The sequence below is a fragment of the Candidatus Filomicrobium marinum genome (assembly GCF_000981545.1).
Lineage (GTDB): Bacteria > Pseudomonadota > Alphaproteobacteria > Rhizobiales > Hyphomicrobiaceae > Filomicrobium > Filomicrobium insigne.
This window is the reverse complement of sequence record NZ_LN829119.1, coordinates 1,138,158-1,182,500: the sequence shown is the minus strand read 5'-3', so window position 1 is coordinate 1,182,500 and position 44,343 is coordinate 1,138,158. Positions and strand designations below refer to the sequence as shown.

The following is a 44,343-nucleotide window of genomic DNA, read 5'->3' as shown; positions in this document are numbered from 1 at the left end:
AGCTGCTCGACCAGTATTTTCCGGGAATGCTCTCTCGGAAGGCCAGGAAATCCATATCACGCTCCTGCCGTCTCTAACGACGCCGGGCGAAGTCGAACCAACAAGCTTCAGCCTCTTTACCGAAGGGCACGAGCATCTGGTGAGTGTTCAGCGTAACGCTACGGGTGAATTTGTTGCCTCGAAGGAACCGACGGCGGGCGGCGTTAATTTGCGTATCGTGACGAGTGACGATGACAAAAGCGGCAGTAAGAGCAGCCGCGCGTCGAGTCTTTATGGCAGCGTTTATCACGCCGGTTTATTGCAGCATGTCCTTCCTGAAACGCTCTCAGAAATCATGCGTATTCACGCCTATGAGGTCGACTTCGGACAACGCGTGAGGGCGGGCGACTCGGTCGAGTTCTTTTTCGATTTTCCCGACGAAAACGTCACCGACGGGCCGCCGGGTGAATTGCTATTTACGCAAATCACGAGCGGCGGGGAGGTCTCGCGTTTCTATCGTTTTCGCACCAGTGATGGCGAAATCGATTATTACGACGATCAAGGGAACAACTCGAAAAAGTTCCTCATGCGTAGACCTGTGCGCGGCTCGGACGTGCGCCTGACCTCCGGTTTCGGCATGCGCCACCATCCTCTGCTCAACCGCCAGCGTATGCACAGCGGCGTGGACTGGGCCTCGCCACCGGGCACGCCAATCCTGGCCGCCGGCCGCGGCACCATTGAGTTTGCCGCGCGCAACGGCCAATACGGCAACTACGTCCGCATCCGGCACGCGAACGGTTATCACACGTCGTATGCGCACATGCAGAAGTTCGCGCGCGGGGTGAAGGAGGGCGTGCAAGTCCGCCAGGGACAGGTGATCGGGTACATCGGAACCACGGGTCTCTCGTCGGGACCGCACTTGCACTTTGAGGTTCTCGTCAACAAGCGTCGCGTCGACCCGATGTCGATCCAGGTGCCGCAGGAACGTCAGTTGACCGGCCGCGAACTGGCCGAGTTCCAACGTGAACGCGCACGCATTGATGAACTCATCCGCCGTGCCCCCGTGATGACGTCGAGCAGGTAGTGTTCGACTTCTCATCTCCTTGAGACGCCCGTCTCAACGCAATTTTGGAATGTCCCTCTCAAACGAAAATTCGACCGTTCGAAATTTTGAAATAAGCGCGCCCTCTATTCGTTGCATAATGTTCGGAATGCAGCGCGAAACTCAAAAACCGCCGAGATTTGGAACCTCGGCGGTTTTGATTTGCAGTATTTGCGATTGACTTTAAGCGGCGAAATTGACCGGCCAATCATTGATGGTGAGATTACCGTCACGTACCGAAACACGAACGGTATCCCCATCCTTCACGCCACCGGCCAGGATCTGCTCGGCGAGCGGATCTTGAACGTGCTTTTGAATCACACGCTTCAAAGGCCGCGCACCATAGGCGGGATCGTAACCGCGATTGGCGAGCCACGTGCGCGCGCCGTCATCCAGGTCGATGGTGATCTTGCGATCGGCCAGTAGTTTCTGCAAACGCTCAACCTGGATATCGACGATGGCCCCCATTTCCTCGCGACGCAGGCGATGGAACAGGATGATGTCATCGAGCCGGTTCAGGAACTCTGGCCGGAACTTCGCCCGAACCTCCGCCATCACCAAATCGCGCACGGCGTCAGTATCCTCGCCTTCCTTCTGATTCACGAGATACTCCGCACCGATGTTCGACGTCAGGATAATCAGTGTGTTCTTGAAGTCGACCGTGCGGCCCTGCCCATCGGTCAGGCGACCGTCGTCCAAAACCTGCAGAAGCACGTTGAAGACGTCCGGATGTGCCTTCTCGATTTCATCGAAGAGAATGACCTGATACGGCCGGCGACGTACCGCTTCGGTTAGCGCACCGCCTTCTTCATAGCCGACGTAGCCCGGAGGGGCACCGATCAGCCGCGCGACGGAGTGCTTCTCCATGTACTCGGACATGTCGATGCGCAGCAGCGCATGCTCGTCGTCGAACAGGAAGGTCGCCAGGGCTTTCGTCAGCTCGGTTTTACCGACACCCGTGGGACCAAGGAACATGAACGAGCCAATTGGCCGGTTCGGATCCTGAAGCCCCGCACGCGCACGCCGGACCGCCGTCGACACTGCGGCCACCGCTTCGCGCTGACCGATCACCCGCTGCCCCAAAGCGTCTTCCATACTGAGCAGCTTCTCGCGTTCGCCTTCGAGCATCTTGTCAACGGGAATGCCCGTCCAACGCGATACGACGCCGGCGATTTGGTCGGCTGTAACCGCCTCCTCGACCATCACGTTATCGCGTCCATCCTGGCCTTCCGCTTTCTCAAGCTGTTTGGTGAGCTGCGGAATGACGCCATATTGAAGTTCACCCGCGCGGGCGAGGTCGCCGCGACGTTGCGCCTGCTCCAGTTCGGTGCGTGCCTGATCGAGCTGTTCCTTGATCTTCTGTTCAGATCCCAGCTTCTCACGCTCCGCTTCCCACCGCTGCGTCAGCACGCGGCTCTCTTCCTCCAATTCGGCAATCAGAGAATCGAGTTTTTCCAGGCGGTCCTTGGAGGCTTGATCGGTTTCTTTGCGCAGAGCCTCACGCTCGATCTTCATCTGCATGAGATCGCGGTCGATGCGGTCAAGCTCTTCGGGTTTGGAATCGATCTCCATCTTGAGCCGGGACGCGGCCTCGTCGACGAGGTCGATCGCCTTATCCGGCAGGAATCGATCCGTGATGTAACGATTCGACAGCGTCGCCGCCGCGACCAAGGCATTGTCCGTGATGCGCACGCCGTGATGCAGCTCGTACTTCTCCTTGAGACCACGAAGAATCGAGATCGTATCGACGACTGTCGGTTCGCTAATGAAGATCGGCTGGAAGCGACGGGCCAGCGCCGCATCCTTCTCGATGTGTTTGCGATATTCATCGAGTGTCGTAGCACCGACGCAGTGCAGCTCACCACGCGCCAGGGCCGGCTTCAGCAGGTTCGACGCATCCATTGCGCCATCTGCTTTGCCTGCTCCGACGATGGTATGCAGCTCATCGATGAACAGGATGATACGTCCGCTCTCCGCCGTGACTTCCTGAAGGACGGCCTTTAAGCGCTCCTCGAACTCCCCGCGGTATTTCGCACCGGCGATGAGTGCGCCCATGTCCAGGGCCAAAAGCTTTTTATCGCGCAGGCTGTCGGGGACATCGCCCTTTACGATACGCAACGCCAATCCTTCAGCGATGGCGGTCTTGCCAACGCCGGGCTCCCCGATCAGAACGGGGTTGTTCTTGGTACGCCGCGACAACACCTGGATGGTGCGGCGGATCTCCTCATCGCGACCGATAACCGGGTCAAGCTTACCCGACGCAGCAACTTCCGTGAGGTCACGTGCATAACGCTTCAACGCATCATAGCCTTCCTCGGCTGATGCCGTATCGGCTGTCCGGCCTTTGCGGAGTTCGTTGATCGCCTGATTCAGGGTCTGCGCCGTGACCCCTGCGTTTGACAGGATTTTGGACGCTTCGGACTGCTCCGTGGCAAGCGCCAAAAGCAGACGCTCGGCAGTGACGTACTTGTCTCCCGCCTTTTCGGCGATCTTTTCAGCGGTATCGAAAACGCGCGCAAGCTCAGAGGCCATATAAAGCTGCCCCGAACCGCCACCCGAAACCTTGGGTCTGCGCGACAGAGCCTCTTCAACCGCACGCAACGCTCCGGCTTGGTCGCCGCCAGCCCGTGCAATCAATCCTGCCGCGAGCCCCTCGGGATCGTCGAGCAGCACCTTGAGGACATGTTCGGGCGAGAACTGCTGGTGGCCTTCGCGCAATGCGAGACTTTGGGCAGCCTGGACGAATCCTTTAGCCCGATCTGTATATCGATCGAAATTCATAGGTTATTCCCTCCTCAGCACGTAACTCATCGCCTTATCTGGGAAGCGCGGTCAGCACGTCGTCGTAGAATGGGTTTACAGGTTCGTGACGCCTATCCTCAGCGAGGCATAGGTACGTCCCTCAGCAGATATAGGTTCAACCCGGACGAGAAAAAGGGTCATTAACTACGGTAATTACGCGGCATTTTACGGGTTGCACAGGCCAGTCCTAGCTGGCGAGGAGTTTACGGATGGATGAGAGACAAGCAGGCCGCGTCACCGCGCTTTACCGCTACCCAGTCAAAGGACTGTCCGCGGCTGCGCTAGAGCGCGTTCAGCTTGAACCGGGACATACCCTGCCTTTTGATCGAGCTTGGGCCATTGAGAACGGCCGCGGACGCTTTGATCCGGAGGATCCCAAATGGTTGCCGAAGACCTCGTTTCTGATGCTGATGCGCGACGAGCGCCTGGCAACGCTACAATCGGTGTTCGAGGAAGACAGTCAGACGCTGACCTTGCTTCGCGATGGGCGTCAGGTTGCACGTGGAGCGCTGGCAACCCCGCTGGGGCGCCAGTTGCTTGAGCAATTCTTCGCGGCCTATCTCAAGGCTTCTCTGATTGGGCCACCCAAGATCATCTCAGCCGAAGGTCATAGCTTCTCTGACGTTGCCGAAAAATGCGTGCACGTCATCAATCTTGCAACGCTGGCGGAGCTGGAAAGGGTGATGGGGCGAGAGCTTTCGCCGCTGCGCTTTCGGCCCAACGTCGTCATAGACGGATTAGCGCCGTGGCAGGAACTCGACCTCGTCGGCAAGGAAATTCGTATCGGCTCGGCCTTGCTTATCCCATTTGCGCCGACGGACCGGTGTGCCGCGACGAACGTCGATCCAGAAAACGGTCGGCGCGATACATCGATCCCAGCCGTTCTGCAACGAACATGGGGACACGCCAATTTCGGGATCTACGCCACCGTTCGAGATGGTGGCGTGGTCACGCTCGGGGATCCTGTCACAATCGGCTAAGGAATCTCGGGCGACACAAAGGGATCAGCTCCACCTATCGTCGCACACACCTTACGAACCAATTTGTTGATTTATTCCTGGCTTTCCTCGACCGCAGCAACGGTCTCTGCCGGCGGAGCTGCGGCTGTCGTCTCTGCGTCATCAGCCGTATCTTCCCGGCGCGTGCGGCGAACGGGCCGACGCAGGAAGTCAGGCTGATCGCCGGACTCACCAAACCGCTGACGTTCCCGACGGCGTGGTTCCCGATCGGACCGATCGGATCGCTGCCGTGGACCGTTGGAGCCATTGCGCCGGTCGCGCTGCGGGCGTTGCTCTCCGGTCCGTTCAGACCGTTCCGCACGCTCAGGGCGCTCATTGCGCGTTACGCCTGCTATCGCCGGCTGAGGATCATTCGGCTGGACGACTGCCTGCTGATTAGCCTCAACGGGATTGTCTTCGCCGTCTTCGTCGCCCACGTCATCGTTGTCATATTGGTCCGGAACGGGGGAGCGGAACCGATTATTTCCATTCACGACGTCGTTCGCGTTTGGAGACTGCTGCTCACGGAACGCCATGATGATGCGATTGTAGTGTTCGGCGTGTTGCAGATAATTTTCGGCAAGAACCGGATCGCCGGATGACATCGAGTCGCGGGCAAGCGCCATATACTTTTCAGCGATATGCGCAGGGGTGCCTCGGATCTTCACATCCGGCCCGTTGCTTTCAAAGCTGCGCGTGAGAGGGCTTTGGCCTTTACGATTGCGGCCGCGACCACGACGGTTTTGCTGTTGTCCCTGCCTCATGGGCTCCCGTTCTCTATATTAACTTAACGTTCCAAAAAGATTATTGCAGATCCCAATCAAAGTCGGTGCCCGCCCGGCTCGGTAACCGGCATCACTGCAGCCGCAATGACCATATTCTTTGGACAAAGCCATCAGTCGCGGCCTGTCCGAATTTTGTTCGGTGCTAATCCAGTCCCTACTGGCATCTAAAACCAAAGCCGTGAAGCGGGTCTGGTGCGTGAAACAGCACGCCCACCCTCGCTCTTCTGCGCAATTGTTGCGCGGAAGCCGTGATCGCTCGAGTCTGAGCCAAAGCCAACAGCGCGGCGCACTCCCATGGGGCAGCTGCGCGCTCAAACAACCCTTATCCCGTCTTGCTCTTGGTAATCATCCAACCTGTCGGAAAAGCGTACCGCGAGCGACGAAGCCACCAATCTTGATGGGCCTCAAAAGCTGAAAACGCTATGCGCGTCCTCGCCAATCACTTCGCAGCGTGCACTGTGCGTCCCTACAGATCTATCTATGCTATCTGATCCGGGCCTGCGCGTGTCACAAGTTTCGCCTAACATGAGAGTATCGCGTAAGCTGGATAAATCCAAGCTTTTTTCGCTGGGCCGTTAGAATTGTGTCCGACCCGCAACACACCGGGTGTGGTTTCCGAGGTCCTTCCACATCCGTAACTCCCGAACCTCCTGGCCTTTCAACAATCCAGCAACGTCCGAGGCTTGGTCCGCTCCGACCTCGAAAAGGGCCCACCCTTGGGGCACGGAATGGCTGAGGTCAGCAACGATTTCACGATATACTTGGAGGCCGTCGGGGCCTCCGTCAAGGGCGGCTAGAGGATCGTAAAGGCGGACTTCCGCGTCCAGAGTGCCGATGTCAGCCGATACGATGTAGGGGGGATTCGACATCAGAAGGTCGAAGGAACCCTCGACACCCTTTAGACTCCGCGCTTCGAGGAAACGAATACGGTCGGCAACCCCAAGGCGCTCTGCGTTTGACTGCGCGGTAGCCAGCGCCTGGGCGCTGATATCAGTCGCCAACGCTGTCGCGTTGGAAAACTCTGCGAGCATTGTGATCGCGAGAATGCCGGTCCCGGTTCCAACATCGATCAGGTGAAACGGTCGGTCATACCAACCCTCTTCGTGCGCCAATTCCTTTGCGGCTTCGATCAGTACTTCCGTATCCGGACGTGGGTCGAGCGTTTCAGACGACAATGCAAATTCGCGACCGAAGAACTCTCTACTACCGAGAATTCGGGACAAAGGCTCATGGGCGAGACGCCGGACCAAAATTTCATCGAGACGGAGGGCCGCCGGGGCGCCCAGCTTTGAATCTGGGGCAGCAATGAGCTGCGCGGCGTCCATTTCCGCGGCGGCCGCAACCAGTCTTCGTGCTTCACGGCGCGGCTCATCGAAGCCCGCGAGCATGGCAGCACTGCGCACGACCGCGTCGACTAAGCTGTCCTCAGCCGCGAATTTATGACCGCTACGCATTGAAGCTTCAGGCATCGGCGCGATTTTCCATGTCTGCCAATTGCTGAGCCTGATGATCCGTGATGAGAGCGTCAAACAACTCGTCGAGACCATTGCCCTCGATGATCTGATCCAGCTTGTGCAAGGTTAGATTGATCCGGTGGTCCGTGACCCGGCCTTGCGGAAAATTGTATGTGCGAATGCGCTGCGAGCGGTCACCGCTACCGACTTGAGACCGCCGCGCTTCAGAACGTTCGTCGGCTGCGCGCATCCTTTGCTGCTCATAGACACGGGACCGGAGCACCTGCATTGCCAATCTCCGGTTCTGATGTTGGGATTTTTCCGCAGAGACCACTGTGATACCGGTCGGAATATGCACCATGCGCACGGCGCTCTCGGTTTTATTTACGTGCTGACCGCCGGCCCCACCGGCGCGCATCGTGTCGATTCGAATATCGTCAGGGTGGATATCGATGTCGACGTCTTCCGCCTCGGGGAGTACTGCGACCGTCGCTGCGGACGTATGAATACGACCGCTGGCCTCTGTCTCAGGAACCCGCTGCACGCGGTGGACGCCGGATTCAAACTTCAATCTGGCAAACACACCCTGGCCGGTGACGGAGGCGATGACTTCTTTATAACCGCCGAGGTCGTTCTCGGAGAGCGAGATAATCTCCGTGCGCCAGCCCTTCAATTCGGCATATCGGGTGTACATGCGGAATAGGTCTGCTGCGAAAAGAGCCGCTTCATCCCCGCCAGTACCGGCGCGCACTTCAAGAATCGCACTGCGCTCATCGGCTTCATCCTTGGGCAGGAGTAAAATTTTGAGTTCATGCTCCAGGGTCGCAATGCGAGGGCGCAAAGCATCAAGCTCTTCCGCGGCCATTGCCTTCATCTCGCGATCAGCAGAGGCGTCCTGCGCAAGTTCCTGTAAATCACGCTGCTCCTGCTCAGCCGCGCGCAATTTGCGAATCGCTGCAATGAGCGGGTCGAGGTCTGAGAACTCCTTAGACAGCTTGGCAAACGTCGCCTGTCCTACGCCGGAATTCAGTTCGGCCTGCACATTTTCCCAGCGCTCTATCAATCGATCGAGTTTTTCCTCGGGGATGGCGTTCATCGTCCGTCTTTCAATCCGTCGAAAGGGTTAGGGGCGCGCTTTCGTCCACGCGGTCCATTAGCGGAGGCATTCCGTCTCTAGAGGTTCGAAGGCGCGCATCTAATCGGTTTGACGGACATTGTGCAATTTGTCGGTGCGTCTTGCCCGGGGATCATCGACCTCGATCCAGCGTAAACCTTCGCGCTCCGGCGCAAAGCGAATAAGCAAATAATCATGCACAGACCTTAGTCCTCGAGACATGGGATCGGGCAATCTCGAAGACAAGATGCTGACAACGGTAGGCTGACATAATGCAAAAACAATTGCCGCAACCAGTCCCACGCTCAAAATCCCGATATATACGCCGCGATTAAGAACAACTGTCGACACACCTCTTACGAGACCTGCACCTATCCCTGCTGTACTTAACCTGTACTTGAGGCGTGGGCGTGCATTTTCCGCTTGGTCTACTAAAGCGCTCCCGACAGGAACAGGACGCCCGCCCCTACCTTTTCGCCAACGGGGACCGGCCTGTTGTATCTCAACCGGATCTTCAGGGGCATTGGGGGACGGCCCAGGTTGGCGTGTCAAAAACGTGGGGGGCGCAGCCCTGTCCGAGAACTCGGAAACAGTGGCTCCGGTAGCTCTTGAGCTGTCGTTATGTCGCCTATCGAGTTCGGCCCGTAAAATTGAGAGAACCGGCCCGGGATCGCACCCGGCGAGCCCGGTGTAGGCGCTGACGAGCCGTTGCGTTTCGGGCCAGGGTGGAAGCGCGTCGATCTGGCCTGTTTCGAGCGCAGCGATAACGTTCGGTTCCGTAGCGAGCAAGTCTGCGGCTGCGTCCAGCGATAGGTTAAGCACCTTTCGCAACCCAGCAAAGAGCTGAGCCGCCTCAACGATCGCGGTGGAGGGCCCTGGACCAATCCCAAAACTGCCATCGTTCCATTTCGCGGCCACTGGAGGTGGAAAACCCTTTACTCGTCGAACTGTTGCGGCCTCCGGGAGGCCGAAATCCCCTAATCGTCCTTCACACGCCTTTAGCCCGGAGCGGCCGGGCATCAGAGCTCGTGGAACGGTTGCGCTTCCTTGTTGCGATGAATTCTGGACGGCCATATGGCCGAGTGCGCCTTATTCAGAGTTGTTGCATCACAACTCGACACCGTGGCGTTCAGCAAAATTCAGCAGATTTGCATGCAAATCAATGTCCGTTTTTCCCAGAAGGATATCCAGCCGTTCCGCCAACTGACCCGCATTCAGCGACAAGACCATCGCTTTAATCGGACCGATTGAGGAAGCCGCCATTGACAGCGAACGGCACCCGAGACCGATCAAGGCCATCGCACTCAGAGGACTTCCAGCCATTTCACCGCAAACGGTTAGTGGGACAGATTGCTCACTAGCCTTCGTGATGAGGTGTTTAAGCGCACGCATCGGTGCGATGGACAACGGATCATAGCGGCTCGCCACCTGGGCGTTGGTGCGATCGGCCGCAAACAGGAACTGCAATAAGTCGTTGGATCCCACCGAGATGAAATCCACCTTCGGCAGCAGTGCGTCCAATTCGTACAGAAGACTCGGCACCTCAAGCATTGCGCCAACGTTCAACGTACTCGGCAACGGGTAACCGTGACGTTTGGCATGCACGAGCTCCTTGTCGAGCAGGCTGCGCAGCTCATCCATCTCCGATGACATGCTCAACATCGGAACCATCATGTCTAGGCGTCGACCATTCGCCGCACGCAGAAGCGCGCGAACCTGCGCCCGGAAGAGCGCTGGACGATCCAGAACCATGCGCGTAGCGCGCCAACCCATCGCGGGGTTCTCTTCGGGCAACGCGCTTAAATAAGGGAGCATCTTATCGCCGCCGATATCGAGTGTTCGGAACACGACCGGCTTACCGGCGGCTTCGGCGAGCACCGCGCGATAAGCCTCGGCCTGCTGCATGAGGCGCGGCATTTTCTCAGACAGCATGAATTGAATTTCGGTGCGGAACAGCCCCACGCCTTCGGCGCCCGATTCCTCAAGATGAGGCATATCAGCAATTAGGCCGGCATTCATAGAAAGTCGAATAGGGATGCCATCGACTGTGACTGCAGGAACGTCTCGCAGCTTGTGGTAACGCTCCTGCCGCTTTGCGCGAAAGCGAACCTTGTCGGAGTATGATTTAACGAGGTCGGCGGACGGCCTGACGTGGACTTCGCCGGTTTCCCCGTCAACGATAACCGCGTCCCCGTTCGCGACATGCTCCACGATGCGACGCGCTTGGCCGATCGCTGCAATTCCGAGTGCCTTGGCGACGATCGCGACGTGACTTTGCCGACTGCCATCCTCAACAATCAGGCCACGCAACCGAGTCCGGTCGTAGTCCAGCAATTCGGCCGGCCCCATCGTGCGCGCAATGAGAATTGCGTCGGGTGGTAATTCGACTGGCCGATCCTCGCCCGTGTGGCCCGTTAAAATCCGCAGCAGCCGATCAGACAAATCATCCAGATCGCGGACACGTTCACGCCAGTAAGGATCGGCATGGCGCAACATCTGAGCGCGCGTGCTGTTTTGAACGCGCTCGACAGCAGCTTCGGCGGTCAGCCCTCCCTTAACAGCCTCACCCAGCCGACGTTGCCAGCCACGATCCTTTGCAAACATCCGATACGCTTCGAGAACGTCGCGGTGTTCGCCATCTGCCAGTAGCCGGTCGTGCTCAAACATCTCGTCGAGAGAGGTGTGCAAGGCCGCCAACGCCGCCTCGAGACGCCCAAGCTCCACGGCCGGATCGTCGGCCATCAAGGTGCTGACGACGACCCTCGGTTCGTGGAGCACGGCATGTCCAAGTGCGATGCCGTCGGAGATAACCTCGCCTTTGATGACTGCTGAGAGAGATTTTGAGATCTCAATGTCGGCCTCGGTTCCCGAGACGGCGCCGGAAACCAAAAGCTCGGCGATCACCATCGCCGTGGCCTGGAGCACCTCGGTGTCGTCCTCGGAGTAATGCTTTGCCGTGTGGTTCTGTACGACCAGAACCCCAATGACTTGTCCGGAACGCTGGATCGGCACCGCAAGCAGTGAGTGATAAGCTTCTTCGCCCGTCTCAGGACGATAAGAGAACGCCGGATGGGATTGCGCGTCGGGCTCGTTGATGGGCACCGCGAGTTCGGCGCAGCGCCCAACGAGGCCTTCGCCGCGATTCAGTCGCGTATTGTGCACTGCTTCCCGGTGGAGACCTTCCGTAGCAAATAGCTCTAGAGAATGGTCGCGGCGTTTGAGATAGATAGAGCAGACCTCGGCAACCATGACGCCGGCAATCTGGCGCACGATCTTGTCCAGGCGTGATTGACCATCGCCAGGCTCGGCCAGAATCTCGCGCAAGCGCCGCATGATGACACGCAGTGCTGGCTCGGACGCCGATATGCGGGGTTCGTCACCGCCTCGTCTCATTTCAACAGGCCCACCGCCGCTTCAAAGTTCCGAACTATAGCTAGTCCGACCCGCTCAGAAGGAAATCTTTGCCCGACCGTAGGTAGAAATTACAGCCACGCCAGAGGGACGCAACCGACTTGCCTTATTGCACTGGCAATTGCGCCGCCGTGGCCTGCTTCCTAGAGGTCAAATAAGGCCGCGAAAGGTACGCGTTGTTTGGCGCTCGTTTGCGCCGCAACACCGCTCGCTTCAGGTTGCGTCCAGACCAAATCCCTCATGAAGGGTACGCACAGCAAGTTCAGCATAGTCGGAGTTTATCAGCACGCTGACCTTAATCTCAGATGTTGAGATTGCGAGAATGTTGATGCCTTTATCCGAGAGGATTTGAAACATTTTTGCAGCAACGCCCGCATGGCTCCGCATGCCGATACCAATGATGGACACCTTTACCACATCGGCAGAACTACGCACGTCGAGATAGCCAAGGTCTTGCTTAACCTTTTCCAGAACCTGCAAGGCGCGCGGCAACTCGTTGGCCCCGACGGTAAACGTCATGTCGGTGTGTGCACCGTCTGGCGTGACATTCTGGACGATCATGTCGACGTTTATGCCAGCCTCCGCGAGTGGCCCGAAGATTCGCGCGGCGATACCCGGTTTGTCCTGGACCTTGAGGATCGTGACTTTCGCCTCATCCTTGGCGTAGGCGATTCCACTAACGACCTGGCCTTCCATAATCTCTTCCTCGCTGCAAACGGTCGTACCCAAGTCCTGTAGATTTCCAATGCTGACCGGTTTAATCGAGTCCGGTGCAGCAAAGCTGGAAAGCACCCTCAGCTTGATGCCATAAACCATAGCCAGCTCCACGGACCGCGTTTGCAGGACCTTGGAACCGAGAGAGGCCATTTCCAGCATTTCTTCATATGAAATCCGCGACAGGCGACGGGCCTCAGGCACAATTCGCGGATCGGTCGTATATACTCCGTCTACGTCGGTGTAGATATCACAGACATCGGCATTCAGTGCGACGGCAACAGCGACCGCGCTCGTGTCGGACCCGCCGCGTCCCAACGTCGCGATGCGTCCGTGCGTCGGCTCGATTCCCTGAAATCCAGTGACAACCGCGACCTCACCGCCTGCGACGCGCTCAACCAAACGGCCTGCATCAACCTTAGTGATGCGTGCGGCGCCGTGGGCCGTGTCGGTTTCCAACGGAATTTGCCAGCCCTGCCAGGACCGCGCCCGGATACCAATCGTCTGTAGTGCGATTGCCAACAAGCCTGCGGTTACCTGTTCGCCCGACGCGACGATGGCATCGTATTCCCGCGCGTCATGCAACGGCGAGACCTCGCGGACAAATCCAACAAGCTGGTTTGTAGCTCCCGCCATCGCCGAAACGACGACCGCAACCTGGTTGCCAGCATCGACTTCGCGTTTGACGTGCTGCGCCACATTCCGGATACGTTCGATGTTGGCGACGGACGTACCGCCAAACTTCATAACAACCAAAGCCATGGCGAATCCCGCGTGGCATCTAGAGTAAATAGCCGGTTAAAGACCTGGGAGAACACGAGAACACTCTCGCGCGGCAAAAGACCGCTTCTACGGCTCACCGGTTTTATCCAGCACCGCGTTACAAATTCATTGCCGTCCCGACGGATTGGGGCATGTCATAGCGGCTTGGTGAACACAGAGCAACAGGATCAGGCACCTTGACTATGGTCTGAGCGCGCGCGACGAATGCCTGTATTATCGCAGACCATTCAGCATCCACACGAAACAAGGCTCCGTTTTCCATGACAGTATCGACGCAGGGCCATTCCGACGGCAACGTCGATCCACGCGAAGTTCAACGGTTTGCCGAGATTGCCGAAACCTGGTGGGATCCGAATGGTCCCTTCCGGCCTTTGCACAAGATTGGTCCCGCGCGGCTCAGCTTTATTCGCAACGCACTCGCCCGGCACTATCAGCGCGACTCGGGCGGCGTTCGCATCCTAGATGGACTGAAGATTTTGGATGTGGGTTGCGGCGGTGGTCTTATTTGTGAACCGCTCGCTAGGCTTGGTGCGCAGGTAACAGGCATTGATCCCGCGGAAGAGAGCATCAGCGCCGCAGAGGTCCACGCCAACATCAACGGGCTGGATATTGATTATCGCGCAGCGCGCATTGAACAAATCGCGTCGAGCGAAGAACGGTTTGATGCCGTGATGTGCCTGGAAGTGGTCGAGCATGTGCCGGACCCAGCCGCATTCATCAGCCTCTGTGCCACAGCATTGAAGCCGGGCGGGCTTATGATCGCATCCACATTAAATCGGACTTTGAAGTCGTTTGCGCTGGCTATCGTTGCCGCCGAGTACGTCCTTGGATGGGTTGATCGCGGCACGCACCGCTGGGATCGGTTCGTAACACCTGATGAGCTGCAATCCGCGCTTGAAAACGCGGATTTGACCGATGTCCGCTTTGAAGGGGTCGTCTACAATCCGTTGGAGGATCGCTGGTCAACGGCGGCGGATACAGACGTCAACTATATGGCGGCGGCTCTAAAGCCGCACGCCACCTAACGCGACCGAACCCTGCCCTTAAAGCGAAGAGATCCAGTCAGTCCGAGACTTTTTTGTCAGCTTGCGTGCGGCCCACGCATTTGCAGCAGCGCTTTTTCGATTTGGCGCCACTCGGCGGCATCATCTTCTTTGCCGCCGCGCTCAAGTTCAGCAGCCTTCTGCGCTGCCTCGGCGATTGCCTTATCTCCCAGCGCCTCACGCATCTGGCGGGCGCGTTCCTGAACGTCCATTGCTCTCATGGGGTCCTCCGTTCATTCTGGCCTCTCCTCAAGATAGGACCTGAAAGAACGCGATCCACCCCCGACGGTTCAGAATTAGCGCAGCCGCGCCTGCCACTGCGGAAAATCATACCGGCAGGATTATCCCGGCAGGTGGCTGCCTTTCTTGAAATCCGCAATATGCGTGGCGAGTTCACCGTACTCGACACAGGATGTGCCACAGCGAACGGCAATTTCTTTCAGCTCTGTTTCGGCTTTGAGAAGCTCCCCGAGTTGCAGATGCGCCTCGCCAAGATACGCGCGGGCTACGGTATTGTCGGGATTCATCGCCAGCGCTTCAGCATAGTAGCCGAGTGCCTTGTCGACGTTTCCGAGCTTGCGAGTCGCAAAGCCGATATAGGTGAGAACGCGTGTGGTCCGCGGCTCCGCCTCATTGAGGTACGTCAGGGCTTCTTCGTAGCGCCCGTTCCGTGCCAGCCAATACCCGGCGTAGAACAGTTCACCGTCGGTGGCCGCAATTCGGGCTGCGCAGGCGCGCCATTCGGGCGACGCTTTAGCGAAAGAGTCGCAGGCCGGATTGGCTGGGCCTATGTCCTTGGCTAAGACTGAACCTGTGGGAAGCGCGCCCAGGAGGAAGCCCAAAAGCGCAAGAGCCCAATATCGCCGTGCCATCCGTTTCGCCTTTCTGGTTTTTCGTCGTGACTGCGGCTCCACCCGCCCCAAATCACCGTGTGCCGCTGGACAGAGGAAAACCACATCGCCGCGACGCGGGCAAATCGCAAATTGCGGCTGCTGGGACAGCCCTCAAGCAAATAGATATCCGTCCACGGCCCGGCTTCCCGAGCCCAAACAATGCACACCTTTGATATTACTGCAAAATAATTGACAAAGCAGCGCCATTTTTTCAACGCAAATTGAACGACTCGTGGATCGTCTACACACTTCATCGGTAGATCGTCCCGATCAAGCATGCGGGGGCACTTTGAACATGTTCGGCTGGCGCAAACGTCGCGACGGTTTCGAATGGCGCGAATACGTGCGCACGACGATTCTGGTACGTCGAAAAAAGCGACGTGAGCGCATCGAGGAGGCCGGGAAGGCCGCCATTGACGGTTTGGCTGAAGCGGGACGGCGCGGTGCTGCAGCCGGTCGTCACGGCGCGGCTGCGGCTCAGCGCGGGCTTGGACAGGCCGGACGCCGGGCCGGCCACTTCAGCATTTTCGCAGCGCATTGGGCACGCGGCAACTTTCGCCGAGCTGCGGCTACGCTGGTTCCTATGGGAAAATCAGCGGCGCAGGCTGCAGGGCGGGCGAGTGTCGCAGCCGGACAGCGCGCCGGTCGCGCCGCTATCAAAGGAGGCCGCTACCTTGGCCACGCCGCACGCAGCAGTGGTGCCAAGGCCGCTCCTGTTCTCGCTCGCGGCGCAGCAAAGCTCGGCCCCTCCTTGCGAACGATTTCCACGCCGCAAACCGCCATGCCGCTGGCCATCGCTGGAGGTGCGGCCGTACTTGGCGCGGTAGCGCGGATTCCTCTGCATGGTTTTGACGCGACAACGCTTATCGCCGCGCTCATCGGGATCATGCTCCTCGGGCTCGCCGCCTTTCCACTTATCAGCACCGGGAAAATCGAGTGGCCTTCATGGCTCCCTGCGCCCAAGTGGTCTACGCTTCCCGGACAACCCGCCACGTGGGCCCTGGGTGCTGCGGCCATCGCGATTGTCGGGCTAATTGCGTCGTTGTTGATGGGCTGGGTGTCACTGCGCTCGCCGGTTGGCGTCGCCGACATCCTTCCCGATTTCAGCTCGCCCCCGGAGGTTGTCTCTGGCTATGCGGTATCGCTCACGGGTGACTCCATGAGGATCGAGGGACATGTGGTCCGGTTGGCGGATGTCGAAGCGCCGGAGCTAACGCAGACTTGCGATCGCGAAGATTCCAGAAGCTGGAATTGCGGACAATCAGCGCTTGATGCACTGCGCAGGCTGACCGGACGCGCCACCATCTCGTGCGACGTGCACTACACGGATAGCTCCGGTCGCAAAGTTTCAACGTGCCGCAACGGGGATACGGACTTGGCCGCCGAAATGGTGCGCAGCGGTCATATCTTCGCGACGGGGACCCTCTTTCCAACTTATGGAAGCCAGCAAGCGGAAGCCCAGTCTGCAAAAGCCGGACTTTGGAGCGGCTCTTCGAAGAGCCCGCAGGATTATCGCGATGAACGCTGGGAAGCAGCAAGTCGCGCAGCTCCCGATGGGTGTCCGATAAAGGGTCGCGTGCTGTCGGGCGGCAAGGTCTATATCCTGCCGTGGTCTCGCAGCTACGATAAATACAGCGTTCGCGACGGTCGCGGCGATCGGTGGTTTTGTAGCGAGGACGAAGCTATCAGCGACGGCTGGAAATCCCTGGATAGCTGATGGGGAGGGAAAACGCCCGGCAGCGTGAGTGCAGCCGGGCCATATCATCTCTCTATCCAATTGTTCCCAGCGCATTGCGGATCGCTGTCTCAACGGGCGCATAGCTCGACTCCGAGCGTTGCAAACTCAGAGGTCGCCTTGGCAGAAGCGGTGGCTGCGCCAGAAAGCGCGGTCGCGTTCCTCGATGCGGCTGGGCCGAATGTACGAGGAAGGGATGGCAAAGATAGACTGTCCCAGCCGCTCCCGTTGCAGTCGCTTCGGGTAGCCCCTCTGTCTCTGGGATGCCGCTCACGACGAGTTCACCCAAGGTGAGACCCGCTTCACCTGCGGGCGCCAACGTACGAGCGATCTGTTTATGCGATCCGATCCTGATACGCGTGGGAGCGTCCGCATCCCCCACATCTGAGAACAGGAACAGCATCAAGAGAACCCGTCCTCGCGACGTGATGTTCGCACGCCAGGACATGAAGTCTGGATTTTCAGTCCCGAAACTGACGTCGATGTGCCAACCCGCGTCCCCAGGATCTTCCGTCGACGCACACCGCACCGGAAATGTACCCATTGCGGCAGGCTGCAACCATCGCTCCTGGCCTACCAAGGCATCAAACGCTTTGTGCAACGTGGCCGTGTTCGCTGCCTTTACGAAAGGCTCCTGAGTATAGTGGTTGAGCCGGATTACCGGTTTTGTCCATGTGGACGGATCGTCTGGATCGCACCCCGTATCCTTCCACAGTATGGACCGGGCCTCGTTGGCCAAATCGCGCGGGAAGGCACCATCCAGCCTGACGAACCCATCTTCAATAAACTGTTGGATTTGCGCGCCGCTCAGAGCGGGCGTGTGCTTATTCAATGGCATTATGGATCTTTCAATATCAGCCCGTCACTCCGTCGCGTATTTCGATCTGGAGGCCGGGCGCAAAGTAGCATCCGGACGTGAAACGCCCGGGTCGAAGCCCGATTGCGCAACGGGCTCGGCGCTTACTGCAGTTCGAAGAACGCTGCTGCGATATTGAAGATCTGAATCATCATGGCTCCTTGAATATGATCCGTAAACGCTGGAAGCAACGAACGTTTGTGGATCTGCAGGTTACTAGAGCCGTACAATCTTGCCGGGATTAAGGATACCTAAGGGGTCGAGCGCCTGCTTCAGGGTCCGCATGGTTGCGATCGCGGCACCGTGCTCGGCTTCCAACACGTCCATTTTGCCTTGGCCCACTCCATGTTCGCCCGTGCAGGTGCCCCCCATTGCGATCGCACGATGGGCAAGCCGGTTCGCGAAAGACTTCGCGGCCTTCAACTCAGACGAATTGTCTGCATCGAACATCACCAGCACATGGAAGTTCCCATCACCGACATGTCCCACAATCGGAGCCGTAAGGCCGTTCTCTGCAATGTCAGCTTCCGTCTCTGCCACACATTCCGCCAAGCGCGAGATTGGAACGCAGACGTCGGTCACGAATGAAACGCGTCCTGGCCATGCCTCCCTACAGGCCCACAAGGCTTCATGCCGGGCTTTCCAGAGACGTCGACGATCTTCTTCGCTGGAGGCGACTTCAAAGGATGTGGCTCCATGCGAACGCGCTAGGTCTTCGAACACAGCGACCTGTTCGCGCGTTGCCGCCTCCGTCCCGTGAAACTCTAGAAACAACGTTGGCGTCTCGGCCAACTCGAGCTTCGCGTGCAAGTTGATGGCCCTGATCTGCAAAGCATCGAGCAACTCAATCCGAGCAAGACCGAGCCCGAGTTGAATGGCTTCCATGGTCGCGTTGCAGGCTCCGTCGAGCGTCGCGAAGGGGGCAACCGCCGCCCGTATGGATTCAGGCTGCCCGTACAGGCGGAGTGTGAGCTCCGTAATGACACCGAGTGTGCCCTCCGACCCCACGAGCAGATGCGTGAGGTCATATCCGGCAGACGATTTTCGCGCGCGCTGCGCTGTTTTGATGATGCTGCCGTCGGCCATCACCGCGGTCAGATTCAGAACATTCTCGCGCATCGTTCCATAGCGAACGGCGCAGGTGCCGGAGGCGCGTGTCGCGGCCATGCCGCCAAGGGTTGCTTCTTCTGTGCCTGGATCCACCGGGAAGAAAAGTCCCGTATCGCGCAAATGCCGGTTGAGCTGTCCGCGGGTGACACCGGCCTCAACGACACAATCAAGGTCTTGGTCATAGACACTCAGAATTCGGTCCATCCGCGATAGATCCAAAGATATGCCTCCAGCCGGGGCGTTGACATGCCCCTCGAGCGAGGTTCCCGCACCGAAAGGAATGATCGGCACGTGGTGTCGTCCTGCGAGCACCACCGCATCGCGCACATCTTCTGTACTCGTTGCGAAAACGACGGCGTCGGGCGGCTCGCTGGCGATCCACGTCAGTGTATTGGCGTGCTGACGCCGAATTCCTGTGCCGGTCTCAACATGGGGCCCAAAGCGCTGTTTCAACGCCTCAATAGCATCGGCTCGCTGATCCGGCGTGGCATAGTCTTTCTGGTGCCCTATTGCGCTCATAATTCGTCAGCTCACTGTTCGCCGCCGCCCATAGGGCTCAATGTGATTGGTTCGCAGCATTGCAACGAAACACATCCACGCTAAGCTTCACCTTACGATGTTTCCTCCAGAGCTTTTTCAAGATCAAGAAAACCATGGGCCTTAATGTAATGCTCGCACGCATTTGTTTTTATGTCTTTGCCTTTTGCCTCGTTGCGCTTTCGCTCAATCCGCAAGCTTGGGCCGCGCGTGGAGACCGTTGGACGCAAGTTAGCGAAGTCCCGCTCGATACTTCACAATCCAGCACGCTCATCGACCTGCGTGCATTGTCGGGCTCCTTCATGGCCTTTCGCATGCGTGTCGTCGGGGGGACGGTGAAGTTCAACGAATTGAAGCTGAACTATTCGGATGGCTCGTTCTACGCGGCCGATCAAGCGTTCGAGTTGCGCAACGGAGAAAGCACGAAGGTGCTGGATTTTTTCCGGCGCGGCCGTTTCATCAATTCCGTCAGGCTCAGCTACGCGGTCGTTCAAGGTACGGAACCAAGGGTCCAGATTCACGGGTTGCAAAGCTGGCGAGGGCGCCGGGCTCAACGTCCGGCAGGAGAGCAATACGTAAAGTCAGACGAGGCGCCACCGCTGCCCACCAGCACGACGCAAGTTCTTCCGCAGGCAACAGGTGGGCTTCTGGTCGCCTCCAAGTACGTCACGTTCCATGGCGATCATGACAAGATAAAAGTCGCCAAAGAGATGGGAAAATTCGGACGCGTTCGCATTCAGGTGCGTGACGAAGATGTCTATCTCAACAGCTTCAAGATTGTGTATGCGGACGGAACCGAGAACACGCACAAAATCGACCTGCATATCCCGGAAGGCCGCACAACCGACTGGGTCGATATCGACGGCGCACGTTTTATAGATCACCTTGAGCTCAGCTACCGAAAGAAGCCTGGCTTCGAGGGCCATGCCCGGATTGAGGTCATGGGCGAGCACGCCGAAGGGTGGCTTAGCGAGACGGGCGAGGGTGGTAAATTCAACGACGGATGGATTTTGCTCGGAGCACAATCGGCTGGCTTTGTTGGCTTCGATACCGATATCATTCCCGTTGGCGAACATGTCAGCGGTTTCAAAGAGATTCGTGTCGTGGTGCGTGACAGGGCCATCACCCTCAATCAGCTCCGTGTTGTTTACGGCAACGGTGACGAGGACATCATTCCGGTGCGCACACGCATCGATGCCGGGGGCGCGTTCGGTCCAGTCGACTTGCGTCATGCTCCTCGACGTATCAAGGAGATCCAGGCGCGTTACCGATCACGGTTCATCGACCAGGCTGCACGCGGCAAGGGCGCGGCCGTCGTGGAGGTTTGGGCGCGGCGCTAGTTCGGGGGAACGAACGGCCATAGCGGCCGGTGCGCCTTGACGGGCGTGGCCGACGCACGCATTGATCGCGTTAGCGCAATTGTGCCGGCCCCTCTCATAGCTTGATCCCTAGATGACAAAAGATTCCGTTCTCGATGCCAGCAAAACCCTCTTTACCGTTCGGGACTGGTTACGTTACGGCGTAAGCGAGTTTACTCGCTCTGGTGTCGTCTTCGGTCACGGCACATCCAATGCGCTGGATGAGGCTGCTTATCTGATCCTGCATGCTCTGTCGCTGCCGATAGATCAGCTGGAACCCTGGCTCGATACGCGTTTGACGATGCGCGAGCGCGAAACGATCGCGGACCTGTTTGAACAACGCATCACAACGCGAAAGCCTGCCGCATATCTCACCGGCGAAGCATGGCTCGGTCCTTACCGATTTACTATCGATGAACGCGTTATTGTCCCCCGATCCTATATCGGAGAACTTTTGATCAATGGGCTTGAGGCATCCGTGCCGCAGCTCGGAGAAGTCCGGAGCGTTCTGGATCTATGCACAGGCTCGGGCTGTTTAGCGATCGTCGCAGCGTTGGAATTTGAAGACGCTTACGTAGACGCGGTTGATATCTCTGCTGACGCTTTGGCTGTGGCTGCCAGGAACGTCACGGACTATGGCTTGGCCGACCGTGTTCGCCTTGTTGAGTCCGATGTCTTCAGTGCCCTGGAGGGGCAGCGCTATGACCTGATCATCGCGAATCCGCCCTATGTTACCGATGGCGCCGTCGCTGACTTTCCACCGGAATATCAATCTGAGCCTGTGCTGGCGCATGCCGGAGGCACTGACGGTCTCAACACCGTACGCCGGATCATGGAGAATGCCGCCGACCATCTCGAGCCGGATGGTCTTATGATCGTCGAGATCGGGACCGGTCGCGACACCTTTGAAACGATCTACCCTGATCTGGCGTTAGATTGGCTCAACACGGAAGCCAGCGAGGGCGAAGTTTTTGCAGTACAGGCCTCGCAACTGATGGACCTATCGCGATGAGCATGTCCGAGACACCCGCCCCTCCGACCCGGCCCTTTCGGCAAGCCATGGAACTCGCGCGCCGCCGTCGTTTCTGCTGTTGTTGTGTTTGTCTACGGCCGGAGGAGGCGCAACGCGCCCGACGCGTTTTTCGTCTCGTGCGGCGCGTGTCGCGCTAGATCTGCGCGACACAACGCAGGCACAAGCCCTCTCGAGCTTAGCCGAACGCACCGAAGTGGTGGGAGATGCCGGTGCCGATTTCCCGCACGACCTCGTACGCCTCTTCCATTGGCGCTAGAATTTCTTTTTCCAGTCGTGCGTAGTCATCGACGCCGTGTGGGCGATACGTCGCCCTTTCCGCATAGTCGGCTCCATTAGCAGCTTCGGCAGCTGCATAGGGAAATGCCTGGCGCATGAAGTCCAACACTTCGGGAATATCAAGCGCCAACGCCATATTGACGATCCGCTCATGAGACATCTCGTTACGCGCAGCAAAGCGCGGCAACTGCGCCGCCAGGATGAAGATGCGCATAATGATCGCCAAACGCACGGCCTGCAGCAGATCCAGTTCGAGGCGCCGGTCGTCGGGTACCTTACCCGCCTCCAGGCCCAGCTCTTCAAGGATAGCGTGCAGATCGATCGCATCGATTCGCATGTGATGGATCAGGCGATTAATCTCGGATGCGCGCGGGTCCGACAGCAACGTCGTCGAGAGCACACGGAAGGCTGTGTCCAAATGCTGCTCGCGTCCCCAAGACGCCCGCGACGCCCAGAAGCCCGCATCAAATATGTAAGCATTCGCGCCCATGGCATTGAGACTCGATAATTGCTTACCCCGCGCCACCATTTCGAACAGCGTCGTCAGCCGCGGCGAACGCTTGGCAAGCGCGATGAAACGGTCGCGATCGAGATCGGTTGCGGCACCGAGGCCGGCAACGACGTTCGCCAAGTATCCGAATTGCTGAAGAATCGCGTTGTTTGGGATCGCGCGCATTCGCGAAGGGTCGCCACGATCGACCGGCGTGCCGACATCGCTTTGCCGCTTAACGGCACGAGAGCCGGTCTTGAAAAGCAGGTTGGGGCCAAAGGCGCCTAACAACGCGCGATAGCCTGGATGTGCAAACAAATCCTGCTGATAAGCGCGCAGCCTCAAGAAGAAATCCAGAGACTGGTTCTCGTCGGCATAGAACGGATCGGGTTGGCTTTCGACCTCGAAAGCGTCTGAGATGATTGTTGCGACGGCCTTGCGTGTGAGCTCCCGGTTCGCGAAGAACATGAAGCCGTCACCGCCTTGGAAGCTGGTTTCATGTTTGAGAGAAACACCGCGTTTGGCGAAACGGCGTCGTGCCTCATGAGGCAACACGTACCGCAGACGGCGGTGCAGATCACCGGGATGCGCCCCACGGCCCATCGACTCGCCATGCGTGGAGAAGATGAGCAGTTCGACGTCTTCGAGGTCGGCTGCCTGCATTAACTCGGCGAGAGAGTGATGCAATCGCTCGATCGCTAGCGTCGCAGCGACCTGACCTATGAAGCGCCCTGCGTCCGAGAAACCGGTTTGAATGGCCATACGTCCGCGGAGTTTGATGTATTCGCGGTAGCCCGGCTCGTCGAGAAGGCGAGCCATCAAGCGGGGACCACGCTCAAGGCCAGACGGGGTCTCGAACAACGGCGAGATGTCTACGATGTCTGAAACGCCAAAGAGCTTGGCAAAAAATACCGCGATGAGAACCGTGGCGGGGCTTTCACATTCGGCAATCAGGAAGCGGATCGGCGTTTCTTTGTCGACGTACTTCTTGATTTGAGCGATTAGCGCAAATTGCCGGATCGCCGTGGCTGTTTCCAGTTCCAGCGTGCCGAAGTTGACCGTCTCTTCCTTGGCGGACGCGATCATTTCAGCGAGCCGCGAAAGAGCCTGACGTTCAGTAAGGTCGCGTGTCCACGGCTCATGGACGTAGGCGCGCAAGGCGTTTGTGAGCTGCGCGGCATTGATGCGCACATGGATGTGCGACATGCCAAGGCCGGTCGTTTCAATGAGGCCACGCAGCGCGGCCAGCGCGCGTTTGTGCTGGGCCGGCTCCACGACACGGATCAGTTGGTCGAGAAGTTCGGTGAGCGGCTCGACTGACGTCAGGTTGTAGCCGGCATCCACCGTGATCTGGTTGGCCGCCTTGGCGAGGTTCTTACCGCCTGGACCGACCTCATCCATCGCTTTTTTCTGATCGATGACAGCAGCTATGGCGAGATCAAGCTTGCCAGTCATCTGGCGTTCAAGGCGCTGGACTTCTGGTGACTCATCCAACCGGTGACGCAGCGTCAGAAAACGTTCGCGGATATCGTTGAGTGCGTCCAATTTCTCGTCAAGCTTGAGCTTGAACGAGTTGAGCCAGGAAATGTCCGTGCGGCCGTCGAGGTCATAGCCGACCCATGAGGCGATCGTCGCCAACTGTGGCCGCATAGCGTAGGCGTCGTCACCGAATTTGGTTTGCGCGACGCGCACAAAATCGTTGAGAAGGCCTTCGAGAGAGTCACGCAAATTACGAATGGCCAACTGATCAAGGCGATGCTCGTACGCTAGATCAATCGTATCATCAGGACGATGCGGTAGCCCGATCGAAACATCTGGAACCTTGTTATCGGAGACGGCCAAATCGACCATGCGCTCGGAAAGCGCTTCTGAAACACCGAAGGTGGGGTGAGCCGTTAGCACGATCCCAGAACGGGCGCGTGACCAATGGGTGCGAAAGGCTTCCAGATCCGGACCGTCTGGTCCGTTGACGATGCTTTTCTCGACAAGTTCCGTGAAATCACGCTGCGTCGATGCAGAGTCTACAAAACCGATCCGCTCGCGCAATTGAGCAGCCCGATTAACGCATGCCCGGTCCATTAAGCGACCGGCCAGTGCTCGCAGATGTTCGAAGCTGATCTCTCCGCTTTCCAATTGGCGAGACAGGTCGAAGGCAACCGCAACGATTGGGTTTAGCCACGGGGCATCAGGAATTTCTGCGCGGAGTGCGCGTAGGCGATCGCGCAACACGAATTCATTGATCGGTTGCTCCGCCGAATTCCTAGAGCCCTGTAGCATATTTATCCTCCCGTTCCGATTGCCTTCTCCTAGACCCATCGGGGACCTTTTTCGAGGCTTAAGCCACCTTCTTAATGCGGGAAAGGACTTCAGCAACTGTCGTGCCCATATCGCCTGGAGTTTGCGCGATGGTTACACCACATTCTTTCAAGATTGCCACCTTCTCCTCGGCGGCTTCACCGTAAGAGGTCACGATCGCGCCAGCGTGGCCCATCGTCCGGCCTTTTGGTGCCGAAAGACCTGCAATATACGCAATCACAGGCTTCTTCATGTGATCGCGGGCAAATGCGCCGGCTTCCGCTTCCTGCGGACCGCCGATTTCACCGATCATCAGGACGGCGTCCGTTTCCGGGTCCTTCTCGAACTCTTCCAGAATGTCCTTAAACGACGAGCCGTTGATTGGATCACCACCGATCCCGACTGCGGTCGAGACGCCGATATCCAACGCCTTCAGCTGCGAGGCCGCTTCGTAACCCAACGTACCGGAGCGACCGATAATGCCTACGCGGCCCTGCATGTAGATGTGGCCCGGCATAATGCCCAGCATCGCACGGCCCGGCGAGATGGTGCCAGCGCAGTTAGGGCCTGTCAGACGCATACGGTTTTCTTTTTTGTAGCGGCGCATGTAGCGCTTCACGCGGATCATGTCCTGGGCCGGAATGCCGTCTGTGATGCAGGTGCAGTATTTGATGCCTGCATCAGCAGCTTCCATGATGGCGTCAGCCGCAAAGGGCGGTGGCACGAAGACGATCGAAGCTTCGGCACCAGTTTCTTCGACTGCACCTTTGACGGTGTTGAAGACCGGACGGCCGAGGTGGGTTGTTCCACCCTTACCTGGGGTCACACCACCCACAACATTGGTGCCGTAGTCGATCATTTCCTGTGCGTGGAAGGTGCCGATGCGTCCGGTGAAGCCCTGGATGAGGATCGGCGTATTCTCGTTGATGAAGATTGCCATGTTCTATCTCCTCGTCTCACGCTGCTGCGGAAGACTGCCGTGCGGCAGCCACGGCCTTTTCGGCAGCGTCGCGCAGGCTGTCGGCATTGATCACGGAAAGCCCGCTTTCAGAAATGATCTTGCGACCCTCTTCGACGTTCGTTCCAGCTAGGCGAACGACGACGGGCAACTTGATATCGAGCTCAGTGATGGCATCGACTACACCCTTCGCAACCCAGTCGCAGCGATTGATGCCTGCGAACACGTTGACGAGCAGCGCCTTGACGTTCGAGTCCTTCAGAACCGCGCGGAACGATTTCTGGACGCGCTCGGGACTGGCGCCACCGCCGATGTCGAGGAAGTTGGCAGGTTCACCGCCGGCAAGCTTGATCATGTCGAGCGTTGCCATGGCGAGCCCCGCGCCGTTCACGACACAACCGATATCACCGTCGAGGCCGACGTAAGACAGGCCGCGGTCGGATGCGTAAGTTTCTCGTGGATCTTCCTGGCTCTTGTCGCGCAGCTCGGAGATCTGTGGGCGGCGGAACAGAGCGTTTGCGTCAAACGACATCTTCGCATCTAGAGCGATGAGAGAGCGTTCACCCGTCACAACGAGGGGGTTAATCTCAAGAAGGGTCGCGTCGAGATCACGGAAGGCGCGGTAGCAGCCGAGAATCGTGCGTTCGAATTTATTTACGAGATCGGGCTCGATACCGAGGCCAAAGGTCAGCTCGCGTGCCTGAAAGCCCTGCATGCCGACGGCAGGGTCGACAACGACGCGCAGAATAGAGTCAGGCTGCTTTTCGCTAATCTCTTCAATGTCCATGCCGCCGGACGAAGAAGCGACGACAACGATGCGCTCCTGGCCGCGATCCATGATAAAACTCAAATAGTATTCTTTGGCGATGTTCGTGCCTTCTTCAATATAGAGGCGCGAGACAAGCTTGCCTTGGGGGCCGGTCTGGTTCGTTACCAATCGCTTGCCGAGCAGGGAATCGGCGGCTTCCCAAATTTCGTCGTCCGTCCGGCAGATTTTGATGCCGCCGGCCTTGCCACGGGCACCGGAATGGATCTGAGCCTTAACGACCCAAACCGAGCCACCGATTTCGTTAGCGCGGTAGGTTGCCTGCTCAGGCGAATAAGCCAACCCACCGCGCGCGATGGGAACGCCAAACTTCGCCAGAAGTTCTTTGGCCTGATATTCGTGTATGTCCATGTATTCCTCCCTTTCGGGGCGCCCGGGAGTGCCCGGTACGCCCCATCGCAAAAGATCAGGATTTACGGGCGTCGGCAGCGGCCTTAATGGCATCGCGGGTCACGAGGATGTTTCGTGCCATGCGTTCTGACGCAGCGTCGATCATCTTGCCGTCGAGTGAAGCGGCGCCCTTGCCTTGCTCTTCGGCTTCTTTCAGAGCCACGACAGTGCGTTCCGCCTTTTCGACTTCCTTCTCGGTTGGCGAGAAGATCTCATTGGCGAGCGTGATCTGAGATGGGTGGATTGCCCACTTGCCTTCGTAGCCCAGGGCAGCAGCACGACGTGCCGAGTCCTTGTAGCCTTCCGGATCGTCAATGCCGCCGAACGGACCGTCGATTGCACGCAGACCATAGGCGCGGCATGCAACCAGCATACGGGTCAGCGAGGCGTGCCACTGGTCACCAGGATAGTCTGGGTTGAGACCACCGATCACAACCGTGCGCGAGCGCAGGCTGGCGGCATAGTCGGCAACGCCGAAGTGTAATGCCTCCATGCGGTTGGGATATTGTGCGATGGCTTCAACGTTGGCCATGCCGAGCGAGGTTTCAATCAATGCCTCAAGACCAATACGGTTCTTGAAACCTTTGCCTTGCTCGATCTGCGAGACCATCGCGTCGACCATATAAAGGTCTGCGGGTACGCCGACCTTTGGAACCAACAGCGTGTCGACCTTTTCGCCGGCTTGCTCAACCACTTCGACGACGTCGCGATACATGTAGTGCGTATCAAGGCCATTGATGCGGACGGAAACGGTCTTTCCGGCGCCGCGCCAGTCGATGTCGTTAAGAGCCTGGATGACGTTGGCGCGCGCTTTGGTCTTTTCTGGCGGAGCGACGGCGTCTTCAAGGTCCAAGAAGATGTAGTCGGCTTCGCTTTGCGCGGCCTTTTCGATCATTGAAGGGTTGGAGCCAGGCACGGCCAATTCACTACGGTGCAGGCGGGCTTTGCGCAGATTGTATAGCGTATGACTCATAGGTGTTTGGTTTCCTCACGTTTTAGGCACGACTTCACCGTCCCTGCCCTGGGGTTTCTATCCCGGGGCAAGGGCCGCGCCGTTTGCAACAACGCTTGTTATTCTGCCCGGCCTAATCAGGCTGGGCTATTGGCTTTTGGGTCAGCTTGCCAGCATTAGGCTAACCTGATCGCGGCTTGCAGCCGATTTCACTGCGATTTCGCGGAAGTGATCTGCCGCGGCACCTGTTCCCGAGCCAGGCTCAATCTTAACGCCGCGAGCGCGCAAAGTCATTTCCACGGCGCACCGCGCGCCGCCAGATATGTTTTTTTCCAAAGTGCTGAGATGTGAAGGCATGTCCTCCCGGCGGATGTCCATCGCGAGCCAAACCCGATCAGAAATGAACAGGTGCGGTTGGATAAGCATCAGCCGTTTCCTCCCAGCTGGTTTCCGTACGTTGTCAGGGTTTTGTTGATTTTCGCGGAGTGCCAAGAAGGGCAGGTCTGCTTATCATTTATATCGCGACTCTACTCGCACCTGCCGAAGATACGAGGTCGCGTTTCCCTAACGGTTATTAGTCGGCGCAGTCACTATCGGCGTTCGCTTGTACGGCTGCAACACCCGGGCGGGCAAAAAAGCACCGCCGGTTGGCGACGCTTTTTTTGACCCATATGGGTGGTTTTCCACCTACTCGAACGGGTGGGTCAGCGCTCCGGATTCGACAACGATAGGGCCACCGCCATCGCACGGTTCTTGACGCCCAGCTTATCGTACAGGTTCTTGAGGTGATATTTGACGGTGTTCTGCGAGATGCCAATGCGACTTGCGATCTGTTCATTCGTTAGCCCGTTCGCCAGGGCACGCAGAAGTTCATGCTCGCGCGTGGTGAGCCCCTCAAGTGGATCATCAGACAGAGCGCCGATATCGACATAGGGCAGGCTCAAACGTCCTCGAGCAACACTGGCTAGCGTATCTAGCAAAACCGAGGGGTCTTCAGACTTTGATATGAACCCCCAAGCGCCAAGCATTACAGCTTGACGCAGCACTGACGGATTGCTGTCGCCCGTATACACCACACAACGGATCGGCAGTTTACGGCGCCGCACGGCCCGAAGCACATCAGCTCCAGACATGTCGGGAAGTCCCCAGCCAATGACGCCGATCGTGGCTGGTTTCGTTTCGCAGCTGGCAAGAAAAGCATTACCGCCGCTGACAATCTCCGTCACTTGGAAGCGACCATCCTTGGCGATGTAATCACGAAGGCCGGCACGAACGACGGGATTTTTGTCGGCAATCAGCACGCATATCGGGTTTTCGCCACCAGCGGTGACATTCGGACCGGCTAGTGGGGCCACTTCATTCATACACGCCGTTCCTTTGTCGACAGCTCGCCTTCTTCATTGAACCGCTTTTCCATCGTCACTTCGCCGCTCCCTGCGCTTCAACATTGGCCGTTGGACTTACCCGCTGCCAAGTTTCCTGGTTGAAGACGATCGAACTTGCTATCTCCCTCCAGGCAATACTGGGGCACTCGGAGGGCTGCGGCCTTAACCAGTGTATTAGGTTATAGGTAGAGATTGAACCTTTCCTGATGCGACACGCTCAACGGAAAGTTCATACTTCTCTTACCATAGTTCTGATTTTCAGAGGCTCTGTCCGTATCTCTTCGCGGTTGGGGGTAGCCTATTCCTCGTCAGCGTACATAAATGCCTGACGAGGTGGTGCGCCCACGGCATAAGATAAGGATTATCATGGGATCCTCGCTACTTATGTCATGCGTTACGTTCTTTTTTTATCATTAATATACGAGCTATCAGGACTGCTCAGGAACGAAGCAAAGGGCGCCAACTTGGGGAACTCAGACGGACGGGATGCTGGCCGATCCGCAGAGCGCCGAAGGTTCGGTAGGCGCTCGACGCTCAAACGTGCCACCATCGTTACTGAAGACGGTGTACAGACGGCATGCTTTGTCGTCGATATTTCAGACAATGGCGCTCGCTTAAAACTTGGCAATCCCTCAAGTGTACCCGATAGGTTCGGCCTCATGATTGAGGCGGATGATTTCAGCGTTCGCTGCGCAGTCGTTCGGCGCGAAGACGCACATCTGGGAATTAAGTTCGTCGGATCGCCACGACGATTATCGTGGTTTCGCAATCGATCCCGCCTGTCTCAGCTCAATTTCGTTCTCGACTGAGAGAAAAAAGCGAGCCGACTGCCGCCGGCTCGCTCCTCGGCATCATATATCTGTTAGTCCTGAATCAACACGACAACCTGATGCTCATTCGGATCTACAATTGCAATCTGGTCATCGACGATGAAATAGCGGCAGGACCCTAATCGCGACACGCGCTTAAGGACCGGATCGGGAAACGTTCTCAGCTCAACGGAGGACGGAACGTCCCAACCGATAGATACGCCTCCCACATTCACCTCATTACGCATTTGCACCGACCTCAGCAGATAGGCTCGGTCATCGGCACTCAGAGTAATGTCTTGCGAACAGCGACCCGAACCACCACCGCTTGCATAGGTGCGGTTGCCAGACGAGTCGATGACAGCCACAACGTCATAGGTATCCGGCTCTACGATGACATAGCGATCGTCCACGTAGACGTACTCGTAGCCCCGGTACTCAGGAACGATGGCAACAACCGCTGTGGGGACCGGATAGTAGTGCCAGTCGCGCGGCATCTGTCGGCCGATCGAGATATCGATGTCGACGTCAGTATGCTCCTTTACATCAGAGCGGTCGCGGAAGGCCGTGCGCACGCGGTCTTTCTTCTCACCCTGAAGCTCAACGTTTGCAGCCTTTTTTTCGCCGCGGTCAGACTTGGTGTCAGCGCGTTTCTCACCCTTGTCGGCTTTATCGTCGTCTTGTTTCTGGGCGCGACGCTCACTGTCATCATTTTTCTTCGACGCGCGTTTGCTATCGTCGCGATCAGCCTTTTCGTCCGAACGATCCGCTGATTTTCGTTCCGACTTGTCGTTGTCTTCCTTGGAGCTTGATCGCGTTTTTTCACGAGACTTGTCGTTGTCCGATGCGCTCTTCTTGGACGCTCGATCATCGTTTCTGCGGTTATCCGCCGAATCCTCGTCTTTCGATTGACGCTGCTTCGCTTGCTTCGAATCTTCGCGGTCCTTGCGCGATGAACTCTCGTCGGCGGCACGGCGACCTTTAGTCTCTGACTGTCCTCGTTCAGCCCTCTCCGGGGCATTGCCACGCTCCGCACCGCGTTCTTGTGCTTGGCTTCTTTGCTCTTGCGCTGGCCGCTCCTTGTTCTGTGCTGGCCCTTCCTGCGCATAGGCAGCACTCATGCCACCAAGCATCAGCACGGCTGACAACGCTATATGTACTGGTTTCATGAAACATCTCCTTGGATTCGTTTCCATTTGATCGGAATTAAAAAGGGCTTCGCATATTTTTTATGCGGGCCCCTCTCGCTTCAATTAATTCACTTCGAATGGCCGAGTTCCGCGAAATAGTAGTGCGTGCGCTGATGTTCACTTCGCCACGTAATTCCATGAAATAAATTGACAAACAAGAAGGAACATAACCCGCCAAACCGCGTTCCGTGAGGGGGTCGCAATCCAATGGAGGCGTACATGATACGTTTTGGATTTAAGTCTGCGGCCGTGGCGGTCATCGCACTCATGGCGGCAATTTCAAGCGCAAAAGCACAAGGCGTTATTATCAACGATACTTACTACGACAGCGATACGATTTACGATTACGGCAGGGATACACCACGAGATCCACCGACAACTGGACAAGGCGACGTCGCCAATGTGCCCCCGGCGGGCACGGGCTATTCTGGGTACGTCGAGTACCCAGCTCCTTTGCCAGGAACACGTGTTTACGGCTGGGTTTCGAGAGGCCCTGCTCCTGGTTGTGGAGAATACCAGTATTGGAATGGCTCTCGCTGCCTAGACGCTCGCGTCGATCCCCCGAATCCAGGGGTCGCGGATTAATTTTTTTCTGGAGGCTGCGCGCTTCTTGTGCGGCCTCCGTACAAACACGTCAGATTCTTTCGGTGCTATGGCGTACAACAACAGGCAACTTACATTCGTGCGCTGACGACGCATATCATCGCCCGAAGACCTGATTAAAAAAAACGTTGGGATTATTTTCTCATATTACATTCTTTTCCCATGCAGCCCTCGGAATAATAAAAGGGGCTTACGGAACAAAACATTAGCCGGGCACGTTAATCGCATCCGCACCAGTAGGAGGCGTAGATGCGAAATACACTATTCAGTCCCATCGCAGCGGCAGCATTCGGTCTGGCGCTCACCGCAAGCGCAGCGAGTGCGCAAGATGCCATCGTTTATGACGCGTACGACGATTATCCTCCCCCTTACGAAATCGTCGAAGTTCCACCTCCCCCGCCAGCTGCCGTCGTCGAGGTTCCCGGCCCGGGTCCAACCCGCGTTTATGGCTGGGTAGCCGCGCGGCCTGCGAGCTGCGGCGAATACCATTATTGGGATGGCGCTCGGTGCCTCGACGCCCGTGAGGATCCGCCTGACACGGGGCCTCGCTGGTGATCGATCGGATTTTGAGTAGCGTGTGCGCCTAAGTCGCCAATTCATGCGCGAACACGCTACTTAATCTTTTCTCGTTCGATGAGGGTACGTTTGCGTTCTACACCCCATCGGTATCCCGATAGGTTCCCATCCGTCCGCACAACGCGGTGACAGGGTATCGCCACCGCGACGTGGTTAGCTGCGCACGCGCCTGCGACCGCGCGTACGGCTTTGGGCTCTCCCATGCGCCGGGCGAGTTCCGCATAGCTGACCGTTTCACCGGGTGGTATCGCGCGCAATGCTTGCCAGACACGATGCTGAAAAGCAGTTCCGCGAACATCCAGCGGCAAATCCCATTCGGCATGAGGCGTCTCGACGAAGCCGACGACGTGTGCGACGAGCTTTTCAAACTCTCTGTCCCCTCCGATCAGGCTTGCGTTCGGAAAGCGATCCTGCACCTCGCGTACGAGTTCGTTAGGATCATCACCTAGGAAGATCGCGCATACTCCTTTGCCACTCGCAGCAACGAGGATCGCCCCGAGAGAGCATTGGGCCACTGCAAATTTAATCTCGGCGTTCGCTCCACCGCCCCGGTAGTCCGTTGGGGTCATGCCCAGGATGTCTGTCGCCGTTGCATAGAAACGACCATTAGAGTTGTAGCCTGCATCGTAAATCGCTTCCGTCACGCTCGTGCTCCTTCCCAACTTCTCACGGACCCGCTGCTGACGCGTTGCCGTGGCGTAGGCCTTGGGCGTAACGCCGACGATGGACTTGAACAGCCGATGAAAATGAAAGGGGCTTAGCCCGACCGCATGCGCCAGGTCATCCAGCTTTGGCACGACTTCAGCTTCCATGATCAAACGACAGGCTTCGGCAACCTTCGCCGCGTGTTGTGCGCCCGGCACCAACTCATTCGGCTTGCAACGCTTGCACGGCCGGTATCCCGCGGCTTCTGCCTCAGCGCACGTATCGTAGAACGTGACGTTCTCACGTTTGGGGCGGCGGGCGGCGCACGACGGCCGACAATAAATGCCGGTCGTCGCCACGGCGGTATAGAACTGGCCATCCGCTGTCTTGTCCTTCGCGACCACGGATGCCCAGCGTTGGGCGTCTTGGGCCGCGCGTGCGGCATCATTCCTAGTACGGGTCCGGGGCATAGAAACAGCCTGAAAGTCCATCGGTTCAGTTGCACTCTTGCGTGAAACTTAGTCCCGCGCCAACGACCACGCACCCCGATCCTTGCTTTCAAATCCAGAAGCGCCTCTACGGCATTACGGGCGGCATGTATGTCAGCGTGTGAGCGAACAGCCAAAATAGGAAGAGCCCGATGGGGACGTGCCAGAGAAACTGCAGAAATGTGTAGCCCACGATATCGCGCGGTTTCAGCCGGAGAACGCCGAGCAGCGGCAGCATGAAGAATGGGTTTATCAGATTTGACATGGTGACCGCATTAAAGGCCTGAACCGCCCAGCCGAGGTGCACCTTCAAATCGTTCGCAGCCTGCATGACGTGGGAGGCAGCTAAGATCCATCTCGCTCCGCCTGCCGGAATGAAGAGGCCAAGAATGATGGAATAAAGTCCCATGACGATGGTGTACGTCGACTGTGTCGCCAGACTGGCGAATGCATGCGCCATCTGATCGGTTACGCTGACACCTGCCGCATTCGTCGCGTTCGTCAGAATGGCGGCAATGCCACCATAGAAAGGAAACTGAACGAGGACGCCACCGACTGACGGCACCGACTTTTGAACGGCTGCTAAAAAGCTGCGCGGACGCCAGTGCAGCAGCAGGCCCATCATGATGAAAATGAAGTTATAGGTATTGAGGTTCGAAATCCCGCCGATGAGGCCGCGCGTCGCGAATTCCTGAACGAGCCACATCCCGCCCAGTGCAACGAGCGCTATCGTCAGGATCGGCGAATACTCCAACCACTCACCGGGGCGCGACGGCGGGTCCAGATCGCGCGCGTCGAGCGAGACATCAACGCCCATATCTTGCGCCCTCAGCGTCGACCCTCTGGAGGGCACCGACCACCAGGCAATCGCAATCGACATAATGAAGAAGAGTGCACCGGTGAGGAGCGACTGCCAGAGGAAGATCGTTTGCGTCAGCGGGATGATGCCCGTGACGTTCAGGATCGAGGCCGGCAGACCTGTGGGATTTGCTTGAAACTGTGCAGCGGCCGAACCGATACCGAATGCCCAGGTGGCGCCAACGCCGAGGTATGCTGCCGCGCCGGCAGCCCTGTAATCCATATGAATGTCTGTTCGCCGCGCGCAGGCACGCGCCAGCAATGCGCCGAAGATCAAACTCATCGCCCAATTCAGCATGGAGACCAGCATCGCGACGGCGCCGATAAACACCACCGCCCCGCGTCCTGTCCTCGGGATGCTGGCGAGCCATTCGATACCGCGTTCCACCGGCGGCGCGACGGCGAGCACGTAGCCGCCGATCATCATCACGGCCAACTGCATCGTGAAGAGAACGAGGCTCCAGAACCCGTCCCCGAACGACTTCGCGACGACGAGTGGGGGCGCCCCATTGAGCAAAGCGGCAAGCGCAACGATGGCAACGGCGAGACCGACAAACACAAAGGCATCTGGAAACCAGCGTTCGGCCCATGCGGTAAATTTCAGCGCAGTCCGCGCAAGCCAACCGTCCTCGCGCGGCGAGGCGTCATCAGTCACGGCCATGGAGAGCTTCTTTCGAGAGGCAGATCCGATTGGAATGAATGCGCTGGCGCGGCGTTCGATTCCGCGCGCAGCATGCCCCGTGTCGGGTAGCGTTGTATATTACGCCATAGTATCGGACTTGTGGACTAGCGAAATTTCTTCGCGCTGAATAATTTCAGCCCGAGTTCAAGCCTTTGCGCATAACAAATCACAATTGGTCTTTTAATCGCTTGATACCGTCAACGTATTTTTGCTTCTCGCGAACAACGTCCGAAACATAATTTCTCAAAGACTCATTATATCTCTCGATATCTGCGCGTTGCCATTCCACATACTTCCTCAATAAACCATTCTGAGCCTTCATTTCCCGCCTAATTTCTTCAATGTCATTGTGACATTTTACGCCTATCGACACTGAGCCATTCGAAACAATCCCATGTAGTGGCGATGATTTAGTCGTGGGCTGAATGCGAAATAGGCAACTATCTCCTTTAAATGGATAAGTAAAAACTACTTGCACGCCATCTATCTCAACTGATCTCTCATAATCTCTTACAAAAATTTTTGCCGGAGTTATTGCTTTATCTACGTCATCGAAATCAATAGCTAGCGGCTTCATGCTTGCGTGAGAAATTATCTTGTTTGCAAGCTGGTCTTCGGTCATCTCTGAGTTATTATCTTCAATTAAGTGCTGAGCCTGATTGAGTAATTCGCGTTTTTTATAATCAAAATGATCACTGATATATTCTCCTGTAAAGAGCGGCTGTCCGTAATACATTGGTTAGTCTCTCAGATTATTGCTGCTAAAAATATTGGCCGAGCGATTGCCACCAGGAAACCATTGCGAACAAATGGGGAACATTGTGGCAGCTTTGTGACTCCACCCTCATCGCGCAGACCGCGGTTTCCCAGACGGGCATCGACTGATGGGGCCTCACATATCCAGCACAATCCGATAGCGCGCTTTGCCGGCTTCGAGGTGCGCCATGGCCTCGTTGACCTTCGCGATCGGGAAGTGTTCCGTCTTTGGCAGGACGTTATGGCGGGCGGCGAAATCGACCATGTTGCGCATCGTGATTGGAGACCCGTTTGGCGAGCCCGACACGCTGCGTTGCTGCATAATGAGTTCCATCGCGATAACCGGGATCGGCTTCAGGACTGCGCCGACGACGTGCAGGCGACCCTTGGGGCCCAACGTGTTGATCATCGCCCGCCAGTTGAGCGGTACGTTCACCGTCACGATGAGCAGGTCGAGCGAATTGGCGACGGACGCCAGAGCCGCATCATCGCGAGAATTGACGACGTTATGGGCGCCGAATGCGCGCGCTTCATCCGCCTTCGAGTCCGTTGAGGTGAAGGCGGTGACTTCGCATCCCCATGCATTCGCGAACTTCACGGCAAGATGCCCCAGGCCGCCGATGCCGACGACACCGACGCGATCGCGAGACATGATCTCGAATTGCTCAAACGGCGTGTAGACGGTGACGCCGCCGCACATGAGCGGACCTGCCTCGGCCGGATCGAGCCCGGCCGGCAACGGGATCGCCCAAGGCCATTGTACGCGGACGCGATCCGCGAAGCCTCCATGACGGCCGACAATCGTGCCTTCACCGGTTGGGCAGAGATTTTGATCTCCGCCGATACAGGGATTGCAATGCATGCAACTTCCCGCCATCCAGCCGACACCGACGCGTTGCCCTACGGACAGGCCTTTCGCGAGTGGGCCCATATTCGTGATTTTGCCGATGACTTCATGGCCCGGCACGACGGGATAACTGGAGATGCCCCACTCATTGTGCATCATCGACAGATCGGAATGGCAGATGCCACAGTGCTCGACGGCGATTTCGACTTCTTCGGGCCCGAGTTCGCCTGGATCGTATTCGTAGGGTACGAGCTTCTCCTTCGGCGCGCTTACAGCCCAAGCCTTGATCATGCGAAATACTCCATAGATGTGGTCGCGCTGCCCGTGTTCGCCGCAGGCTCAACGGTCAGTTATTTTGAAAGTTCCTGAGCAGCGGCAGGGCACGGACCAACGCGATGGCCGCTCTGAACCTCGGTCATTGTCATGTTCTTGCCGCCCATCTTCATGGTGATACGCCCCTCGAACCGGTCTCCGCGAAGGTCAAACGTTGCAGAAGCTTGTCCTCTGTTTGTGCCCGGACAGACGATGTCGAACCGTAAGGCGCCACTGTCGCTTGAATTTATTTTCGTGTGCGGACATTTGGCCAGCGGATTATTATCGCTCAAGACGCCCAGGCCAAGAGTGAGGTTCTCGCCCGCTGCCTCAACGCACAACCGCGTGACCTTGGTCGCGGCGCCGGTATCCAGATGCGGCAACTCAAGACGCACGGTCACGTCATAAGAGCCTGATGCAAGACCAAGGTCCAATGCGCAGGCCGGACCGAACAGGAACGCCTCCAAGATCAACGTCACCCAGAAGACGGATTGCACCAACTTGTACCGCGTTTTCATACCTGCTGCCCTGTTGGTTCATTTCAAGGAACTGGTGCGCCAGCCCTCAGAAACGGCAACCTGTTTCTTGCTTTCAAAGTCCGCCTTGCTTGTATGTTAGGAAACTTCCCCAGGCTTTGTCTCCGGCGTAGAGCGGCTGTTGTCGCACTGTCATAGAAGCTTTCTAGAAATGCGCTCATGCCATCAGTGTTGAGGACGGGCGAGACCATGGGCGAGATTGATCCTGCGATGACGCGTTCACAGGCTTACGAAGAAGCAGAGAACGTCGGACGCAACGAAAGCGCGAACCCGACGCTGGGTGACGTGATCGCCCAGCGCTACAGCCGTCGCGACATCATGCGCGGGGCGCTCGCCGTCACCGCGATCACGGCTACGGTTTCGCCATTGGCTCTCGCGGCGGCCTCGGCAGCACGCGCGGAAGGCGCAGCACCAGTGTTCGACTTCCCGGAAGTCACCGCCGGTGTCGACGACAAGCATCACGTCGCTAACGGCTACGACGCGCAGATCCTGATCCGCTGGGGCGACCCCGTGCTTTCCGGTGCACCGGATTTCGATCCGCAGAAACAATCCGCCGACGCTCAGGCAAAGCAGTTCGGCTACAATAACGACTACCTCGGCTACATTCCGCTGCCCGACGCTGAGAACCCTTCGACGCACGGCCTCCTCGTCGTGAACCATGAGTTCACCAACGAAGAGCTGATGTTTCCGGGCCTGCCCAAGCAGGATAAGGACGCGGCGTTCGGCCAGATGACGAAAGAGCTGGTCGACATCGAAATGATGGCGCATGGCGGCTCGGTCCTCGAAATCCGCAAAGAGAACGGCACATGGTCGGTCGTGCCGGATTCAAAATACGCGCGGCGTATCACCCCGGAAACCGAGATGACCATCAGTGGTCCCGCAGCCGGTTCGGACCGGATGAAGACATCCTACGACGCGGAAGGCCGCAAGGTTCGCGGCATGCTGAACAACTGTGCGGGCGGCGTTACGCCGTGGGGCACATGGCTGACGTGCGAAGAGAATTTCAACGGCTACTTCTGGGGCGACTACTCGGACGATCACCCGGAAGCCCGGAATGCCAAACGCTATGGCGTTGCGGGTCGCTGGTATAACTGGGGCCAGTACTACGACCGTTTCGACGTGAGCAAAGAGCCCAACGAGCCGAACCGCTTCGGCTGGGTCGTCGAGATTGATCCGCTTGATCCCAATTCGGTGCCGAAGAAGCGCACGGCCATCGGACGCTTCAAGCATGAGGGTGCCGCCAGCGTCGTCAACAAGGATGGCCGCCTCGCAATCTATCAGGGTGATGACCAGCGCTTTGACTACGTTTACAAGTTTATCACGCAGGGTGCCGTCAACAGCGACGACCGCGCGGCGAATAAGGATCTGCTCGACGCGGGCACACTCTACGTCGCGCGCTATGACGCCGATGGTACGGGTGAGTGGCTGCCGCTCATTTATGGCGAAGGGCCGCTGACGGACGCCAACGGCTTTGCCTCCCAGGCCGACGTTCTGATCGAAACGCGGCGTGCGGCGGACCTGTTGGGCGCGACGAAGATGGATCGCCCGGAAGGTACGGACGTCACCCCGCAGACCCACAAGGTCTACGTGATGTTGACGAACAACACGCGCCGCAAGCCCGAAGACGTCAACCCGGCGAACCCGCGTGCGAAGAACGCCTTCGGGCATATCATCGAAATGCACCCGGACGGCGATGACCACACGTCCACGACGTTCAAATGGGAGATCCTCATCAAGTGTGGGGATCCCGCGATTGCTGAGATTGGCGCCACCTTCAATCCGGCGACCACGCGCGACGGCTGGCTCGGTATGCCGGACACCGTATGCGTGGATGCCAAGGGGCGCCTGTGGGTTGGTACGGACGGCCAGGCCGAGGACAGCACCGGCCGGACCGACGGTCTTTATGCGGTTGAGACCGAGGGCGCGTTGCGCGGCACGTCGAAATTGTTCTTCCGCTGCCCCGTCGGCGCCGAGCTATGCGGTCCGGAAGCGACGCCCGACGTCGAGACCTTTTTCGTCGCGGTTCAGCACCCCGGCGAAGACGGTGAAAGCTGGAAGGCGTTCGGACGCGCGTCCACCTTCGACGATCCGGCGACGCGCTGGCCCGACTTCGATCCCAACCTGCCGCCGCGCCCCTCCATCGTGGCGATCACGAAGAAGGGCGGCGGGAAGATTGCGGGGTAGGCGCTGCGGTTAAGCGGTACTGGCTGGGGACGCTCGCATCCCGCAGATCGCGGCGATGACGAAAATCAGGAACGAGGCGGCGTAGCCGAGGGAGGAGACGGCTGCGATGGGCTCGTATTGCCCGTACCCTTCGTAAAGAAGCCAGAGGCCGACGACGAGGGCTGCGAATGAGATTTCGGCCAGCCAGAAGTGCAGTGTCGCCAGAAGCTTTGGAACTGCGTGGCCGTGAGCGCAATAAAACAAACCAAAAATCGCGAAGCTCACCCATCCAATGACGAGAATATGAGCATGTGTTGGTAACTGGCCGTGGTTTTTGGACATGGCCATGTGAAGGCCCAGCAAAATTCCGAGCACACCGTAGACTAACGCCGTTGCAAAAAACGCTTTCCCGAACCCACGCATTTTTCCCACTCTCCCTGCAGCCTTCTGCCGCCGTCCCCCGTGTGTTCCGGTCTGGGCCGCTGGGTCGGCGTGGCTCGTTCATATCGCATCTGGGTTATGGTGGGCGAGTGGAGAAATGATGCGATGAACAGCCCTTCGAATTTGACGCGGACGGGGCCAATACCCAGTTATAAGTTGCTATGCTTACCGTTCTTCTCGCCAAGGTCCTCGGCATATTCATGATCATCGTCGGCGCCGCCGTCGTTGTGCGCAGGCACTATTTCATTTCGGTGATCGATACCTTCATCGAACAGCGCCTGACGCGGCTCGTGTTGTCGATGGTCGAGCTTCTGGCCGGCCTGTTTCTTGTCGTCTCGCACAATGACTGGTCGTCGCCGCCCGCCATCCTCATCACGGTTTGCGGGTGGCTCGCCGTTATCGAAGCGACGACGTACCTGTTCCTGCCAGACGCAATGTTCGCGAAATTTCTGCGCGCCCTAAGAAACCCAACGGGCTATGCCATCGGCGGCCTCGTGTCCGTTGTTCTGGGGTTGTATCTCGCGGGCTATGGGTTTGGCTGGCTCTGAGTGCCGACAGACCGTCCCCAGAGACTTTCCGCTTTTCGTTGAATCGCGGAAAGCCCGAAATTCTTTTGTGGTGGCACTTCTCACCGAAAACCGGTTCCCACTTTTCCGGAAGCACTCTAGGCGGCGTCGCGGCGCCATACCGGAAACGGGTCTTCGAGGTCGCGCCAGCGATTTGTGTCGACGGTGCCTTCCCGGGGAAGCGGCAGCAGACATGCGTTGAGTTCCGCCGTCAGCGCATCCTTGTCCATCTCGCGGGTGCCAATGAACACCAGCTCCTGTCGGCGGTCTCCCCAGAGGCGGTGCCATCCCTTGTTGATCCGTGCCACAAGCTCGTCGTCTGCTGGCCAACGCTCCTTGGGTACGGCCGCCCACCAGTATCCGACCGCCTCGTGGCGCACGAGGGCGCCTGCCTGGGATAGCTCGCCGACCCAAGCGGGGCGCGTGGCGAGCCAGAAGAAGCCCTTGGCGCGCACGACGCCGGGCCAGGATTTGTTCATGAACGCGTGCAGCTTTGCCGGGTCGAAGGGACCTCGTGCCCGGTAGACGAAGCTCGATATGCCGTACTCTTCCGTTTCGGGCTGATGATCGCGGAAGCCATTCAACTCCCGGAACCAGGTCGGGTGGTGGTGCGCTGCTTCAAACGAAAAGAGGCCTGTATCGAGGATATCGCCCAACGCGACCTGGCCTTGGCTCGTTTCGATCAGACGGGCATCGGCATTGAGCGCCCGCACGATCGAACGCGCGGCCTCGATCTGATGCGGCTCAGCGATATCGGTTTTGTTCAAGACCACGACGTCGGCGAACTCGATCTGTTCAACCAGTAGACTCACGAGCGGGCGCTCGTCGTCCTCGCCTGCCGTTTCACCCCGGTCGGCGAGAAAGTCTTGCGACGCGTAATCCTTCAGCAGGTTCGCCGCATCGACGACAGTCACCATCGTGTCCAGCCGGGCGATATCAGCTAAGCTCGCGCCGTCTTCGTCGCGGAATTCGAACGTCGTTGCGACAGGAAGCGGCTCGGCGATCCCCGTGGATTCGATCAGCAGATACTCGAAACGCCCTTCATCGGCGAGGCGGCGCACTTCGCTCAGAAGGTCTTCTCGCAACGTGCAGCAAATGCAGCCGTTCGACATCTCGACGAGTGTCTCGTCCGTGCGGGAGAGGTTCGCGCCGCCTTTGGAGACAAGTTCCGCGTCGATGTTGACCTCGCTCATATCATTGACGATGACGGCGACCTTCAGGCCCTCGCGATTGTTCAACACATGATTGAGCAGGGTCGTTTTGCCGGCGCCGAGAAATCCCGACAGCACCGTGACGGGCAAGCGCTTATCCGGCGTGGCGGCGTCTTCGTCGAGATAGGTCATAAGCTTCTGATCCAAGGCAGCCCTCATTCTTTTCAACGCGAGTTCGAAGTGGACGCGCACGACATCGCTGGCGCACTACCTAAGCTTATTGCGGATGTTATAACATCCGTCAAGGGCCGTTGGTTTGAATGGGGTGCTGATGCGCGGTGTGAGTGGATGCGGTAATGCGGCGGGAGCGTGCGGCGGGGAAGTTTGGGTCGCGGCGTCGCGATAACCGCCACGCTTAGCGGCTTGCGGCGTGCGTGGGGCAGCACCTGATCAAGATGGCTAAAGGAAGTAGGCGGAGTGGGGAGGGAGGCGCCCCCACTCCGCAACCGATGCCCAAGGGGAACGAAGGCATCGGCGGGCCATCTTCGCGCGTTTGCGGCGCGGGGCTCATTGTCGTGCTTCTTACCGGAAAACCGGTGCCCACTTTTCCGGAAGCACTCTGGCGCGCGTTGCAAACGGTCCGAGTCATTTGCGGAGATGGCCGCTTAACTGAGCCGAACCGGTCCAAACAGGCCGGGGACTGTTCGTCGCGTCCCCGGGCTTTCAGGCTTAGCGTCTCTGTCTGGTGGTGCTTTCCGCACTTAGTTCGTGACCGGCAGGCGCTCGACGTGGACGTCGTCGTTCTGGCGGCTGATCTCCACCTTGGTCGGGGCCTCACCGTAGGCATTCGGCGAAGACACGATCACCGACTGACCTGGCGCCAGCACAGCCTCGAAACGAACCGACTGGCTCTCGGGATTGGCCAACGTCGCAACGACGTGGAAACCTTCCTTCTTGACCGTGTAGTAGGCGACCCCGTTGACACCGGCGAGATCGATCGTGCGACCGAACGCAGGCGTGAGGACATCCGCTTGAGCGGCCAATGCAGAGGTTGCAGCAACGACGAATGCGGCGAACGCAAGGGTGAACTTTTTCATCTTCCATTCTCCTGGTTGGTTTGGGTTGGCACTTGTTCTGTTGGAAGGGCATTGGCGCCTTTCCGTCTGGACCAGAGAATGGTATGAGGGGCTGAATTAATCAAACAGATTGGATTGATATTGGCCATCGATCACATCAATTTAAGTCGTATCGACCTCAATTTGCTGGTCGCCTTCGATGCCCTGATGGCGGAGCGGAGCGTCACCAAGGCGGCAGCGCGGGTGGGGCTTGGTCAATCGGCCATGAGTCACAATCTCGCGCGCCTACGAAAGCTGTTCGACGATGAGCTGTTGACGCGGAGTGCGGACGGCATGCAACCGACGCCCCGCGCGCTTGCGTTGGTCGATCCGGTGCGGATCGTGCTCGCCAATATCGAATCTCTCGTCAATCGGCCGGAAGACTTCGACCCGCGTACTGCCGAGCGGGTCTTTCGCGTCGGGCTTCCAGACAGTGTGGAGGTGCTCGTCGGCCCGAAACTGCTCGCGCACGTCTGCGCAGAAGCACCCGGCATCCGCTTCCGTTTCTACTCGACAGACGAGCGGCGTATCCTGGATGAGCTGGACGCGGACCACATCGACCTCGGGATCGGCATCGGCACCTTCCCGGAGGGGCAAGTCCATCACAAGCGGCGCGTCCTCTCGACGGATTCCTACTTGTGCATGTTCAATGCGGGCAAAGTCGATCTCAAGCTGCCGATCTCGCTCGAAGACTATGTGCGGCTGCCGCATATCCTGACGAGCCTGCGCAGGGGCGAACGCGGTGTTGTCGACGATGTTCTGGAAAAGCTCGGGCTTTCACGGAAGATCGCCGTGGTGACGCCGCGCTTCGTCGCCGTGCCGATGCTCGTTGCCAGCTCTCCTGTCATCACGACCATGCACGCGCGGCTGGCGCGCTATTTCGCGAAAGAGCTGGGGCTGACGCTCAGCCCGCCGCCGATTGAGCTCCCGGTGCTGACAACCTCGCTGCTGTGGCATGCGTCCTACGACAGCGATCCCGGTCATGTCTGGCTTCGGAATACGATCGTGAAAGTCAGCCAGGAAGCCGAGGCGGATTTGACGGGGTAGAGGGGCCTACCTCTCGATAACGCAGCAGCCTTCGTGGAGGTTGTCGTCGTCCGAGAGCAGAACCTGGAAAGTGTAGTCGTAATCCGACATCCCGTCGGAGCACCAATTCTGATGGGAGACCGTAGCTCTGACCTTTCGTCCGTTGGCGTCGGTTAGCCGGTAGAGCAAGGGGAATGGGCGCCCCACGGCGGGTTGAACGCGGTCCGTGGTGAGCTTGGTCCGCGACTCTGGCGTGGAATATTCGCCTCCGTTAGGGCCCAGCGTAACGCCCCAGAACGG

39 protein-coding genes (2 of these 39 running past the window's edge) are annotated in these 44,343 nt (G+C 58.1%); 12 read left to right on the top strand and 27 right to left on the bottom strand.

The genetic code is table 11. The features are described 5' to 3' along the window. Positions 1 to 1,063, top strand: the 3' portion of a protein-coding gene (locus YBN1229_RS05755; RefSeq protein WP_052743733.1) for a M23 family metallopeptidase. Its footprint begins 971 nt before the window's first position; only the last 1,063 of its 2,034 coding nucleotides appear in the window; the start codon falls outside the window, past its left edge; it ends in the stop codon at positions 1,061 to 1,063. Between the two features lie 201 nt (positions 1,064 to 1,264). Here the strand turns inward: YBN1229_RS05755 and clpB are convergent, their stop codons facing one another. Beyond that, positions 1,265 to 3,862: an ATP-dependent chaperone ClpB gene (gene clpB / locus YBN1229_RS05750; protein ID WP_046477341.1), complete on the bottom strand. Its 2,598-nt coding sequence runs from the start codon at positions 3,860 to 3,862 to the stop codon at positions 1,265 to 1,267. A 230-nt stretch (positions 3,863 to 4,092) separates the two neighbouring features. On the opposite strand from clpB, the gene YBN1229_RS05745 reads away from it, so the two are divergent. Further along, positions 4,093 to 4,863 carry an MOSC domain-containing protein gene (locus YBN1229_RS05745; protein WP_046477340.1) on the top strand — a complete coding sequence of 257 codons (771 nt, stop codon included), beginning with the start codon at positions 4,093 to 4,095 and terminating at the stop codon, positions 4,861 to 4,863. Positions 4,864 to 4,934: 71 nt separating this feature from the next. Here the strand turns inward: YBN1229_RS05745 and YBN1229_RS05740 are convergent, their stop codons facing one another. From YBN1229_RS05740 to YBN1229_RS05715, 6 genes are all read right to left on the bottom strand, one after another. Further along, entirely contained in the window at positions 4,935 to 5,645 is a 711-nt protein-coding gene (locus YBN1229_RS05740; protein WP_052743732.1) for a DUF4167 domain-containing protein, read from the bottom strand. Between the two features lie 596 nt (positions 5,646 to 6,241). Then, on the bottom strand, positions 6,242 to 7,135 hold the full coding sequence (gene prmC / locus YBN1229_RS05735) for a peptide chain release factor N(5)-glutamine methyltransferase (protein WP_052743731.1): 894 nt from the start codon (positions 7,133 to 7,135) through the stop codon (positions 6,242 to 6,244). Continuing rightward, a complete protein-coding gene (prfA, locus tag YBN1229_RS05730) occupies positions 7,128 to 8,216 on the bottom strand; it encodes a peptide chain release factor 1 (RefSeq protein WP_046477339.1) in 1,089 nt (362 codons plus the stop codon). Before prfA ends, prmC begins: the two co-directional genes overlap by 8 nt. Positions 8,217 to 8,315: 99 nt before the next feature. Then, positions 8,316 to 9,254, bottom strand: coding sequence for a hypothetical protein (locus YBN1229_RS05725; protein ID WP_046477338.1), 939 nt, complete (start codon positions 9,252 to 9,254; stop codon positions 8,316 to 8,318). Between the two features lie 87 nt (positions 9,255 to 9,341). After that, positions 9,342 to 11,627 carry a phosphoenolpyruvate--protein phosphotransferase gene (ptsP, locus tag YBN1229_RS05720; RefSeq protein WP_046477337.1) on the bottom strand — a complete coding sequence of 762 codons (2,286 nt, stop codon included), beginning with the start codon at positions 11,625 to 11,627 and terminating at the stop codon, positions 9,342 to 9,344. Positions 11,628 to 11,858: 231 nt separating this feature from the next. Further along, positions 11,859 to 13,121 (bottom strand): aspartate kinase, encoded by a 1,263-nt coding sequence (locus YBN1229_RS05715; RefSeq protein ID WP_046477336.1) that lies wholly within the window; start codon positions 13,119 to 13,121, stop codon positions 11,859 to 11,861. Between the two features lie 281 nt (positions 13,122 to 13,402). Between YBN1229_RS05715 and ubiG the strand changes: the two genes are divergently transcribed. Continuing rightward, complete coding sequence (ubiG, locus tag YBN1229_RS05710; RefSeq protein ID WP_046477335.1) at positions 13,403 to 14,167, top strand: bifunctional 2-polyprenyl-6-hydroxyphenol methylase/3-demethylubiquinol 3-O-methyltransferase UbiG; 765 nt, start codon at positions 13,403 to 13,405, stop codon at positions 14,165 to 14,167. A 56-nt stretch (positions 14,168 to 14,223) separates the two neighbouring features. On the opposite strand, the gene YBN1229_RS05705 is transcribed toward ubiG, so the two are convergent. Both YBN1229_RS05705 and YBN1229_RS05700 read right to left on the bottom strand, forming a co-directional pair. Further along, positions 14,224 to 14,406, bottom strand: a complete 183-nt coding sequence (locus YBN1229_RS05705; protein ID WP_046477334.1) for a hypothetical protein — start codon at positions 14,404 to 14,406, stop codon at positions 14,224 to 14,226. Positions 14,407 to 14,526: 120 nt separating this feature from the next. Further along, positions 14,527 to 15,057 (bottom strand): tetratricopeptide repeat protein, encoded by a 531-nt coding sequence (locus tag YBN1229_RS05700; RefSeq protein ID WP_046477333.1) that lies wholly within the window; start codon positions 15,055 to 15,057, stop codon positions 14,527 to 14,529. A gap of 316 nt (positions 15,058 to 15,373) precedes the next feature. Here YBN1229_RS05700 and YBN1229_RS18520 point away from each other — a divergent pair, with 316 nt between their 5' ends. Next, positions 15,374 to 16,795 carry a thermonuclease family protein gene (locus YBN1229_RS18520; protein ID WP_052743730.1) on the top strand — a complete coding sequence of 474 codons (1,422 nt, stop codon included), beginning with the start codon at positions 15,374 to 15,376 and terminating at the stop codon, positions 16,793 to 16,795. Between the two features lie 52 nt (positions 16,796 to 16,847). On the opposite strand, the gene YBN1229_RS05690 is transcribed toward YBN1229_RS18520, so the two are convergent. After that, complete coding sequence (locus YBN1229_RS05690; RefSeq protein ID WP_046477332.1) at positions 16,848 to 17,651, bottom strand: phytanoyl-CoA dioxygenase family protein; 804 nt, start codon at positions 17,649 to 17,651, stop codon at positions 16,848 to 16,850. Between the two features lie 234 nt (positions 17,652 to 17,885). After that, the gene (locus YBN1229_RS05685; protein ID WP_046477331.1) at positions 17,886 to 19,298 is read right to left on the bottom strand and encodes an FAD-binding oxidoreductase; all 1,413 of its coding nucleotides are present in this window, start codon (positions 19,296 to 19,298) and stop codon (positions 17,886 to 17,888) included. A 134-nt stretch (positions 19,299 to 19,432) separates the two neighbouring features. Here YBN1229_RS05685 and YBN1229_RS05680 point away from each other — a divergent pair, with 134 nt between their 5' ends. Both YBN1229_RS05680 and prmB read left to right on the top strand, forming a co-directional pair. Next, positions 19,433 to 20,656 (top strand): hypothetical protein, encoded by a 1,224-nt coding sequence (locus tag YBN1229_RS05680; protein WP_052743729.1) that lies wholly within the window; start codon positions 19,433 to 19,435, stop codon positions 20,654 to 20,656. Positions 20,657 to 20,768: 112 nt separating this feature from the next. After that, entirely contained in the window at positions 20,769 to 21,686 is a 918-nt protein-coding gene (prmB, locus tag YBN1229_RS05675; RefSeq protein WP_046477330.1) for a 50S ribosomal protein L3 N(5)-glutamine methyltransferase, read from the top strand. A gap of 196 nt (positions 21,687 to 21,882) precedes the next feature. Here the strand turns inward: prmB and YBN1229_RS05670 are convergent, their stop codons facing one another. The 6 genes from YBN1229_RS05670 to YBN1229_RS05645 all read right to left on the bottom strand — a co-directional run bounded on the left by YBN1229_RS05670 (position 21,883) and on the right by YBN1229_RS05645 (position 29,258). Further along, a complete protein-coding gene (locus YBN1229_RS05670; protein WP_046477329.1) occupies positions 21,883 to 24,750 on the bottom strand; it encodes a phosphoenolpyruvate carboxylase in 2,868 nt (955 codons plus the stop codon). 58 nt (positions 24,751 to 24,808) lie between these two features. After that, positions 24,809 to 25,708: a succinate--CoA ligase subunit alpha gene (gene sucD / locus YBN1229_RS05665; protein WP_046477328.1), complete on the bottom strand. Its 900-nt coding sequence runs from the start codon at positions 25,706 to 25,708 to the stop codon at positions 24,809 to 24,811. A 16-nt stretch (positions 25,709 to 25,724) separates the two neighbouring features. Further along, positions 25,725 to 26,903 carry a malate--CoA ligase subunit beta gene (locus tag YBN1229_RS05660; protein WP_046477327.1) on the bottom strand — a complete coding sequence of 393 codons (1,179 nt, stop codon included), beginning with the start codon at positions 26,901 to 26,903 and terminating at the stop codon, positions 25,725 to 25,727. 55 nt (positions 26,904 to 26,958) lie between these two features. Continuing rightward, on the bottom strand, positions 26,959 to 27,915 hold the full coding sequence (locus YBN1229_RS05655) for an HpcH/HpaI aldolase/citrate lyase family protein (protein ID WP_046477326.1): 957 nt from the start codon (positions 27,913 to 27,915) through the stop codon (positions 26,959 to 26,961). 141 nt (positions 27,916 to 28,056) lie between these two features. Next, positions 28,057 to 28,320 carry a hypothetical protein gene (locus YBN1229_RS05650; RefSeq protein WP_046477325.1) on the bottom strand — a complete coding sequence of 88 codons (264 nt, stop codon included), beginning with the start codon at positions 28,318 to 28,320 and terminating at the stop codon, positions 28,057 to 28,059. Positions 28,321 to 28,598: 278 nt separating this feature from the next. Then, the gene (locus tag YBN1229_RS05645) at positions 28,599 to 29,258 is read right to left on the bottom strand and encodes a response regulator transcription factor (RefSeq protein ID WP_046477324.1); all 660 of its coding nucleotides are present in this window, start codon (positions 29,256 to 29,258) and stop codon (positions 28,599 to 28,601) included. 410 nt (positions 29,259 to 29,668) lie between these two features. On the opposite strand from YBN1229_RS05645, the gene YBN1229_RS19340 reads away from it, so the two are divergent. Then, the gene (locus YBN1229_RS19340; RefSeq protein ID WP_052743728.1) at positions 29,669 to 30,088 is read left to right on the top strand and encodes a PilZ domain-containing protein; all 420 of its coding nucleotides are present in this window, start codon (positions 29,669 to 29,671) and stop codon (positions 30,086 to 30,088) included. Between the two features lie 53 nt (positions 30,089 to 30,141). Here the strand turns inward: YBN1229_RS19340 and YBN1229_RS05635 are convergent, their stop codons facing one another. Continuing rightward, positions 30,142 to 31,257, bottom strand: a complete 1,116-nt coding sequence (locus tag YBN1229_RS05635) for a DUF1236 domain-containing protein (protein WP_046477323.1) — start codon at positions 31,255 to 31,257, stop codon at positions 30,142 to 30,144. Between the two features lie 240 nt (positions 31,258 to 31,497). Here YBN1229_RS05635 and YBN1229_RS05630 point away from each other — a divergent pair, with 240 nt between their 5' ends. Together YBN1229_RS05630 and YBN1229_RS05625 are read left to right on the top strand one after the other, a co-directional pair. Further along, positions 31,498 to 31,863 carry a hypothetical protein gene (locus tag YBN1229_RS05630; RefSeq protein WP_046477322.1) on the top strand — a complete coding sequence of 122 codons (366 nt, stop codon included), beginning with the start codon at positions 31,498 to 31,500 and terminating at the stop codon, positions 31,861 to 31,863. A gap of 267 nt (positions 31,864 to 32,130) precedes the next feature. Then, on the top strand, positions 32,131 to 32,436 hold the full coding sequence (locus YBN1229_RS05625) for a hypothetical protein (protein ID WP_046477321.1): 306 nt from the start codon (positions 32,131 to 32,133) through the stop codon (positions 32,434 to 32,436). A 56-nt stretch (positions 32,437 to 32,492) separates the two neighbouring features. On the opposite strand, the gene ada is transcribed toward YBN1229_RS05625, so the two are convergent. The 5 genes from ada to YBN1229_RS05600 all read right to left on the bottom strand — a co-directional run bounded on the left by ada (position 32,493) and on the right by YBN1229_RS05600 (position 37,563). Next, complete coding sequence (ada, locus tag YBN1229_RS05620; RefSeq protein ID WP_046480026.1) at positions 32,493 to 33,572, bottom strand: bifunctional DNA-binding transcriptional regulator/O6-methylguanine-DNA methyltransferase Ada; 1,080 nt, start codon at positions 33,570 to 33,572, stop codon at positions 32,493 to 32,495. 106 nt (positions 33,573 to 33,678) lie between these two features. Then, positions 33,679 to 35,109: a short-chain fatty acid transporter gene (locus tag YBN1229_RS05615; protein WP_046477320.1), complete on the bottom strand. Its 1,431-nt coding sequence runs from the start codon at positions 35,107 to 35,109 to the stop codon at positions 33,679 to 33,681. A gap of 187 nt (positions 35,110 to 35,296) precedes the next feature. Then, entirely contained in the window at positions 35,297 to 35,866 is a 570-nt protein-coding gene (locus YBN1229_RS05610) for a hypothetical protein (protein ID WP_046477319.1), read from the bottom strand. Between the two features lie 156 nt (positions 35,867 to 36,022). Next, a complete protein-coding gene (gene ahr / locus YBN1229_RS05605) occupies positions 36,023 to 37,024 on the bottom strand; it encodes an NADPH-dependent aldehyde reductase Ahr (RefSeq protein WP_046477318.1) in 1,002 nt (333 codons plus the stop codon). 59 nt (positions 37,025 to 37,083) lie between these two features. Then, positions 37,084 to 37,563 carry a DUF3617 domain-containing protein gene (locus YBN1229_RS05600; RefSeq protein ID WP_082101034.1) on the bottom strand — a complete coding sequence of 160 codons (480 nt, stop codon included), beginning with the start codon at positions 37,561 to 37,563 and terminating at the stop codon, positions 37,084 to 37,086. Positions 37,564 to 37,770: 207 nt separating this feature from the next. Here YBN1229_RS05600 and YBN1229_RS05595 point away from each other — a divergent pair, with 207 nt between their 5' ends. After that, positions 37,771 to 39,765, top strand: coding sequence for a PhoX family protein (locus YBN1229_RS05595; RefSeq protein ID WP_046477317.1), 1,995 nt, complete (start codon positions 37,771 to 37,773; stop codon positions 39,763 to 39,765). Positions 39,766 to 39,774: 9 nt separating this feature from the next. Here YBN1229_RS05595 and YBN1229_RS05590 read toward each other — a convergent pair whose 3' ends face one another. Beyond that, the gene (locus YBN1229_RS05590; protein WP_046477316.1) at positions 39,775 to 40,167 is read right to left on the bottom strand and encodes a hypothetical protein; all 393 of its coding nucleotides are present in this window, start codon (positions 40,165 to 40,167) and stop codon (positions 39,775 to 39,777) included. A 179-nt stretch (positions 40,168 to 40,346) separates the two neighbouring features. Between YBN1229_RS05590 and YBN1229_RS05585 the strand changes: the two genes are divergently transcribed. Beyond that, positions 40,347 to 40,733, top strand: a complete 387-nt coding sequence (locus YBN1229_RS05585) for a hypothetical protein (protein WP_046477315.1) — start codon at positions 40,347 to 40,349, stop codon at positions 40,731 to 40,733. A gap of 116 nt (positions 40,734 to 40,849) precedes the next feature. On the opposite strand, the gene zigA is transcribed toward YBN1229_RS05585, so the two are convergent. Both zigA and YBN1229_RS05575 read right to left on the bottom strand, forming a co-directional pair. Next, complete coding sequence (gene zigA, locus YBN1229_RS05580; RefSeq protein ID WP_046480024.1) at positions 40,850 to 42,094, bottom strand: zinc metallochaperone GTPase ZigA; 1,245 nt, start codon at positions 42,092 to 42,094, stop codon at positions 40,850 to 40,852. A 569-nt stretch (positions 42,095 to 42,663) separates the two neighbouring features. Then, positions 42,664 to 42,999, bottom strand: coding sequence for a hypothetical protein (locus YBN1229_RS05575; protein WP_046477314.1), 336 nt, complete (start codon positions 42,997 to 42,999; stop codon positions 42,664 to 42,666). Positions 43,000 to 43,119: 120 nt separating this feature from the next. Between YBN1229_RS05575 and YBN1229_RS05570 the strand changes: the two genes are divergently transcribed. After that, positions 43,120 to 44,064: a LysR family transcriptional regulator gene (locus tag YBN1229_RS05570; RefSeq protein ID WP_046477313.1), complete on the top strand. Its 945-nt coding sequence runs from the start codon at positions 43,120 to 43,122 to the stop codon at positions 44,062 to 44,064. Positions 44,065 to 44,070: 6 nt separating this feature from the next. On the opposite strand, the gene YBN1229_RS05565 is transcribed toward YBN1229_RS05570, so the two are convergent. Further along, a protein-coding gene (locus YBN1229_RS05565) for a COG3650 family protein (RefSeq protein ID WP_052743727.1) crosses the window boundary here: on the bottom strand, positions 44,071 to 44,343 show its 3' portion. It continues 360 nt past the right edge of the window; 273 of the gene's 633 nt are visible here — the last part of the coding sequence; the start codon falls outside the window, past its right edge — the gene reads right to left on this strand; the stop codon is at positions 44,071 to 44,073.

Excerpts from the sequence above, each read along its gene's own strand:
- clpB (WP_046477341.1), bottom strand. The coding sequence starts at position 3,862 with ATGAATTTCGATCGATATACAGATCGGGCTAAAGGATTCGTCCAGGCT.
- YBN1229_RS05745 (WP_046477340.1), top strand. The coding sequence starts at position 4,093 with ATGGATGAGAGACAAGCAGGCCGCGTCACCGCGCTTTACCGCTACCCA.
- YBN1229_RS05740 (WP_052743732.1), bottom strand. The coding sequence starts at position 5,645 with ATGAGGCAGGGACAACAGCAAAACCGTCGTGGTCGCGGCCGCAATCGT.
- prmC (WP_052743731.1), bottom strand. The coding sequence starts at position 7,135 with ATGCCTGAAGCTTCAATGCGTAGCGGTCATAAATTCGCGGCTGAGGAC.
- prfA (WP_046477339.1), bottom strand. The coding sequence starts at position 8,216 with ATGAACGCCATCCCCGAGGAAAAACTCGATCGATTGATAGAGCGCTGG.
- YBN1229_RS05725 (WP_046477338.1), bottom strand. The coding sequence starts at position 9,254 with ATGCCCGGCCGCTCCGGGCTAAAGGCGTGTGAAGGACGATTAGGGGAT.
- ptsP (WP_046477337.1), bottom strand. The coding sequence starts at position 11,627 with ATGAGACGAGGCGGTGACGAACCCCGCATATCGGCGTCCGAGCCAGCA.
- YBN1229_RS05715 (WP_046477336.1), bottom strand. The coding sequence starts at position 13,121 with ATGGCTTTGGTTGTTATGAAGTTTGGCGGTACGTCCGTCGCCAACATC.
- ubiG (WP_046477335.1), top strand. The coding sequence starts at position 13,403 with ATGACAGTATCGACGCAGGGCCATTCCGACGGCAACGTCGATCCACGC.
- YBN1229_RS05705 (WP_046477334.1), bottom strand. The coding sequence starts at position 14,406 with ATGAGAGCAATGGACGTTCAGGAACGCGCCCGCCAGATGCGTGAGGCG.
- YBN1229_RS05700 (WP_046477333.1), bottom strand. The coding sequence starts at position 15,057 with ATGGCACGGCGATATTGGGCTCTTGCGCTTTTGGGCTTCCTCCTGGGC.
- YBN1229_RS18520 (WP_052743730.1), top strand. The coding sequence starts at position 15,374 with ATGTTCGGCTGGCGCAAACGTCGCGACGGTTTCGAATGGCGCGAATAC.
- YBN1229_RS05690 (WP_046477332.1), bottom strand. The coding sequence starts at position 17,651 with ATGCCATTGAATAAGCACACGCCCGCTCTGAGCGGCGCGCAAATCCAA.
- YBN1229_RS05685 (WP_046477331.1), bottom strand. The coding sequence starts at position 19,298 with ATGAGCGCAATAGGGCACCAGAAAGACTATGCCACGCCGGATCAGCGA.
- YBN1229_RS05680 (WP_052743729.1), top strand. The coding sequence starts at position 19,433 with ATGGGCCTTAATGTAATGCTCGCACGCATTTGTTTTTATGTCTTTGCC.
- prmB (WP_046477330.1), top strand. The coding sequence starts at position 20,769 with ATGACAAAAGATTCCGTTCTCGATGCCAGCAAAACCCTCTTTACCGTT.
- YBN1229_RS05670 (WP_046477329.1), bottom strand. The coding sequence starts at position 24,750 with ATGCTACAGGGCTCTAGGAATTCGGCGGAGCAACCGATCAATGAATTC.
- sucD (WP_046477328.1), bottom strand. The coding sequence starts at position 25,708 with ATGGCAATCTTCATCAACGAGAATACGCCGATCCTCATCCAGGGCTTC.
- YBN1229_RS05660 (WP_046477327.1), bottom strand. The coding sequence starts at position 26,903 with ATGGACATACACGAATATCAGGCCAAAGAACTTCTGGCGAAGTTTGGC.
- YBN1229_RS05655 (WP_046477326.1), bottom strand. The coding sequence starts at position 27,915 with ATGAGTCATACGCTATACAATCTGCGCAAAGCCCGCCTGCACCGTAGT.
- YBN1229_RS05650 (WP_046477325.1), bottom strand. The coding sequence starts at position 28,320 with ATGCTTATCCAACCGCACCTGTTCATTTCTGATCGGGTTTGGCTCGCG.
- YBN1229_RS05645 (WP_046477324.1), bottom strand. The coding sequence starts at position 29,258 with ATGAATGAAGTGGCCCCACTAGCCGGTCCGAATGTCACCGCTGGTGGC.
- YBN1229_RS19340 (WP_052743728.1), top strand. The coding sequence starts at position 29,669 with ATGCGTTACGTTCTTTTTTTATCATTAATATACGAGCTATCAGGACTG.
- YBN1229_RS05635 (WP_046477323.1), bottom strand. The coding sequence starts at position 31,257 with ATGAAACCAGTACATATAGCGTTGTCAGCCGTGCTGATGCTTGGTGGC.
- YBN1229_RS05630 (WP_046477322.1), top strand. The coding sequence starts at position 31,498 with ATGATACGTTTTGGATTTAAGTCTGCGGCCGTGGCGGTCATCGCACTC.
- YBN1229_RS05625 (WP_046477321.1), top strand. The coding sequence starts at position 32,131 with ATGCGAAATACACTATTCAGTCCCATCGCAGCGGCAGCATTCGGTCTG.
- ada (WP_046480026.1), bottom strand. The coding sequence starts at position 33,572 with ATGCCCCGGACCCGTACTAGGAATGATGCCGCACGCGCGGCCCAAGAC.
- YBN1229_RS05615 (WP_046477320.1), bottom strand. The coding sequence starts at position 35,109 with ATGGCCGTGACTGATGACGCCTCGCCGCGCGAGGACGGTTGGCTTGCG.
- YBN1229_RS05610 (WP_046477319.1), bottom strand. The coding sequence starts at position 35,866 with ATGTATTACGGACAGCCGCTCTTTACAGGAGAATATATCAGTGATCAT.
- ahr (WP_046477318.1), bottom strand. The coding sequence starts at position 37,024 with ATGATCAAGGCTTGGGCTGTAAGCGCGCCGAAGGAGAAGCTCGTACCC.
- YBN1229_RS05600 (WP_082101034.1), bottom strand. The coding sequence starts at position 37,563 with ATGAAAACGCGGTACAAGTTGGTGCAATCCGTCTTCTGGGTGACGTTG.
- YBN1229_RS05595 (WP_046477317.1), top strand. The coding sequence starts at position 37,771 with ATGGGCGAGATTGATCCTGCGATGACGCGTTCACAGGCTTACGAAGAA.
- YBN1229_RS05590 (WP_046477316.1), bottom strand. The coding sequence starts at position 40,167 with ATGCGTGGGTTCGGGAAAGCGTTTTTTGCAACGGCGTTAGTCTACGGT.
- YBN1229_RS05585 (WP_046477315.1), top strand. The coding sequence starts at position 40,347 with ATGCTTACCGTTCTTCTCGCCAAGGTCCTCGGCATATTCATGATCATC.
- zigA (WP_046480024.1), bottom strand. The coding sequence starts at position 42,094 with ATGACCTATCTCGACGAAGACGCCGCCACGCCGGATAAGCGCTTGCCC.
- YBN1229_RS05575 (WP_046477314.1), bottom strand. The coding sequence starts at position 42,999 with ATGAAAAAGTTCACCCTTGCGTTCGCCGCATTCGTCGTTGCTGCAACC.